Below are 57,671 nucleotides of genomic sequence, written 5' to 3' on the forward strand. Positions count from 1 at the left end.
TCGGCCTGCAGCTGCATGCACAGGTTGTTGGCGGTGACCCCGCCGTCCACGCGCAGGACGTCGAGGGCGACGCCGGAGTCCTGCCGCATCGCCTCGACGACGTCGCGGCTCTGGTAGCAGATCGACTCGAGGGTGGCCCGCGCCACGTGGGCGTTGGTGTTGAAGCGGGACAGGCCGACGATGGCGCCGCGGGCGTCCGAGCGCCAGTAGGGGGCGAACAGCCCGGAGAAGGCGGGCACGAAGTACACGCCGCCGTTGTCGTCGACCTGCGCGGCCAGCGCCTCGCTCTGCGCCGCGCCGGAGATGATGCCGAGCTGGTCGCGCAGCCACTGCACCGCCGAGCCGGTGACCGCGATCGAGCCCTCCAGCGCGTACACCGGCTTGTCCTCGCCGAACTGGTAGCAGACGGTGGTCAGCAGGCCGTGCTTCGACCGGACCGGCTCGTGGCCGGTGTTGAGCAGCAGGAAGTTGCCGGTGCCGTAGGTGTTCTTGGCCTCGCCGGGCGAGAAGCAGACCTGGCCGACGGTGGCCGCCTGCTGGTCGCCCAGGTCGCCGGACAGGGCGACCTCGCCGCCGAGCGGCCCGCCCGCCAGGGTCGTGCCGTACAGGCGGGGGTCGGACGACGGCTTGATCTCGGGCAGCATCCGCCGGGGGATGCCGAAGAACGACAGCAACTCGTCGTCCCAGTCGAGCGTCTCGAGATCCATCAGCATGGTACGGCTGGCGTTGGTCGGGTCCGTGACGTGCACGCCGCCGTCGGGGCCGCCGGTGAGGTGCCACAGCAGCCAGGTGTCGGTGGTGCCGAAGAGGGCGTCCCCGGCCTCGGCCGCCTCGCGCACGCCGTCGACGTTCTCCAGGATCCACTGGATCTTGCCGCCGGAGAAGTAGGTGGCCGGGGGCAGCCCGGCCTTGCGGCGGATGACCTCGCCCCTGCCGTCCTGGTCCAGAGCGGCGGCGATCCGGTCGGTCCTGGTGTCCTGCCAGACGATGGCGTTGTAGTACGGCCGGCCGGTGACCCTGTTCCAGACCACCGTGGTCTCGCGCTGGTTGGTGATGCCCAGCGCGGCCAGGTCGGAGGCGACGAGGTTCGCCTGGTTCATCGCGGTCTCGATCACCGCGCGGGTGCGCTCCCAGATCTCGGTCGGGTTGTGCTCGACCCAGCCGGCCTGCGGCATGATCTGCTGGTGCTCGAGCTGGTGCCGGGCGATCTCGTTCCCGCCGTGATCGAAGATCATGAAGCGGGTGCTGGTCGTTCCCTGGTCGACGGCTCCGATGAAGTCGGCCATGACGATCGTGCCTCCTGGATGGGGTTGGGGGGTTTCAGACTGCTTCGTAGGCGGGCTTGGCCGCGGGCTGGGCGGCCTCGGGCTCTTGTGCGGGCGGCAGGAACCGGCCGACCAGGACCTCGTACAGGCCGGCGCCGATCAGCCCGCCGATCACCGGGGCCACGATCGGCACCCAGAAGTAGAGCGAGCCGTACTGGTCGTGGAAGGCGGTCTCGTAGCCGGTCAGGAACGAGGCCAGGCGCGGGCCGAAGTCACGGGCGGGGTTGATCGCGTAGCCGGCGTTCGTGCCCCAGGCCATGCCGATCGCCACGACGAGCAGGCCGACCACGAAGGGCGCGAGGTTGGCCCCGGGAGAGGAGTTGCGCAGGTCGGTGATGGCGAGGATGAGGAACAGCAGGATGGCCGTGCCGATGATCTGGTCGCGGAAGGCGCCCCACGTGCCGACGGGCAGCGTCCCGTTGCCGGGCAGCGTCGAGAAGACGCCCTGGGTCTTGATGGTGAAGCCGGGGTCGACCTTCGCCAGCACCTCGGCGTAGTTGAACCGGACGATCAGGGCGGCCACGAACGCGCCCGCGGTCTGCGCCAGCGAGTAGGGCAGGACCTTGCGCCACGAGAAGCCCTTGAACACCGCCAGCGCGACCGTGACGGCCGGGTTGAGGTGCGCGCCGCTGACGCGGGCCGCGACGTAGACGCCGAGGGTGACGCCGAGGCCCCACGCCCACGCGATGCTGTCGTGCGCGCCGATCCCCGCGGCGGCCACCTGGGCCACCACGCCGACCCCGAAGAGGATCAGGATCATGGTGCCCGCGAACTCGGCGGCCATTTCACCGAGCAGTCCGCGGGCCTTGAGTCGTTCGGCCATTTCTCTCTCCTCACAGTGCCGTGCTCCCCCGGTGGAAAGCGGGAGCGGACCGTCGCCGTGAGTAGTCGTCCCAGGTGGTGTGACCGGCCTCACGGTTGCCGTGGACGCTAGGTGAGAGAAAACGGAGGGTCAACGGCAAGGTGTCGACAATGTCGAACACTAGTCAGCGATGCCGCGCCGGGTTAGAGTCTGAGAACTATGACGCAGGCTACAAAAGTCCACGTCTGTGGGCGATTGCGTAGATTGCCCGCTCATGGGTGTCGACATTGTCGAACACCTGTCGGCCACACTACGATCGGGCACATGCCAGGTCCAGTTCAGTCCATCGAGCGGGCGGCGGCGATCCTGCGTCTCATCGCGCGCAGCTCAGGCCGGCTCGGCCTCGGTGAGATCTCCAACGCGCTGGGGCTGGCCAGAGGCACCACGCACGGGCTGCTGCGCACCCTGCAGCGGGTCGGCTTCGTCGAACAGGACGAGGCGACGGGCAAGTACCAGCTCGGCGCCGCCCTGCTGCACCTGGGCACCAGCTACCTCGACGTCAACGAGCTCCGCTCGCGGGCGATCAACTGGGCCGACGCGCTGGCCGCCCGCAGCGGCGAGGCCGTCCGCATCGGCACCCTCCTCGACGGCCAGATCCTCATCGTCCACCACGTCTTCAGACCCGACGACACCCTGCAGACACTCGACGTGGGCGCACTGCTGCCCATGCACGCCACCGCGCTCGGCAAGGTCCTGCTCGCCTACGACGTCGGCGCCGCCGCCGCCCTCGGCGACGGCGTCCTGGAAGCCTTCACCCGCCGGACGGTCGTGCAGCCGAAGGCGCTGGCCCGCACCGTCGCTCAGGTCCGCGAGGTCGGCTGGGCCGTCGAGGTCGAGGAGATGACCATCGGAGAGGCCGGCATCGCCGCGCCCATCCGCGGCCACGGAGGACTCGTCGTCGGCGCCATCGGGATCTCCGGCGCCGTCGAACGCATCTGCGACACCAAAGGACAGCCGAACGCCGCCCTGGTGACGTTCGTACGCGACGCGGCGCGCGCGGTCTCCAGGGACCTCGGCGCGGCCCGCTGGTGACCCCCCTCCACCCCCATCTGCCGAGGTAGGATGCCATGGTCATGCGCTACGTGATGTCCATCGATCAGGGCACGACATCCACGCGCTGCATCGTTTTCGACCAACGAGGGCGCCTGGTGTCGGTGGCGCAACGCGAACATCGACAGCACTTCCCCCGACCGGGCTGGGTCGAGCACGACGCCGTCCAGATCTGGCGCAACCTGGAGCGCATCGCACCCGAAGCGCTCTCCCAGGCGGGCATCGGCCTGGACCAGGTGGTGGCGATCGGCATCGCCAACCAGCGCGAGACCACGCTGCTGTGGGACCGGCGCACCGGCGCACCCCTCGGACGCGCCATCGTCTGGCAGGACACCCGCACCGACGCACTCGTCGACCAGTTCGCCGCCCGCCCCGACGCCTCGATGGTGCAGAAGCGCTGCGGACTTCCGCTGGCCACCTACTTCTCCGCCCCCCGCATCCGCTGGCTGCTCGACAACACCCCGGGACTGCGCGAACGAGCCGAACGGGGCGACGTGCTGTTCGGCACGATGGAGACCTGGCTCATCTGGAACCTCACCGGCGGCCCCCAGGACGGCCTGCACGTCACCGACGTCACCAACGCCAGCCGTACCCTCCTCATGGACCTCGCCTCGCTGGCCTGGGACCCCGACCTGCTCGACTTCTTCGGCATCCCGAGCGCCATGCTGCCGCAGATCCGGCCGTCCACCGAGACCTACGGCCTGGCCAGCCGCGTGCTCCCGGGCGTACGCATCGCCGCCGCGCTCGGCGACCAGCAGGCGGCGCTGTTCGGCCAGACCTGCTTCGCGCCCGGCGACGCCAAGTGCACCTACGGCACCGGCAGCTTCCTGCTGCTCAACACCGGCCACGAACCCGTCCGCTCCAGCCACGGCCTGCTCACCACCGTCGGCTACCAGGTGGGCGACCAGCCCGCCGTCTACGCGCTCGAAGGCCCGATCGCCATCACCGGCGCCCTCGTCCAATGGTTCCGCGACGGGCTCGGCCTCATCAACAGCGCCCCCGAGATCGAGACCCTCGCCCGGACCGTGGACGACAACGGCGGATGCTACATCGTCCCCGCCTTCGCCGGGCTCTTCGCCCCCCACTGGCGCAGCGAGGCCCGCGGCGTCATCGTCGGCCTGACCTCCTACATCACCAAGGGTCACCTGGCCAGAGCCGTCCTGGAGGCCACCGCGTGGCAGACACGCGAAGTCGTCGACGCCATGAACGCCGACTCAGGGCTGGAACTGCGCACCCTCAAGGTCGACGGCGGCATGACCGCCGACAACCTCCTCATGCAGTACATCGCCGACGTGCTCGACGTGCCGGTCGTCCGCCCCATGGTGGCCGAGACCGTCTCGCTCGGCGCCGCGTACGCGGCCGGGCTGGCGGTCGGCTACTGGGCGGACCTGGAAGGGCTGCGCCGCAACTGGCACCGGGCCGCCCAGTGGCTGCCCAGCATGGAGCCCGAGCGCCGCGCCACCGAGTACGACAACTGGCACCGGGCGGTGGAGCGGACGTTCGGCTGGATGAAGTCGGGCGGCTGAACGTGTCGCCGCCCCGGGCCGCCGTCGCCGGTCAGCAGCATCCGGCCATCGCGCCCGCGGCGGCCGTCGTCCCCGCCGGCGGGTGCTCCTTCGCGGCGGCCTCCACCGCCGCCAGCATCCCCTCCCGTTCGGCGGCGGAGATGAGACGGCCCCTGCTGACCACCGCGTGGATCCGCCGCGTGTTCCCGATGTCCCGCAGCGGGTCGGCGTCCAGGACGACCAGGTCGGCCAGCTTCCCCGCGGTGACGGTGCCCGTGTCCCGCTCCCACCCCAGGTGGCGCGCGGCGTCCGCGGTCGCGCTCCGCAGCGCCTGCATCGGCGTCAGCCCCGCCTCGACCAGCAGGCCCAGCTCGTCGTGCAGCCCGAAGCCGGGAAAGACGTACGGCTGGTTGCTGTCGGTCCCGGCGAGGATCCCCACGCCCGCCCGGCGCATCTCGCCGACGACGCGCAACCTCGCCTGGAAGTACTCACGCTGCGACGCGACCTCCTCGGGCGTGGCCGGGGCGCCGAGGTCCCCCTCCCAGTACTCCTCGGTACCGCGCGGCAGGTACTTCAGCCGCCAGTCGCCGCGAAAGGTGCCCGCCGGCGAGGCGGACACACGCGACGCGGCCAACGTCGGGGTCTGCCAGGTGCCCCGCTCCGCCAGCCGGGCGAACAGCCGCCCCGCCCTGCGCGCGTCGTAGGTGGCGACGGCCTGCCGTTCCAGCTCCCGCACCCAGACGAACCAGGGGTACGGCCCGCCCTTGGCCCCCACCGGGGTCCCGCCGATCAGGCGGCGGAAGGCGGCCTCGTCGCGCGACGTCGCGAAGAACGTCCCGAACAGGTGCTCCACGCTGCGCTGGCCGAGCTCGGCGGCCTCCCAGAGCGACACGTGGTCCGACAGGTGACCGGCGAACGGCAGGCCCTGCCGCCCGGCCTCGTCCGCGATCGCGGCGTACAGGTGCCGGGGCAGCAAGGAGTAGACCTTGACCAGGTCGGCACCGTCCCGCCGGGTCTCCCGCACCGCCTCACGCGCGTCGGCCTCCGAGGTGACCGTACGGATGGGGAAGGCCCCGAGGAACGACTCCTGCCCGTCGAGGATGTTGCCCGCCAGCACCATGCGCGGCCCGGCCAGGTCGCCGGCCTCCAGCCTGCGCCGCAGGTCGTGACGGTCAGGGGTACCCCACATCTCCCGGATGCCGGTCACCCCGTTGGCCAGGTACAACGGCAGGTGCAGATCCAGCTTGTCGAGCTCGGTGTGCGCGTGCATCTCCCACAGCCCCGGGATCACGTACTTGCCGCGCAGGTCGACCGACCTGGCCCCGGCGGGAACGGGAGCGCCCGTCCGCCGGCCGACCCACGCGATCCGGTCGCCCGCCAGCACGACCGTCGCGTCCCGAAGGGGCGGCCCGCCGAGCCCGTCGATCACCGTCGCGTCGCGCAGCACGGTGATGCCGGCTCCCGGCCCGCCGGTCGCGGCGCCGGCGGGCGCGGGCCACGACGCCGTCGCCGCACCCGCCCCGGCGACCAGGACCCCGGCCTTCGACAGCCATCCCAGGAACTCGCGCCGCGTCGCGGCACCGTCGTGCGCCGCCCGGTCGTCGTGCATTCGCTCTCCTCGCATCCGTGCGGGACCACGGGCCGTCAGCGGGGAACCGCTCGCCTGCCGGGACGAGGCTCGGCGCGACGCAGGGGCCGCCGCTGCCGTCCCCTTCCATACCGGAGCAAATCACTCCGATATGTGGGCACACTATAGCGGAGCAAAACACTCCGCAAGTTGTGCCGAAAGGGACCCCGGGCCCTTTACAAAGTAGATTCATGACGGCGAGCGGCGCCCCCGCAGCCGCGGGGCCCTGGCCCGGGCCGCGCGGTGCGAAGGTCGCGGGTCAGCCGCCGACCACCGGCATGCGCAGGTCAGCCGCCGACCGCCGCCACGCTCAGGCGGCTCGGAGGTCGCGGGTCAGCCGCCGACCGCCTCCACGCGCATCTCGGCCGCGTGCTTCACCAGCGCGACGAGCACGTCGCGGCTCGACTGCCGCTTCCTGGCGTCGCACATCACGATGGGGATCGACGGGCTGAGCTGGAGCGCGAGCCGTACCTCGTCCAGCTCGTAGGTGGGGGCGCCCTCGAAGGCGTTCACCGCGACCACGAAGGGCGTGCCCCGCCGTTCGAAGTAGTCGATCGACGGGAAGCAGTCGGCCAGGCGCCGGGTGTCGGCCAGCACGACGGCCCCCAGCGAGCCTTCGGCCAGCTCGTCCCAGACGAACCAGAACCGCTCCTGGCCGGGGGTGCCGAACAGGTAGAGGACGTAGTCCTTGCTGATCGTGATGCGGCCGAAGTCCATCGCGACGGTCGTCGTGCGCTTGTCGCTCACACCGGACAGGTCGTCCACGCCGACGCTGCGGTCGGTCAGGGCCTCCTCGGTCCGCAACGGCTTGATCTCGGAGACCGCGCCCACCATGGTGGTCTTGCCCGCGCCGAAGCCACCCGCGACCAGGATCTTGATCGCGGTCGGCATGCGCGGCCCGTCAGAGCGCCCGAAGGCCATCGAGCACCGCCCGGTAGAGGTTCATGTCGTTCATGTCCGCCTCGTAGTGTGGTTCCTGCGCGGAGACGAGATTCCGTTCGTACAGATCCCCGAGAAGCACGCGGATCGTGTTGATGGGCAGGTCGAGGTCCGCGGCGATCTCGGCGACGGACTTCGGCACGCGGCAGATCCGCAGGATCGACAGGTGCTCGGGGTCCAGGCCGGACTCCGGGCCCGGCACCGGCCCCAGAGCGAGCGCCATGGAGATCATGTCGAACGTGCCACTGGCAGGCTGGGTACGCCCGCGCGTGACCACGTAGGGCCGGACGACCTGCGGATCGACCCAGGTGCCGTCGGCGGGCTCGTCCGGCCGGCTCACCGTTCGCCCCCGCCCTGCGCCAGAGTGGTGCGCGCCTCCGAGGTGAGGTACTGGCCGACGCGGGCGACGAGCATGGCCATCTCGTAGGCGACCAGGCCGATGTCGGCCGCCTGGTCGCAGAGGACGGCCAGGCAGGCCCGCTCCCCCGCCACGCTGACGATGAGGAAGCCGGACTTCCACTCGATGACCGTCTGGCGGACCGCGCCGCCCTTCACGTGCTCGGCGACTCCCCTGGCCAGGCTCTGCACCCCGGAGGCCACGGCGGACAGGTGTTCGCCGTCGGTGCGTTCCAACCCCGCGGAGGAGGCCATCAGCAACCCGTCGGAGGACAGCACGATGGCGTGCTCGGTGTTGCCGACCCGGCTGATCAGATCGTCCAGCAGCCAGTTCAGATCTGGGCTGGTACTGGTCACTCGTCGTCTCCCGACCGATCGTCCTGCATGAGCTTGGCCGCCTCGGACCTGCCGAGCTTGCTGCCCATCTGCAGCGAGCCCATCATGGCCCTGATCTCCTCCGGCGAGCGCTCGTCACCGTCGTCCTGCCGGCTCGGCGGCGTGGCGGGGGCTTCGTCGCGCAGCGCGGGGGCCAGGTTGGCCTGGGGCACCCTGAGCGGCAGCCCGGACGGGGTACGGCCGGCCGGCGGGGACTTGGGCAGGTCGGCGGCGGGCGACGCGGTGCTGGACGGCGCGGCGCCGGGTGATGGCGCAGCGGCGCCGGGAGCGGGCGTCGTGTCGGGGCCGCCGAGCGGCGGCACCGTGCGGAGCTGCGGCGCCGAGCGCGGCTGCGACCCCGGGCGGGAGTCGAGCTCCGGGCGGGAGTCCGGCGCTGGGCGGGAGTCCCGGACCGGGCGGCGGTCCAGCTGCGGGCGGGAGTCCTGTCCTGGCCGCGAGTCCGGTCCTGGGCGCGAGTCCGGGTCCGGGTGCGGGTCCAGATCCGGGTGCGGGCGCTGCGCGCTACCGGAGCGCTGGGCCGTACCGGAGCGCTGTGCCAGGTCGGAGACCTGTGCGATCTCGGAGAGCTGGGCCAGGTCGGACAGGTGGGCCATGTCGGAGTGCTGCGCGGTGCGCGGCCGGGGCGCGGTGAAGGTGGCCGTGCGCCCGGCCGCGGGCGCCGCGGTCTGCCTGCGCGGCAGACCCGCGGGCAGGTCGGCCTCCGGGTCGTCGTCGGGTCGTCCCTGGTCCGTCTCGACGAGCTCGCGCGGCAGCAGCACCACGACCGTGGTCCCCCCGTACGCCGAGGAGCGCAGCGACACCTGGATCCCGTGGCGTTCGGCCAGGCGGCTGACCACGTACAGGCCGAGGCGCGCGGTGGTGCCGGTGATGCGGAACTCGGGCGGGTTGGCGATGCGGTCGTTGGCGGCGTCCAGGTCCTCGGGCTTCATGCCGAGGCCGCGGTCCTCGACCTCCACGACGTAGCCGTTGGCCACGAACTGCCCGCCGACCTGGACGTTGGTGTAGGGCGGGGAGAACGAGGCGGCGTTCTCGATGAGCTCGGCCAGCAGGTGGATGACGTCACCGACGGCCCGGCCCACGAGAACGACGTCGCCCATCGGGAGGATGTCCACCCGCGTGTAGTCCTCGACCTCGGCCAGCGCGCCGCGGACCACGTCGACCATGGGCACCGAGTTGCGCCAGGTACGCGCCGGCGAGGCGCCGGACAGCACGATCAGGTTCTCGGCGTTGCGGCGCATGCGGATGGCCAGGTGGTCCAGCCGGAAGAGCTCCTTCAGGTCCTCCGGGTCGGTCTCGCGCCGCTCCATCACGTCCAGCACGCTGAGCTGCCGGTGCACCAGCCCCTGCGTACGGCGGGCCAGGCTGAGCAGGATGTCGCGGATGCTCTGCCGCAGCGCGGCCTGCTCGGCGGCGATGCGGATGGCGGTCTCCTGCACGGTGTTGAACGCCTGGCCGACCTGGCCGATCTCGTCGGCGCCGAACTGGAGCGGGGGCGCCTCGACGGCGACGTCGACGTGCTCGCCGTGCCCGATGCGTTCGACCACCCGGGGCAGCCGCTCGTCGGACAGCTCGTGCGCCGCGTCGCGGAGTTTCTGCAGCTGCGCGAACAGCGACCGCGCCGTGGTGATGGACAGGACGATCGAGGCGATGACCGCGATGAGTCCCAGGCCGCCGGCCAGCACCAGCCGCACGACGACGCCGGCCGCGACGGGCGTCGCGCGGTCGACCACGCCGTCTCCGGCCGTGAGCACCATGGTGTTGAAGTCGGCCAGGGCCTGCTCGGTGGTCGCCTTCCACTGCTCGGCGCCGAACGGGATGCTCTGGGTGCTCTGGCCGTATTCGGCGAGCAGGTTCTCGAGCTCGCCCAGCCGGGTGAACACCGGGCCGCTGAGAAGCTTGTCGTAGGCGGCCCGGTCGGCGCTCGGCAGCTCGGCGGCCGCCTGCTCGGCGACGTCGCGCCAGGCGCCCACGGTCCTGATGAACTGCGCGTGCTCCTCGACGCTCAACCGGCCCGCGGCGAGCGCGCCGGCCAGCAGGGCGTCCTCGGTGGCCATGATCTCTCGCGCCCTGCTCAGCGCCATGAGGGTGCGGGCGTCCTTGGCGAGCGTCTTGTCGTCAAGCGTCGCCATCGAGCCGTACATCCGGTAGAAGGAGCCGACGAGGTCGGCGAAGGCCTGGCTGGACCTGATCCGGTTCATGCGCCCCGTGTCGACGGCCCGCCGGATGTCCGCGAGACCGTCGAGCTTGCCGAACATCTCGGCGAGCCGCTTCTCACCCTCGTCGTCGGCGGCCCACTCGACGATGTCGGCGCGCGCCGAGGTCTCGAAGTCGGCCAGGGTACGGTCCACCCGCTGGCGCTGCTTGCGCAGCTCCTCCCTGGAGCGTGTGGAGGCTTCTCCCAGGTGGATCATCGAGGCCCTGCGTTCCCGCTGGAGCTCGACGAGCAGCGGTTCGCTGGGGCTGACCACGCTGCTGTCCAGTTGGGTGACCCACAGCAGGTTGACGCCTTCACGCAAGGTGACCCAGGCCGCGAACGCCCACAGCGCTGTCAGGGAGAGGAGCAAAGCCGTGATTTTTGTCCGCAGTCGGGAATTGCGGGGGGGCATAGTACCTACTCTGCGAAGTCATCTGATTGCATGCAGGCGCGAGCAACCCGAGAACTCTAGCAAGGAGCATGATCTTGCTCAACCAACAACTGGGTTTTCCGACCTGTCATCCTGCTTTGTCACCTTAGTCGTCTAATAAGATCACACAACGGTATTGTCGTCACATGAGTGGCTCGGACGCAGAGGCATACTTCGGCATCCGCAACGACCTCGCGGACCGCCTGCTCACCGGATCGCACCAGCTGGCAGGGGTGCCCGCCGAGGACCGGGAGGTGGTCCTGCGGGCGGCGCTCGACGCGGTCGACGAGGCCGCGGCGCTCCTGCGCCCCTATCCCGTGCTGTACGCCGACGGCCGGAGCTCGGCCAGCAGGCTCGCCTTCAGCTGCCTGTCGGCGGCGGCCACCTTCCCGCACGCCCGCCGTGACCAGATCGCCGATCTCGGCGCGCTGACCACCATCCTGTTCGGTGTCGACGACATCGCCGACAGCATCGCCGGGCAGTGGTCCGAGCCTGAGGTCGCGGCGTTCTTCACCGAGCTTCCCGCGATCCTCACCGGCCGCTCTCACGCGGACGGTTCCGAGAGCCCGCCCGCCCAGGTCCTGAGCGCCTGGGCGCAGTGGTGCCGCCGCCTTCACGACCGTCCGGGCGCCTCCGTCCACGTGCCGGCCCTGGCACGGCAGCTACAGCTGGCGGGCGAGGCCATGAACCGCGAGCGCGCCTGGGCCGCCCGAAGGCAGCCGTGGCCGTCGTACGACGCCTATCTCGCCAACGGGATGCTGACCATCCTCTATCACAGCTGGTGGTCGGCGGCCCTGATCGTCTGCGGCCCCGAGCCTGCCGAGGCGGCGCACTGGACGGCGATCGAGCCGGCCACGGATCTGGGCGCCTCCTGCCTGCGGCTGGCCAACGACATCAGGACGTTCCAGCGGGAGAAGGCGGAGGGCAAGCCGAACGCCGTCAGCATCCTGGAGCGCGCCGGCATGACCGCCACGGCGGCGATCCCCCGGATCGCGGCGCACATCGACGCGCTCGAGGCGGACTTCACGGCCGAGCTCGCGAAGATGCCGGCCGAACTGGCCGGCATCGCCGACGGCCAGAACAGGAGCGTGGCGTTCAACGGCCGCTGGTACATGGCCAGGGACACCCACGCCTACACCGTCGGGGACCTGGCGGCCGACACCGCCGAGGCCGGTGGCCGCCCGGACGGCCGGGCCGGCTAGTACTGCTGGGCGAGGTAGGAGGAGGCGAGCACCGCGGCGCGGACCACGGCGACCGGCGTGTAGAGGTCCTTGTCGTGCCACAGCGGCGGATGGTCGGCACCCGCCGAACGCACCAGATGGGCGTGGCCGCGGGCCGCCGCCTCGGCACGCCGCGGGTCGCTCCCGCGCGGGCCGGTCAGCAGCAGCGTCATCATGGCGTAGGCGGTCTCCTCCGCGGTGCCCTCCCACCGCCCCCACGACCCGTCGGCGCGCTGGCCGTCCAGCACCCAGTCGGCGGCGGCGCGCACGGCAGCCGCCGACTCCTCGCCGCCGAACTCGTCGAGGGCCAGTGCGCAGCTGGCCGTGGCGTAGTACGGCGACGCGTGCCAGCGGTCGTCCCAGCTCCCGTCGGGCCGCTGCCGGTCCCGGATCCACTCGGCCGTTCCGGTGATGGCCGCGCCGTAGCGGTCGGCGGCGGCGGGGCGGCGCGCGACGTACTGGCCGAAGGCGTCCAGCACGTGCGCGTTGACGCTGACGGAGGAGCCCTGCTCCCCCGGCCAGGTGGAGAAGTGCGTGCCGGAGTGGAAGGCCCACAGGCTGTCCGGCTCGTACGGCGCGCCGAGCAGCGACAGCGCGTACAGCGCCACCGACGTCGTGTCGGCGTCGGCCGGGAGCCCCGGTCCGGCGGGCGTCCCGGCGGGCCCGATCGCCGCCCTGAGATCGGCGACCATCTCCGGCGGCACGTCGATCGGCACTCCGGCGCGGATCAGCCAGCTGAGCACCCAGCCCCGCTCGAACACCGTGATCGGCACCCCGACGGGCACGGGGCCGCCGTGCCGCCGGGCGAGCGCCTCGAGGTGGCTGCGCGCCGGGTCGTCCGCGTCGCGCCACCCGCGCTCTCCCAGCCAGGCCGCGGTGGCCGCGGGCGATGCCCCGACGGTGCCGATCGCCGTCGGGGCGACCGCGGGCGCGCCGCTGGCCGCCGGGCCCGCGATCTCCAGGGCGTGCAGCAGTTTCTCCGGGACTTCCGTCCCCGCCGCGATCCACGACCTGATCAGCGCGAGCGTGTCGTAGCTCATGTCGTCGGGCAGCGGCAGCGGCGGCTGGCCAGGCAGCGCCTGCACGTGCTGGTTGATGAGCGCCACGAGCGAGGGCACGATGTGCTCGATCGCCGGCATGTCGGGAAGTTCCCGCCGCGCGCCCAGGTAGTCGGCCAGAGCACGCAGGCCGCGCCGGGCCGCCTCCTCGAGGCGGCGCCGGTCGGCCTCGCCGAGGGAGTACCGGTCAGCCCCTTCGAGGCCGTGCCGCTCAGCCCCTTCGAGGCCGTGCCGGTCGCCGTCCTCGGACTCGAAGGGGTGCCGGTCGGCGCCGGGGGCGCCGTGGTCGTCGCGCAGCAGCGCCGACAGGATCGCCTCGGTGGCGCTCAGCGTCGGCACGAGGCCGTAGCCGTCCGGCGCCCCCCAGCTGCCGTCCGGCCGCTGGGTGGCCACCAGGAAGGCGAGCCGCTCCTCGTGCCCGACCAGCCACGGAGCCAGGGTGACCAGCCGGCCGGTCTCGTAGACCGACGGGGAGACCTGGCCCCACGGCCTGCGCATGAGATCGGTCAGCAGCGCGTCCGCGGCCGGGATCGTCTCCGGTACTCCCTGAGCGGTGATGCTCACCCGCCCACCTCCGTCGGCCGTGCCGGTCTGTTTCGCTCGCTCACCCGTCAGTCCCGCGCCCTCGGCACCAGCTTCAGCATGAGCTTCTCCTTCGGCCGCACCGACGCGCCCGGCACGGGCGTGAGGCGCTGCGGGTTGGTCAGTTCCACCCGGTACCTGCGCAGCAGGTTGGCGATCACCAGCGGGGCTTCCACGTAGAACAGGTGCTGGCCGAGGCAGACGTGCGGGCCGGCGCCGAAGGGGATGAAGCTGTAGCGGTGCCGCCGCTCGGTGTTCTCCGTCGCCCAGCGCTCAGGGTCGAACTCCAGCGGCCGGTCCCAGAAGTCGGCCAGCCGGTGGGTCGTGTACGGGCTGACCAGCACCTGCGACCCGGCCTTGATCGGGACGCCGCCGATCTCGGTGTCCGCCACGGTCTGGCGGGGGATGATCCAGCCTGACGGGTAGACGCGCAGCAGTTCCTGCAGCACCATGCGGAGGTACCGGAGCTTCGCGACGTCGGCCGGGCGCACCGGCCCGTCGCCGACGACCTCGTCGATCTCCTGCTGTAACCGGGCGTACACCTCGGGATGGTCGTGCAGCACCGACCACAGCCAGGTCAGCGACATCGCCGTGGTCTCCGAAGCCGCGCCGTAGATGCTGACCAGGTCGTCGCGGATCTGCCGCAGGTCCGCCTCGCCGTCCGCGGCGATCCTGGCGCCGATCAACGCCGAGACCACCTCCTTGCTGCCCGTGTTCTCCTCGCGCGCCTGCTCGATCAGCGGGAAGACGATCTCGTCGACCTTCCTGGCGGCCGCCAGGAAGGCCCGGTCCCCCGGCACCTTGATGGAGTACGGCACGAACGGGAACATCAGCCGGAAGGCGATCGACGTCGCGCACGTGGAGAACTCGGGCGACAGCCGCTCGGCGACGTCGCGGGAGATCCGCCCGCCGAAGAGGACCTTGATGACGGCCTGGTTGACGATCGTCGTCATCTGGTGACCGCCTTCGACCAGCCGGCCGGTGTTCGCGTGGTCGTCCAGTTCGAGGATGGACTCGGCGATGACGTCGGCCATGTCCTCGGCCAGCGAGGCGGTGTACCTCGCGGTGAACAGCGGCTGGAGGATCTTGCGGCTGGACTCCCAGGCCTCCCCGTCCCCCAGGATGCTGTGGCCGATCAGGCGCTGCAGCGGCCGCCAGAACATGCCCTCGCGCACGAAGTTGGACCAGTCGGTCTTCAGCACCTGCTGCACGTGGTCAGGGTGGGAGATCAGATAGGGCCTGAACGGGCCGAGGTCCAGGCGGACGATCCGCCCGCCCGCCTCCATGCCCGCCTTCGCCAGTTCGTCGACAGGGTCCCTCATCAGGCGGGGGATGGCCCGATAGAAAGGAAGCACTCGTGGCGTGGTCGCGACAGCGCCCGCGGCAACCGACATGGCGATGATCCCCACTCCAAACATGTCAGGGAGCAACACGCGTCGCAAAAGCTAACTCTTGCGACATAAGTGACTCTCCGCCGCAGTATCGTACGATCCGCCTTCTCTGATCAAGATGTGGCACGTGTGATGATTGATCCGTCCTGGTGAGCGGCACCACCCGCTCACCCTTCCGGACCGGGCGGGCAGATCCGCGCGGACTTCACGGCAGGCGGTTCATCAGGGGCAGCCGGTCGAGGGGGACGAACCGTTCGGCGACCACCGCGGCGGCCACGGCGGCGAGCGCCGTGCCCCAGGCGAGCGGGTCGAGCGGCACGCAGCCGAAGAACTGGCTGACCCCCGGCACCTGCACGATCGCGGCCAGCACGGCCGCCGACCCGAGCGAGCTGAGCAGGACCGGGCGGCCCGTGCCGCCCGCGATCACCGTCTGGGCAAGCTGGGTGCCGACGAGGGCGACCAGTCCCACGGTGCGGGCCCGGGCCTGCGGTCCCGTCAGCCTGGCCAGCGTCCAGCCGGTGGTGGCGCCCAGGGTGGTGAAGACGGCCCGTCGCACGATGTCGTGGGTGAGCGCCGAACCCAGAGAGGTCTCCGGCCCCTCGTCGAGCAGCGCCGCCGCGGCGTCCTTCGACGGCGCCCGTACGGCGATGGCCAGCGCGGGCGCGAGGTCGGTGAGCATGTTCACCAGCAGCAGCTGCCTGGCCGTCAGCGGCGAGCGGCCGGTGGTGAGCGACCCGATCAGCGTGAAGCCGATCTCGCCGAGGTTGCCGCCGACGAGAATGGCCAGCGCCTCGCGGACCGAGGCCCACATGGCCCGCCCCTCGACCAGCGTCGAGATGATGGTCTCCAGGCTCTCGTCCGCCACGACCAGGTCGGCGGCGGCCCGCGCGGCCGGGGTCGCGCCGGAGCCGACGGCGATGCCCACGTCGGCCAGCCGGATGCCGGCGGCGTCGTTGGAGCCGTCGCCGGCCATCGCGACGACCCTGCCGAGGCGCTGGAACGACTCGACCACCCTGACCTTGTGGGTGGGCGTGCAGCGGGCGACCACGTCCACGTCGGGGAGGGTCTTGTCCAGCGCGCCGTCGTCCATCTCGTCGATGTCGGTGCCGGTCAGGACGTGCGGGTGAGGGTCGTCGGTGACGTGGGCGGCGATGGCTCCGGCCGTACCCGGGTGGTCTCCGGTGAGCATGACGATCTGCACGCCGGCGTTGCGCAGCGCGGCGACCGCCGACCCGGCCGTGTCGCGGACGACGTCGGCGAGCCCGACGAGGCCGGTGAAGCGCAGGTCGTCGATGTCGTCGTCGGTGAGCTCGTCGGAGTCCATGGGACGTTCGGCCACGGCGAGGACCCGGTGCCCCGACGAGGTGAGGTGGTCGATGCGGGCCTCGATCTCGCGCCGCCGCCCCTCGTCGAGCCCGGCGCAGCGCGGCACGACGACCTCGGGTGCCCCCTTGACGCTGAGCAGCCGGTCGGACCCGCGCCGGCCGAGCGTGGCGTGGTAGGCGCGGGACGACTCGAACAGCAGCGCGGTGATCTCCTCCCAGCCGTCGGCGCCGGTCTGGCGCGAGACGCCGAGCTCGGCCGCGCCCTCGCCGACCGCGCCGTCGGTGACGTGGCTGTAGTCCCCGTCGGCGGAGTGCGGGGTGGCGCGCAGGGCCGCGGCGAGCACCTCGCGCAGGCTGTCGTCGAGCGCGCCGACGTCCTTGTCGTGCTCGGCGTCGCTCACCCTGGCCAGCCGGATGCGGCCTTCCGTGAGCGTCCCGGTCTTGTCGAAGCACAGCACCTCGACCCTGCCGAGCGCCTCGATGGTCCCCGGGTCGCGGGCGTGCACGCCGCCGGCGGCGAGCCGGCGCGTCGCGGCCAGCTGGGCCGCGCTCACGAGCAGCGGCAGTCCCTCGGGCACCGAGGCGACGGCCAGGTTGACGCCCTCGCCGAGGGTCTCGCGCAGGCGCCTGCCGCGCAGCAGGCCGGACAGGGTCACGCCCAGCGCCGAGCCGATGGCGATGGGCGTGGTGGCCCTGGTGATCGCCGTCAGCCGCTCCTCCACGCCGCTCACCCGCTCGACGCCGGCGGTGGCGGCCATCGCCCGGCCGGACTCGGTGGCGTCGCCCACGGCCACCACGACGGCGGTGGCGCTGCCGGCGGCGACCGTGGTCCCCTCGTACAGCATGGAGCTCCGCTCGGCGACGTGGTGGGCGAGGACCGCACCGGTGCCCTTGGAGACCGGCAGCGACTCCCCCGTCAGCGACGACTCGTCGACCTCCAGCCCGTCGGCTTCCATGACGCGGCAGTCGGCGGGCACGACCTGCCCGGTGTCGAGCAGGACGACGTCCCCTGGCACCAGCTCGCCCGCCTCCACCTCGCTCTCCGTGCCGTCACGCCGGAGCCGGGCGCGCACCTTCGTCTCTTCGGCCAGCTCGGCCAGGGTGCTCGCGGTGGCCGTCCGCTGCACGCCGCCCACCAGGGCCGAGACGCCCATGACGGCGACCACGAGGAGGGCGTCGACGAGCGAGCCGAGGACGGCCGAGCCCGCCGCGCCGGCCGCCAGCATCGGGGTGAACGGATTGTCGAGCTCGGCCCCGACACCGCGCACCAGCGTCGCCAGCGGTGAGGCCGCCGGTGCGCGCGCTCGGCGGCGTGCCTGCGCCTCGGCCGCGCTGAGCCCACCGTCCCGCGTCTCCAGGACGGCCAGCACCCGTTCGACCGGCATGGCGTGCCACGGTGTCACGGACAGGGCGGGCGCGATCGGCCGCCGCATGCTCGCGTGGGCCTGCCAGGCGCCCTGCGCCAGCGAGAGCGCGGCCACGCCGTTCACGGCCGACAGCACGTGCCCGGTCACCCGGCTCATCCGGTCGGTCAGCCCGTAGATCGCGGCCACGCCGGTGCCCGCCTTGGCGAGCGTCACGCCGCGCTCGCTGACGGCCCGGGCGTCGCGCGCCGACTCGATGACGAGCGCCGCGGTGCCCAGGTCGGCGCCGACGAGCAGGTGGGCGCCCCACGGCGGCCGGCCGTCGCGGCCGGACACGCCGACGCCGCAGTCGGCGGCGGCCAGCGCGGCGCCGTCACGTGACACCAGCATGACGACGGCGCCCTGGCGTTGCAGCTCGCGCACCGACGCGGCGAGCTCCTCGCCGCTCTCCTCGACCAGCCGCAGGTCCGCCCCGCGCGCGGCGACGGCGAGCGCGTGCGCCTCCGGCACCCGCCCCCGCACGACCTCGATCACGGCCTGGAGCCGCTCGCCGTGCGTCAGCGCCAGCACGTGGACGGCGGCGCCCTTCCTGAAGCGGTCGTGGTGCGACCTGCCCGCCCAGCCCTTGCGTGGCAGCTCGTCGTAGGGGCCGAGCGCCCAGTCGCCCTCCCTGCGCACCCGGTCGGGCTCCGACGGCTCGAACAGGCCGTGGAGCCGCGCGGCCACCGCCTCGTGGTCGGCCTTCTCCGCGGCGGCCACCTCGCCGATCATCAGGTCCTCGGCGATCAGCACGTCCTCGTCCAGCACGAGCGTGTCGACCCGGTCCAGGCGGCTCAGCGCCTGGGAGCCGGCGATGATCACGCCGCGCTGGGACAGCAGCGTGCCCAGCTCGGCGACGAAGGCGTCACGTCCCGCCGACGACGCCTTGGGCAGTCCGGCCAGCGCGACCTCGAGGCCCCGCTGCATGTCGCCGGTCAGCACCCCTCCGGCCAGGCTGCCGATGGCGCTGCCGGACAGCACGTTCTCGGCGTGCCGCTCGATCGGCCCGTTGGGCAGCCGCCGCGGCCGGTCGGGGGCACGCACGTGGGCGCGCGCGCGTTCCGGGGTGCCGGTCAGCTCTTCCTCCCGCTCGGCCCACACGTCGTTCTGCACGCGTGACTGGCGGATCTGCAGCGTCCGCTGCACGAGGTCGATGGCCAGGCCCGTGCCGCCGGGGGTGAGTGTCTGGATCGCCGTGTTCACCATCGGCATCCAGGACCGGCAGGCGGGGATCGAGTCGTCGAGCACCTTGCGCAGCTGCGGGACCGCGCTCAGGTAGCCGGCGACGCCGGCGACCCCTGACGGCAGGGGCGCCCGGTGCACGAGCCACTCCACGCCGGTCACCGCCAGCCCGAGCGCGTCCGCGGCGAGCACGAGGGCGACGGGCGGCCCTGCCGACGTGCCCTCGGTGATGGCCGGGTCCTTCTCCACGGCGGCCCGCTCGGCCTCGTCCAGGACGGCGACGAGGTCGTCGACGGAGGGCGGCGGCTCGTCCACGGCGACGATCACGCGGCCCAGCGCGAGGTTGACGCGCGCCCATCGGACGCCGGGGTGGACCGACAGGGCCGACTCGACCGCGTCGGTCAGCTGCTCGGGGACCGGGCACGACAGCGCGAGGTGGATCCGGCCCGGATAGGTCCACGTCGACCGGCGCACGCCGGCCAGCTCCGCGAGGGTGGTGGCGGCCCAGCCGGGCGCCTGCGCCGCCTTGTCCGCGGCCCACCTGAGCGGTGCGGCCACGAGATCCTGGCCCGGCAGCCTGGGCAGGCCGGGCAGCCTGGGCAGGCCGGGCAGCGACAAACCGAAAGGCATGTCGGCCCCGTACCCCGGTGAAGCCGTTTACGCGTGCCGGCGCGACTTTTCGGCCGGCGAGACGACGACGATCCCGCTGCTAGAGGCCGCGCAGCGCGGGCAGGAGGTCCTTCTCGGCCCACTCGAAGAACGGCTGCTGCTGGTCGGCACCGATCTGCACGAGGGCCACGTGCGTGAACCCCGCGTCGGCGAACGCCCGCACCGCGTGCACGACCGCGTCCACGTCGGCGCCGCAGGGCACGCTCCGCGCCACGTCCTCGGGACGGACCGAGGACGCCGCCGCCTCGAAGTTGACCGGCCCCGGCAGCTCCGCCATGACCTTCCAGCCGCCCGCCGCGGCCCAGCGCCACAGCCGGTGCGCCCGCTGTTCCGCCGCCTCGGCGTCGCTGTCGTAGGCCAGGGCGAGCTGGCCGTAGATCGGCTTGCCGGCGCCGCCCGCGGCCTGGAACTGCGCGACGACCTCGGGCATCGGATCGTTGACGACGAGGAGATCGGCGTGCTCGGCGGCGATACGGGCGGACCTGCCGCCGGAGGCGGCCACGCCGATCGGCACCCGCTCGTCGGGCAGGTCGTAGAGCTTGGCGGAGTCGACGTCGTAGAACTCGCCGTTGTAGGTGACGTAGTCGCCGCTGAACAGCCGCCTGATGATCTCGACGGCCTCGGCGAACATCCGGTGCCGGGTGTCCGCCGGCGGCCAGCCCTCGCCGATCACGTGCTCGTTCAGGTTCTCGCCCGCGCCCAGCCCGAGGGTGAACCTGCCCTCGCTCAGCACCCCCATCGTGGCGGCCTTCTGCGCGACCACGGCCGGGTGGTAGCGCATGATCGGGCAGGTCACGTAGGTCATGAGGGGCAGCCGCCGGGTGGCGTGGGCGACGGCGCCGAGCACCGACCAGGCATACGGCGAATGCCCCATCTCCTCCAGCCACGGGAAGTAGTGGTCGGAGATGACGGCGAAGTCGAAGCCGGTGCGCTCCGCCGCCACCGCGTTGCCGACGAGCTGGCGGGCCGGGGTCTGCTCGGACATCAGGGTGTAGCCGATGTTCACCATGGCCTCGTCATGTCCCCGCGGGGTCAAGGGTAGGTGCCGAGGAGCGAAGATTAATGATGAAGGTGGTCGACGCCGCGGGGGCCGGTCGAGCCCGGTAGGGGGATGATGGCGGTGACAGCGCTGACGCAGGAGACGGTGGCGGCTCTTTCCCGGGAGGTCGCGGTTCCCTCCTATGACCGGTCGAGACTCACGGCCGGCATCGTCCACGTCGGGGTGGGCGGATTCCACCGGGCGCACCAGGCGATGTACCTGGACCGGCTGATGAACGACGGCCTGGCCCACGACTGGGCGGTCTGCGGCGTCGGGGTGCTGCCGGGCGACGCGCGGATGCGCGACGCGCTGGACGCGCAGGACGGCCTCTACACGCTGGTGCTGAAGCACCCCGACGGCACCCTCGAGGCGCGCGTCATCGGCTCGATCGTCGGGTTCCTCTTCGCGCCCGACGATCCGGAGGCCGTCGTCGAGAAGATGGCGGATCCCGCCGTCCGCATCGTGTCGCTCACGGTCACCGAAGGCGGCTACAACTTCCACCCCGTGACCGGCGAGTTCGTCGCCGACGCTCCGGCGGTCCGCGCCGACCTGGAGCCGGGGGCGGCTCCGGCGACGGTGTTCGGGCTCGTCACCGAGGCGCTGCGGCGCAGGCGCGCCCGGGGGGTCGCGCCCTTCACGGTCATGTCGTGCGACAACATCCAGGGCAACGGGGACGTCGCGCGGCGCAGCTTCACGGCCTTCGCCCGGCTCGCCGACGCCGATCTCGCCGGTTGGATCGAGGAGGCGGTCGCCTTCCCCAACTCCATGGTCGATCGCATCACCCCGGTCACCACCGACCAGGACCGCGCGTCCGTGGCCGAGCGGTTCGGCGTCCTCGACGCCTGGCCGGTCACCTGCGAGCCGTTCACGCAGTGGGCGCTTGAGGACCGCTTCTCCAGCGGGCGTCCGCCGTTCGAGGCAGCCGGGGTCCAGATGGTCGCGGACGTGGAGCCGTACGAGCTGATGAAGCTGCGCCTGCTCAACGCCGGTCACCAGGCGCTTGCCTACTTCGGCCGTCTCAGCGGACACCGGTACGTCCACGAGGCGGCCACGGACGCGGCTCTGGCGAGGTTCGTGCGCGACTACATGGACATCGAGGCCACGCCGACGCTCCGCCCGGTCCCCGGTGTCGACCTGGAGGACTACAAGCGGACCCTCATCGAACGCTTCGCCAACCCCGAGGTGCGCGACACCGTCGCGAGGCTGTGCGCCGAGTCCTCGGACCGGATCCCCAAGTGGCTGCTCCCCGTGGTCCGCGAGCAGCTGGCCAGGGGCGGCGAGGTCACCCGCGCGGCCGCCGTCGTGGCCAGCTGGGCCCGGTACGCCGAGGGGGTCGACGAGGCGGGCGAGCCGATCACGATCGTCGATCCGCTGAAGGACCGGCTGACACCCATCGCCAGAACGCAGCGCACGCGGCCCACGGCCTTCATCGAGAATCGCGACCTCTTCGGCGACCTCGCCGACGACAAGCGGTTCGTCGAGCCGTATCTGCGCGCGCTCGAGTCCCTGCACACGCGGGGCGCCCGCGCGACGGTGCGGGAGCTGGCGGAGCGGGAAAGGCGCACGTAGGGGCAGGTTCCGGGGCCAGGTTCAAGGGCCAGTTTCGGGGTTCGGCGGGCCGGCCGGGGCCGCGCCGTTTCCGGCCGGTGATTCGACGTGCGCGAAAGTGCAAATTGCTGACACATTCCCCCGAAGCCCAAAATCTTGTTTGCAAGAAAATAGAATACACATTCGTTTATATAGGGCACCCAAGGACAGTTGACCGCCATTACCGCCCTTTTTTTGCCTGGAGTGCGGGGGTGAGTGGACAGTGGACTGCTATCCGCCCGAGCCGAGTAGGCGGGATGTGCTTCGTGGCGCGCTGGCCGCGGGGGCGGCGCTCGCCATGACGGGCGCCTGCGGCACGCAAACCGACGCGCCGCGAACCGCCGGTGCCGGCCCATGGCGCCAGTTCCAGGGCACCACCCTGAACTTCATCTCGGAGAACACCGCTCCGACCGCGGCCATCGCCGCGAACACCCGCCCGTTCACCACGCTGACCGGGATCGACGTCAAGATCGTGACGCTCGAGCTCACCGCGCTGGTCCAACGGGTCGCCCTGGACCTGGCCTCCGGCCACTCCCAGTACCAGGTGATCTACGCCGATCCGTACCAGGTGCTCGCGCCGTACCAGCGCGGCCTGGTGGACCTGCGGACCCTGCAGGCCGACCCGAGCCTGCCTGACCTGCCCGGCGGCATCGCCGACTTCATCCCGGCGCAGATGGACGCGGCCGGCCGGTTCGTCGACCCCCAGGCCGTCTACGCCCTGCCGTACGACGCGCCGACGATGATCTGGCAGTACCGGCGCGACCTGTTCGCCAAGTACCACGACCGCATGGCCGCCGACCTCGGGTTCGACCCGACGCCCAGCGGGGAGCGGACCTGGGAGGAGTACTTCAGGATCGCCGAGTGGTTCAACAAGAACGCCAAGCAGGACGTCAAGTACGGCACCGGCCACCAGGCCCGCCAGCACGACTCGCTGATGAACGACTTCAGCAACGTGCTGTGGTCCTACGGCGGCGACTACTTCGACAACGGCAAGGAAGTGGGGCGCCTGGGCTCGCGCGACCCCGGCCCGTGCCGCCTCGACTCCCCCGCCGCGATCGCCGGCGCGGAGTTCTACCAGCGGCTGCTCAGCATCGCCGACCCGGCCTCCACGACGTGGGACTGGGACGGCGTGGGCGCCGCCTTCCGGGGCGGCAGGCTGGCGATGTGCCCCAACTGGCACGAGTTCGCGGCCAGCAACGAGCAGGTCATGCCCGGCAGGGCCGGCTACTCGGCGCTGCCGAAGGGCCCGGTCAGCACGGCCAACATGTACGGCGGCACCGGGATCGGGATCAGCGCCAACACGCCGCCGAACGAGCGCGGCGCGGCCTGGCTGTTCCTGGTGTGGGCCACCTCGCCGCAGACGCAGCTGGCCAACCTCCAGAGCAAGGCCGGCGGCGGCACGCCCACGCGTATCTCCGTCTACGAGCTCCCGCAGGTGCGCGCCGCCGAGCATCGGCCCTCGCCGATGCCCAACATGCTCACGGCCGCCGCGGTGCGGGAGGCCTGGCGGCCCGACCGGATCGGGCTGCGACCCAAGATCCCCATGTGGAACGAGTGCAACACCGCGATCTTCACCCAGCTGTCCCGCATGCTCACCGGCGGAGCCTCGCCGGAGGAGGCGATGCGCGAGATCAAGTCGCGGGTGGACCGGATCGTGGCGCGAGGGTGGGTGGCCTAGATGACACACGCCGCGGACACCTCACCGGTGCTCAGCCGCTCGGCCCGGCCGAAGGAAGCCGCTCCGCGCGAGCCGCGGATCGGCTTCGAGGGCAGGATGATGACACCGGGCCTGATCGTGCTGGCCGCGCTGTCCATCGTGCCGTTCCTGGCCCTCGTCGCGATGAGCTTCTCCCACGTCAGGCTGCTCGGCGGGGTGTCGCTCGACCTGGTCGGCCTCACCAACTGGGTGCGCTTCTTCACCGACGCCGACATGTGGATGTCGTGGGCGCGCACGGTCATCTACTTCGTCCTCACCGTCGGGCTGGAGATGACGCTGGGCGTGGCCATCGCGCTGTGCCTGTACCGGGTGCTGCACGGCCGTAACATCATGCTGAGCCTGCTGCTGCTGCCGATGTTCGCCGCGCCGTCCATCGTGGGGCTGCTGGGGCGCTACCTCACCGACTCCACCTTCGGCCTGTACGCGTGGGTGCTGCGTTCCTTCGGCTACCAGGGCGACATCCTCGGCAGCCCGGTCAGCGCCTTCATCGCCGTCGTGCTGATGGACGTCTGGGAGTGGACCCCGCTGATCGCTCTGATCACCCTCGCCGGCCTGTCGAGCGTGCCGCAGTCGGTGCGCGAGGCGGCGGCCGTCGACGGTGCCGGAGGGTGGATGACGCTGCGGTACGTCATCTTCCCCGCGATCTCCAACGTGCTGCTCGTGGCGCTGCTGATCCGCTCGATGGACGCCATCCGCTACTTCGACATCATCTGGGTCACGACCAACGGCGGTCCCGCCGACGCGACCAAGATCGTCCCGATCCGGCTGTACGAGACCGCGTTCCGCTTCTTCGACTTCGGTTACGCCGCCGCCATCGGCCTCGCGATGCTGGCCTTCTCGATCATCATCGCCCGTACGTTCGTCCGCCTGCTCGACGTGAGGGGGTTGACCCGATGAGCACGACCCAGACCGCGCCGGCCGGCCCGGCGGTCACCGCGGCCCCGCGCGGGGTGCCGCAGTCGCCCCTGGAGGCCACGAGCAGGAGCACGCGGTGGCTGACCGTGCTGCTGCTCGGGCTGGCCCTGCTCTGGACGCTGGTCCCGCTGGTGTGGATGTTGATGTCGTCGTTCAAGAACCGCACGGACGTGACCGCGCCCACGCCGAAGTTCGCGTTCGCGCCGACGATGGACAACTACGTCGGCCTGTTCACCGGCGCGAACAACCTCGTGCCGTACATCTGGCACAGCGTGCTGGCCGCCGGGATCTCCGCGCTGCTCGCGGTCACCCTGGGGGCGCTGGCCGGGTACGGCCTGGCCCGCACGCAGATGCGCGGGAAACGACACCTGGCCTTCTGGATCATCTCGACCCGTATGGCGCCCATCGCGGCGGTCGTGGTGCCGCTGTTCCTCATCTTCCGCGGGCTCGGCCTGATCGACTCGATCCCCGGACTGGTGCTGGCGTACCTGACCTTCAACCTGCCGTTCGCCATCTGGCTGATGAGCGCGTTCTTCGCCGAGGTGCCGCCGTCGCTCGAGGAGTCCGCGCTGGTGGCCGGCTGCACCCGCTGGCAGGCCTTCCGCACGGTGATCCTGCCGCTGACGAAGTCGGGCCTGGTCACCACCTTCGTGCTGTGCCTGGTGTTCGCCTGGAACGACTACGCGTTCGCCGTGGTCTTCTCCGGCCCGAACTCCCAGACGCTGCCCATCGCCGCCTCCCAGCTGGTCACCCAGACGGGTGTCGACTGGGGCCAGCTCGCCGCGATCGGAACCATCGTGGTCGTGCCGATGATGCTGGCCGGGCTCGCCGTGCGGCGCTGGCTGGTCACCGGCCTGACCCTCGGCGCCGTCACCGGAGAGTAGGAGGCAGCCATGCGTGCCGCCGTACTGCACGGCGTGGGAACGGTCCTCCTGGAGGAGCGGCCGCGGCCCGAGCCCGGCCCCCGGGAGGTGCTCGTGCGGGTCGACTCGGTGGGCACGTGCGGCTCGGACGTCCACTACTACGAGCACGGGCGGATCGGCGACTTCGTCGTGACGTCCCCGCTGGTGCTCGGGCACGAGCCGTCAGGGACCGTGGTGGAGGTCGGATCCGCGGCGGGCCGCCACCGCCCGGGCCAGCGGGTCTCGCTGGAGCCGGGGGTGCCCGACTTCACCTGCCCGCAGTGCCGGGCCGGCCGGTACAACCTGTGCCCCCGGATGCGCTTCTTCGGCACCCCGCCGATCGACGGCGCCTTCTGCGAGTACGTCGTGGTGCACGAGGAGTTCGCCTACCCCGTCCCCGACTCCGTCTCCGACGACGCCGCCGCCCTCATCGAACCGCTGTCGGTGGGCGTGTGGGCCTGCCGCAAAGCACGGGTCGGGCCGGGCACCCGCGTGCTCGTCACCGGCGCGGGCCCGATCGGGCTGCTCTGCCTCCAGGCGGCGCTGGCCTTCGGCGCGACCGACGTCCTGGTCACCGACGTCACCGGCACCCGGCTCGGGCTGGCCCGCGACCTTGGTGCCCGCGCGACTCTCAACGTCCGCGACGACCGCCTGGCGGACGCCGGTTTCGAGCCGGACGTGCTGCTCGAGTGCTCCGGCCATCCGGCGGCGATCGGCGAGGCCGTCCGCGAGGTGGCGCGGGCCGGGCGGGTCGTCCTCATCGGCATGGGCGGCGACGAGATCCCGCTGCCGCTGTCGTACGTGCAGACCCGCGAGCTCGAGGTGACCGGGACCTTCCGCTACGCCAACACCTGGCCGGCCGCCATCGCGCTGGCCGCCTCGGGCAGGGTGCGGCTGGACGACCTGGTCACCGGCCACTACGGCCTGGCCGAGGTCGAGAAGGCGCTCACGGCCGGCAGCCGCGATCCCGACCTGGTCAAGGCCGTCGTCCGGCCGCAGGAGTGATGAGGATGGCGCGCGCTCGGACCACCAGCACCAACACCACCGGCCCCGGACCGGGGCGGCGGCCGTCACCAGGCCGCCACCGGCTCGGCGCCGACTAAGGAGACACCGATGGCCAGAGTTGTCTACGACGAGGCGACCCGCGTCTACCCCGGATCCACCAGGCCCGCGGTGGACGCCCTCGACCTCGACATCACCGACGGCGAGTTCCTGGTCCTCGTCGGCCCGTCAGGATGCGGGAAGTCCACCTCCCTGCGCATGCTGGCGGGTCTCGAGCGGGTCGACGGCGGGCACATCAGCATCGGTGACCGGGAGGTCACCAACCTGCCGCCGCGTGACCGGGACATCGCGATGGTGTTCCAGAACTACGCCCTGTATCCCCACATGTCGGTGGCCGACAACATGGGGTTCGCCCTGAGGGTGATGAAGACGCCGAAGGAGGAACGTGACCGGCGGGTCCGCGAGGCGGCCAAGCTGCTGGACCTGGAGGACTTCCTCGACCGCAAGCCCAAGGCGCTGTCCGGCGGTCAGCGGCAGCGCGTGGCCATGGGCCGGGCGATCGTCCGCGAGCCGAAGGTGTTCCTCATGGACGAGCCGCTGTCCAACCTGGACGCCAAGCTGAGGGTGCAGACCCGCACCCAGATCGCCGCCCTGCAGCGCCGGCTCGGCGTCACGACCGTCTACGTGACCCACGACCAGGTCGAGGCCATGACGATGGGCGACAGGGTGGCCGTCCTGAAGGACGGGGTGCTCCAGCAGGTCGACACGCCGCTGGCGCTGTACCAGCACCCGGCCAACGTCTTCGTCGCGGGCTTCATCGGCTCCCCGGCGATGAACCTGGCCGAGTACGGCGTCGAAGGCGACGAGGCGGTCCTGGGCGAGATGCGCATCCGGCTGAGCCGCGAGACGCTCAAGCTGCTCAAGGAGGAGAGCAGCGAGCGCGTCATCGTCGGCTTCCGGCCCGAGGCCGTCGACGTGGTCGGCGAGGGGGAGACGAACGGCGAGCAGCCGACCTTCCCGATCTCGGTCACGGTCGTCGAGGAGCTCGGCTCGGACGCCTTCCTCTACGGCCAGTACGCCGACACGACCGACCCGGCGCTGCGCGACCGGACGGTCATCGCGCGCGTGGACCCGAACGCGCCGCCCGCCAAGGGCCAGGTGGTCCGCCTGCGGATCCAGCCGGGCAAGGAGCGGCTCTTCTCCGCTGTCACCGGGCAGCGGCTGTCCACCTGACCACCAGGCACCAGGAGAGGAGCCGGACGCGTGATCGTGGCCTGTGGTGAGGCGCTGGTCGACCTGGTGCCGCGGCGGGACGGCTGCTTCGTCGCCCGGCCGGGGGGCAGCCCGGCCAACGTCGCCGTGGGCCTCGGCCGGCTCGGCGTCGCCGTCGCCATGCTCGCCCGGCTCGCCGACGACGGGTTCGGCCGGCTCCTGCGGGCGCACCTGACGGACTCCCGTGTCGACCTGAGCCTCGCCGTCCCGGCGGGCGAGCCGACGACGCTGGCCGTGGTCACCCTCGGGCCGGAGCGCGGCGCCGAATACACCTTCTACGTCACGGGCAGCGCCGACGGCGCCTGGCAGCCCGCCGACCTGCCACCGGAGCTACCGGCCGGTACGGCCTGCGTGCACGTCAGCGGGTCGCTCGCGCTTGCCGTACCGGCCATGGGCGACACCTTGGAGGCGTTGCTGCGGCAGGAGCGCTCGCGGCGCACCCTCGCCTTCGACCCGAACCTGCGGCCCCGGCTGGCCCGCGATCCGGCCGCCCTGCGCGCGCGGCTGGATCGCTGGATCGGCCTGGTCGACCTGGTCAAGATCAGCTCCGACGACCTGGCCTGGCTGACTCCCGGCGAGCCGGTCGAGAGCGTCGCGGCCCGCTGGCGGGAGCGCGGGCCCGCCGTCGTCGTCGTGACGCGCGGGGCCGCGGGTGTGCACGCGCTCGGGCCGGAAGGGCCGGTCGACCTGCCCGGCCGGCAGGTGCGGGTGGCCGACACGGTCGGGGCGGGAGACGCGTTCATGTCCGGTCTGCTGGCCGCGCTCGCCGAGGGCGGCGCGCTGGCGCGCGACCGGCTGGCCGCCCTGCCCGCCGGCCCGCTGGCGGCGGCGCTCGACCAGGCCCAGCACGTGGCCGCGCTGACCTGTACCCGCGTGGGCGCCGAACCGCCGTGGCGGGCGGAACTCGACGCCGACAGCGGGGCCCGGCCCGCCGCCGCCCCCGGCCGGACCGCCGACGCGTGACGCGGACCCGACCGGACCGGCTCGTGACGCGGACCCGACCGGACCGCTCGTGACGCGGACCGCCAGCTCGTGACGCGGACCCCGGCCGGACTACCGACGCGTGACGCGGACTTTGACCGGACCGCCGGCTCGTGACGCGGACCCTGGCCGGACCCGGCTCGTCACGCGGAGCGCCGGGTGTGGCGGCGTTCCGGTCAGGCGCGGGTGAAGCGTGCCGCCGGGGCGCCGCGCAGCCTGCCGGGCGGCAGCTTCCTGCCGCAGATCGCCAGCAGCAGGTCCTGTGCCGAGCCGTGGACCGGCGTGCCCGTCCCGAAGGTCCAGTCGAGGTCGTCGGCGCGGAACTCGACGCCGGCGAGGTCGACCTTGAAGAACAGCACGCCCCTGTCGGACGCGCTGACCGGCAGGGCGGGCCTGAGCCGCTCCTCGGGCACCTTCCGGTCCAGGCCCAGCGCGACGGTGATGTCCAGGCCGTGGATCACGTCGTGGCTCAGCGCGCTCTCGTGGCCACCGCCCGGGGGCTTCCAGGGGTGGGTCGCGTTGTCGCGCAACGAGGCGGTGAGCTGCCGCGGCGTCATCGTGCCCGCGTCACGCCTGGCGAACCGGTCGGCCGCCCTGTTGAAGTCGCCGCGGGCGGCGAGCAGGCCGAGCACCACCTTCGGCAGCGAGTAACGGAAGGGCGTGGTCATATGGGCCGCCACCTCCCGTACCCGCCATCCCGCGCACAGGCTGGGCTGGTCCCACTGCCGGTCCGACAGGCCGGCGAGCACGTCTGCGAGGTCGCGGCGTTCGGCGGCGACGGCCGCCCTGATGTCGTTCATCGGGTTCCCCTTCGCTGAAGGCTGTTCGCCCCACCGACGAACGGGAACCGGCCGGACCGACACGCGCCGCCTCGGGAATTCGCCGGAACGCGAACCTCGGGAACGGCGGGCTTTCGACGGCGCCGGGGAAGGGAGACGCGGGCGCCGGACCGAACCGGGGACAGCGGCCGGCTCGGTCATGCGGATGCGGTGTCAGACCGGACCGGGCAGGAACAGCGGCCGGCTCGGGGATGCGGGCGCGGCGTCAGACCGGACCGGGCAGGACGGCGGCCAGCTCGGGGATGCGGGCGCGGTAGCCGTCCAGCAGCGCGCGCGCCGTGGCCACCGAATCGACCAGGGGATGCAGCGCGAACGCCGCGACGGCCAGGCGGGCCGAGCCGGACAGGGCGGCCGCGATGGCGGTCTGCTCGACCGCCTTGACCTGCTGCACGAGCCCCAGGAACCGGCCGGGCAGCGGGCGGGTGGCCAGCGGCCGGATCCCGGCACCGGTGACCAGGCAGGGGATCTCGACGACCGCCTCCTCGGGCAGGCCCGGCACCGCGGAGCCGTTGCGGACGTTGAGGATCATGGTGGAGGGCTCCCCCCGCGCGATGGCGGCCATGAGGGCGAGCGCGATGCCCTCGTACCCGCCCGCCTCCAGGTCGGCGACGTCGCGCTCGCCGGCGGCGGTGGCGTCGCGGGCCTCGGCCATGTACGTCGCGTCGCGTTCCCTGCGCGCCCTGCCCCAGGCGGCGAGGGCGTGCTCGGGCCGCTCGCGCACCGCCGCGTAGAACCGGTCCTGCTGCCCGAGCAGGGCCTCGCCACGGGTGTGCGCGGCGCCGCGGAGCGCGGCGACCGACTCGCGGGTGAAGTAGTAGTAGTACAGGTACTCGTTGGGCAGCGCGCCGAGGGTGCGCACCCAGTCGCCGCCGAAGATCCTGGCCTCCTCCACCCGGCGCAGCGCGGCGTCGTCGGCGAGCAGGTCCGGCAGCACGTCGCGGCCGTCATGGGTGAGGCCGCGCAGCCAGCCCAGGTGGTTGAGCCCCACGTAGTCGGGCGACACCCGCGCCGGATCGAGCCCGAGGGCGGCGGCGGCGCGCCTGACCAGCCCGATCGGGGAATCGCAGATGCCGACCACGCGGTCCCCGAGCACGCCCCGCATGGCCTCGGTGATCATTCCGGCCGGGTTGGTGAAGTTGATGACCCAGGCATCCGGGGCCAGAGCGGCCACCCGCTCGGCCACGCGCACCGCCACCGGCACGGTGCGCAGGCCGAAGGCGATGCCGCCTGGCCCGGTCGTCTCCTGGCCCAGCACGCCGAGGTCGAGCGCGACCCGCTCGTCGGCCGTACGGCCCGCCAGCCCGCCCACCCGGATCGCCGAGAAGACGAAGGCGGCCTCGCGCAGCGCGGCGTCCAGGTCCGTGGTGGCCCACACCTTGGGCGGGCGGTCGTGTCCGGCGGCGAGCTGGTCGAGTACATGCCGGATGGCCGCCAGCCGCTCCTCCGACACGTCGTGCAGGACCACCTCCTCCACCCGCGGGGTGGCGGTGTCGCGCAGGAGCGCGCCGTACACGAGGGGCACCCGGAAGCCTCCGCCGCCCAGAACGGCCAGTTTCATCGCGCTCCCCGTCCGCCGCCCGGTCTCGGCAGGGGCTCGCGCGCGGCGGCGACGATCACGCGAGCACCACCTCCGTGCCCGCCGCCGCGCAGGCGCGCAGCGTCCTCTCGTCGGCGCCCTCGTTCGTGACGATCACGTCGATGTCCTCGGGGCCGCACACCCGCAGGGCGCCGGTGCCGGGGAACTTGTGCCGGTCGGCCAGGAGCACCACGCGCTCGCCCGCCGCGATCATGGCGCGCTTCAGCGGCACCTCGGCGAGCGTGGTGTCGACGAGCTGGCCGTCCGGCCGGACGCCGCTGGCGCCGAGGAAGACGTGGTCGGCGCAGATCTGGCTCAGCGCCGCCTCGGTCAGCACCCCGACCAGCGAGTGGTAGGCCCGGCGGACCATGCCGCCGAGCAGCAGCACCTCGACCTCGGTGTCGGTGCGCAGCACGTCGAGGACGGCCAGGCTGGAGGTGACCACCGTGACGCGGCGCCCACGCAGCCGGCGGGCCAGGCGCATGGTGGTGGTGCCGATGTCGAGCAGGACCACGTCGCCCTCGTGCACCATCCGCGCGGCGCGGACGGCGACCGCCTCCTTGTCCCGCTCGTCGACCGCGGCCATCTCGGCGAAGGGGTGGTCATCGTCAACGTCGACGTCGGCGAGCGCGCCCCCGCGCACGCGCCGCAGCGTGCCGTCGCGGTCGAGCACCTCGAGGTCCCTGCGGATGGTGGACGGGCTGACGCCGAGCTGCCTGGCGAGATCGAGCACGCTGGTGGCACCGGCGAGGCGGACCCGGCGCATGATCTCCGCATGCCTGAGGTGCTGGAGCACGGGGGGATCATATCAGTCATTTACGCGCATGAGTGAGCAACATTGACCAGCTTGCCGCACAAAGCACTTGATGTGCTCGAGGAAACATGCAAGATTGCGCACAAGACGGTCTGTCGAGGAGGACTCATTCCCGTGTCTGTCCAGGCGTACGACCCTCTCGCCGATCAGCGCACCCCTGAGGGGCCACGGTTCGACGTCTTCTTAGCGGGCACGGTCTTCCTCGACATCGTCTTCACCGGCCTGCCCTCGATGCCCGTCTCCGGCACCGAGATCTGGGCCGAGGGCATGGGTTCCTGCCCCGGCGGCATCGCCAACCTCGCCATCGCGACCAGCAGGCTGGGCCTGCGCACCTCGCTGGCCGCCGCGTTCGGTGACGACGACTACGCCGACTTCTGCTGGCGCACGCTGGCGGAACAGGAGTCGGTCGACCTGTCCAGGTCACGGCGCTTCGCGCACTGGCACTCGCCGGTGACGGTCTCCATGGCCGTCGACCGCGACCGCAGCATGGTGACCCACGGCCACCCCGCGCCGATGCCGGCGACGCAGATGATCGGCACGCCGCCGCCGTCCAGAGCGGTGATCGCGGCGCTCGCCAGCGACGAGCCGCTCGGCGAGGGCAACTGGGCCGAGCGGGCCCACCGCGAAGGCGCGCTCATCTTCGCCGACGTGGGCTGGGACCCCTCGGGCACGTGGCGTCCCGAACTGCTGGACCAGCTGACGATCTGCCACGCGTTCATGCCCAACGCGGTCGAGGCGACGGCCTACACCGGCACCGACACCCCGCGCGACGCCCTGTACGCGATCGCCGACCTGGTGCCGCTCGCCGTGGTCACCGACGGGGCCAACGGCGCCATGGCCATCGACTCCCTGTCCGGCGAGGAGGCCTACGTGCCCGCCCCCCGGGTGACCGCCCTCGACCCGACCGGCGCGGGTGACGTCTTCGGCGCCGGCCTGGTGCTCGGCACCCTGTGCCGCTGGCCGCTGGCCGACCGGCTGGCCTTCGCCGGGCTCTGCGCGGCGCTGGCCGTCCAGCAGTTCGGCGGGTCGCTGGCCGCGCCGGGCTGGGGGGACATCGCCGACTGGTGGCACGCGGCACGGGCGAGAGCCGGGCACGGCGGCGCCTACGCCGAGTCGCTGGCCCGCCGTTACCGCTTCCTCGACCGGCTGGTGCCGACCGTCCCGATGGGCGCGGTACGCCGGGCCGTGGCCACCATCGCCAGGCACGCCGACCTGGGCATGGTCGCTCCCCCGCCCGAGGCCGCCACGGGACCGCCGGCGGATCGGGGCCCCGAGGCCGCCACGGGACCACCGGTCGATCCGGACCCTGAGGCCGCCACGGGACCACCGGCGGACCCGGACACGCCGCCCGAGGCCGCCGAAGGACCACCGGCGGACCCGGGCCCTGAGGCCGCCGCGGGACCGCCGGCGGATCCGGACACGCCGCCCGTGCCTGCCCACAAGGAGTAACCCATGATCTCCACGACGCGAACAGCGCGCGGGCGCGAGCCGCGCGGCGCCGTGACGCGTGCCGTCCTCGCCGCCGGTGCCGCGGTCCTGGCCCTCACCGTGGCCGCGTGCGCGCCCGGCTCCTCGGCACCGCCCGCCCCTGCCCAGCCCGCCTCGGCGGTGCGCACCGACGCCGCGGCCCTCGGCCCCGTGACGCTCACCGTCTGGGACCAGGAGGTCCGCGGCGGGCAGGCCGCCCAGATCAAGCAGCTCAACGCCGCGTTCGAGAAGAAGTACCCCAACATCACGCTCAACCGGGTCTCCCGCTCCTTCGACGACCTCAACACCACGCTGCGGCTGGCGCTGAGCGGCAACCAGCCGCCGGACGTGGTGCAGGCCAACAACGGCCGCGCCCAGATGGGGGCGTTCGTGAAGGCGGGCCAGCTGCGCCCGCTGGACGCCTACGCCGAGGCCTACGGGTGGAGGAAGCGCTACTCCCCGTCGGTCCTGCAGTACGTGAGCTACACCCCCGACGGCAAGATCTTCGGCACCGGCGACCTGTACGGCATGCCGCAGGTCGGCGAGGTCGTCGGCATCCTGTACAACGCCGCCAAGCTGGCCAGGCTCGGCCTGCGCCCGCCGACGACGTGGGAGGAGTTCGACGCCGCGCTGGCCACGGCCAAGGCCGCCGGCGAGGTGCCGCTCCAGCTGGGCAACCTCGACAAGTGGCCGGCCGTACACGTGTTCGGCACCGTGCAGGCACGGCACGTGTCCGCCCCCAAGATCACCGCCCTGGGCTTCGGCCGCAAGGGCGCCTCGTGGACCACCCCGGAGAACCTGAAGGCCGCCGAGCAGCTCGTCGACTGGGTCGACAAGGGCTACTTCGCCAAGGGCTTCAACGGCCAGGGCTACGACGCCGCCTGGCAGGCGTTCGGCAAGGGCCAGGGCGTCTTCCTGATCGGCGGCAGCTGGCTGGTCGCCGACCTGCAGAAGGTCATGGGCAAGGACCTGGGCTTCGTCCGGCCGCCCGGCACGCCGCCCGTGGCGACCGGCGGCACCGGCCTGCCGTTCGCGATCACGGCCAAGAGCCCCCACCCCGACGCGGCGGCGGCCTACATCGACTTCCTCACCAGCGCTGAGGCCATGAAGGTGCTCACCGCCAACGGCCTGCTGCCGATCGCCGACGCCACCCGGCAGGACGGCGTCGGGGCCGGCGCGCAGCAGGACATGTTCACCGCGTTCGGCGCCGTCACCGAGCGCAACGGCCTGGTGCCCTACCTCGACTACGCCACCCCGACCTTCGCCGACACGCTCGGCGCGGCGCTGCAGGACCTGCTGGCCGAAAAGGTCGCCCCGCAGGAGTTCCTGGCCACGCTGGAGAAGGACTACAAGACGTTCGCCGAAAGCAACGAGTGACCGCGAGCTCATGGCCACGCCGCTCTCGTCCGCGCGCGCTCCCGGGTCAGGGCGTCCGGAGGCGGCCGTGACCCGGTCCCGGCCCGCCCCCAGGCGCCCGGGAGGTCCGCCCGGGGAGCCGCGCGGGATCGCCTACCTCTACCTGCTGCCCGCCCTGGCGGTCTACGCGGCGTTCCTGCTCTATCCGATCGCGCGGGCGGCGCACCTGTCGCTGTTCGAGTGGGACGGCCTGACCCCCGGCAGGTGGGCGGGGCTGGACAACTACGCCGCGATCGTCGCGGACGAGGGGCTGCGGGCCGCCTTCGCCCACGCCCTGGTCCTCATCGTCTTCTACGCGCTGGCGCCGCTGGCGATCGGGCTGACGCTGGCCGCGATACTGAACCACGCCAAGGTGCGCGGGCTGGCCTTCTTCCGCACGGTGGTGTTCCTGCCCCAGGTGGTCGCCATGGTCGTGGTGGCCGTGGCCTGGCGGCGCGTCTACGCGCCCGACGGCACGCTCAACGACCTGCTCGGCGCGCTCGGGCTCGACGCGCTCACCAGGGGCTGGCTGGGCGACCACGCCTTCGCGCTGCCGGCGGTCGGCGTGGTCGGCACGTGGTTCGAGACCGGCCTGGTGACCGTGCTGCTGCTGGCCGGGATGAGCCGCATCCCCGTGGAGCTGTACGAGGCGGCCAGGCTGGACGGGGCCGGCGCGGTCAGGGAGTTCCTCGCCGTCACGCTGCCCTCGGTGCGCGGGGAGATCGCGGTCGCGCTCACCCTGACCGTGATCGCCGCGCTGCGGACGTTCGACCTGGTGTACGTCACCACGCGCGGCGGGCCGGGCGACTCGACGGCGGTGCCGTCGTACGAGGTCTACCATCGGGCCTTCGAGCTCGGCCAGGTCGGCTCGGCGGCGGCGGTCGGCGTCACCCTCACCGCCGTCATCTTCGCGATCTCGTTCGTGATCAACCGGTTCGCCGACAGGGGTGTCTCGTGATCTCTCGCGGGGAACGGCTGGCCAACTACGTCATCCTGCTGGCGTTCGCCGCGTTCGCGCTGGGACCCGTGGTGACGATCCTGTCGGCGGCGCTGGGCCCCGACGACGCCGCCGGAGCGGACGGGCAGCGGTTCAGCGTGGCCGGGCTGCACGTCGGGAACTTCGCGGCGGCGTGGGAGGTCGGCCGCTTCGGCACCTACCTGGCCACCAGCCTCGCGGTGTCGTCGTTCGTCGTGGTCGTCAGCGTCGTCCTGTCGATCATGAGCGGGTACGCGTTCGGCACGATGCGCTTCCGCGGCCGGTCGGTGCTGTTCTACCTGTTCCTGCTCGGGATCATGATGCCGAGCGAGGCCATCGCCGTACCGCTCTACTTCGACCTGCGCGCGCTCGGCCTGACCGACACCTTCTGGTCGGTCGCGCTGCCGCAGGTGGCGCTGTCGGTGGCGTTCGGGACGTTCTGGATGCGGGCCTACTTCCGCACCGGCAGCCGCGCGATCGTCGAGGCCGCCCGCATCGACGGCGCCTCGGTCTGGCGGATCCTGTGGCAGGTGCTGGTGCCACCGGCCCGGCCCGCCATCGTCACCCTGACCGTCCTGGTCTTCATGTGGACGTGGAACGAGTTCCTCATCCCGCTGATCATGGTGACCTCGGAGTCGCTGCGTACCGCGCCGCTCGGGCTGGCCTTGTTCCAGGGCCAGTACACCTCCGGCTTCACGCTCCTCGCCGCCGGCTCGGTCATCGTCGCCACACCCGTCGTGATCTTCTACCTGTTCCTCCAGCGCCATTTCATCCGCGGGCTGCTCCAGGGGGCGGTCCGCGAGTAATCCCGGAGGTTCCATGCGCCATCCGCAGCACCCGCGACCCACCCCTCCCGCTCCTCCCCCGGCCCCCGCACCTCCGCGCGCCGAGCCCTCACCTTCCGCGCCTCCGCGCGCCGAGCATCCGCTGCCCGCACCTCCGCAGGCGTCTCCGCCTTCCACGCCTCCACGCGCCGAGCATCCGCTGCCCGCGCCTCCGCAGGCGTCTCCGCCTTCCACGCCTCCGCGAGCGGTGTGCCCGCCTCCCGCGCCTCCCCGGGCGGTGGCCATACATTCCGCGTCTTCGCGGACGGTGACTCCCTCGACCGCGTCCTGGCGGGCCGCGCGGCCGGGGGATCGCCTGGGCGTGCTGGCCGTCGCGGTGCTGCTGGCGCTGGCGCCGGCCGTACCCGCGCTGGGCTCGGCCGCCCCGGCGGGCTCCCACGCTCACCCCGCCCCGCCCGACTCCGTGACGCACCCCGCCGCGCAGGCCGGCACCGGGCCCGCCACCCTGGGTGGGGCCGAGCCCGCCGCCCCGGATGGGACCGAGGCCGCCACCCCGGGCGGGACCGAGGCCGCCACCCCGGGTGGGACGAGTGCCGATCTCGACGTGCTGTTCGTCGGCGCCCATCCCGACGACGAGGCCTTCACCCTCTCGACGCTCGGGCAGTGGAAGGAGGACCACGGCGTCCGCGCCGGCGTCGTCACCGTCACCAGGGGCGAGGGCGGCGGCAACGCCGTCGGCCCCGAGGAGGGCCCGGCGCTCGGCCTGCTCAGGGAGGCCGAGGAGCGTACGGCGGTGGCGAAGGCAGGCGTGCGGGAGGTCTTCAACCTCGACGACGTCGACTTCTACTACACGGTGAGCGCGCCGCTGACCGACCGCGTCTGGGGCGGCGACACGCTGGAGAAGGTCGTGCGGATCGTCCGCCAGACCCGGCCCGAGATCCTGCTGACGATGGATCCGGCTCCCTCTCCCGGCAACCACGGCAACCACCAGCAGGCCGCGCGGCTGGCCGTCCAGGCCTTCCACGCGGCGGCCGACCCCCGGGCCTTCCCCGAGCAGCTCGCCCGTGAGGGGCTGCGCCCCTTCGCGCCCGCTCGCGTGCTGCTCGGACGGGCGCGCGGGACCGCCCAGAACGGTCCCCGGTGCGCCGCGACGTTCCGCCCCGCCGATCCGACGCAGAACGTGTACGGCGTGTGGAGCGGGCGCGTCTCCCCGAGCGCGGGCCGGAGCTGGGCCGCCATCGAGCGCGACGCCCAGCGTGTCTACGCCTCCCAGGGCTGGGCCGGCTTCCCCGACGTGCCGCAGGACCCGGACCGGCTCGGCTGCGACTTCTTCACCCAGGTCGACTCGCGGGTGCCCTTCCCCGAGCCGGGCACCGCGGCGGCCGCCGCGCCGACGGCGGTCCTCGACGGCGCGCTGGTCAGGGCGTCCGGCGCGGTCCCGCTCGGCACCTCGCTCGACCTGCGCGCCGGCACCTTCGACGTCCGCCCCGGCACGGCGTTCACCGTCACGGTGACCGCGACCGCTCCCGCCCGCGAGCCGCTGGGCCGATCGGCGGTGACACTGCGCGTCCCCGAGGGCTGGCGGGTCAGCGGGTCGGGCGACCTCGGCGGGCTCGGCGCCGGCCGTACCGGGTCGGCCGCCTTCACCGTCACGCCGCCGCGGGAGGCCGCCCCCGGTCAACGGGCGCGGGTGGCCGCGACGCTGGCCACCGAGAAGGGCCGCGGCTACACCGACCGGGTGGTCGAGGTCAGCCCCGCCGTACGCGGAGGGCAGCAGTCGCTGCCCCAGGTCGGCCAGTACGAGACGTGGGCCGCGCAGGCGGGCGTGCCGCAGCTGCGCGACCTGGTCACTCCCGTGCTCACCCTGCCCTCAGGCGGCTCCCGCCAGGTGGGCGTCGTGGTCACCAACGTGAGCGACACCGTCCGGTCCGGCACCGTACGGCTGGACCTGCCCGCCGGTTTCGCCGCCGACCGCGCCGAGGCGGCCTACACCGGCCTGGCGGCGGGGGCCTCGACGACGGTGCCGTTCACCGTCACCAACACCGACACCTCGCTGAAGACCGCCAACGAGGGCGGCGACTACGCCTACACCATCACCACGACCAGCGCGGACGGCTCCAGCGTCAGCAGGCCCGCGCTGGAGCTGGTGCCGGCGGCGGCCATCCCGCGGGCGGCCGAGGCGCCGGTCGTCGACGGCGCCGAGGGCGACGGTGAGTACGCCGGCGCGGCCCTGGACGTCTCACGCCTCTGGGAAGGCTCCGCGTGCGCGTCGGCGGCGGACTGCTCCGGCACGGCCAAGCTCTCCTGGCGCGACGACACGTTGTTCCTCCTGGTCCAGGTGAACGACGACGTGACCGGCACCCGCCTGCCCGCCGCCGACTGCAAGCGCCACTGGCGGACCGACGCCGTCGAGGTGACCCTCGACCCGCGCGGCGCGTCGGAGAACACCTCCACGACGTTCAAGGCGGCGGTGCTGCCGGTGACGGCCGAGGGGCCGCCGTGCTTCGAGCGGGACGCCGACAACCGTCAGGGGCCGGGCGAGCGGACCGCTCCGGGGATGCGGGTGGCCGCGAAGGTGTCGGCCGGGCAGTACACCGTGGAGATGGCCATCCCGATGGAGCTCCTGCCGGGCGCCGTCGATCCCGGGCATCTCGGGCTGAACGTCCTCGTGTACGACTCCGACACCCAGGACAAGACCGGCCAGACCCGGATCGGCTGGTCGACGTGGGGCGGCGTGCAGGGCGACCCGTACCGGTGGGGCGTCGTGACGCTGCCGGGTTACCGGCCGCCGCCGGGGCGGCCGACCACCCCGCCCGACCCGGTGATCCCTGACACCGGCCTGTCCAGCCTGGACTCGCCGCAGTCGCTGGAGCAGGCGGCCCGCCTCGGCCTGCCGCTCGCCGGCGGTCCGGCGGCCGGGCCGTCCGAGCGCGGCCTGGTCACCTCCGCCGTGGCCGGGCGGGACGCGGTGACGGTGACGCTGCGCGCCGCGTCCGCGGGCACGGCGCACCTGTTCGTCCGCGACGGTCAGGGGACGGCGGGCAGCGGCGTCGTCACCGTCGCGCACGGCGGTGTCACGACCGTGCGCGTGCCGCTCACCCGCGCCCTCGGCCCCGGCGCGTTCGTGCCGGCCGGATGGCTGGCGTCCGGCGGCGGCACGCTGGCCTCGCAGGTCCGCGTCCGCTGACGGAACCCCGCCGTGGGCACGCTGGCCTCGCAGGTCCGCGTCCGCTGACGGAACCCCGCCGTGGCTTCAGGTCCGGGGCGCGTCCCCGGCCGCCGACGCGGCGCGGGCCTCGATCGCGGCGATCAGGGCCTCCACCTGGACGGTGTAGACCGGTCCCGGGCGTATCTCGGCGAGCTCCGCGTTCAGGCGGGTGATCCGGGGGAAGCGCTCGGGATCGACCGTGCGGTACTCCCGCCCCCATGACGACTCGTCCCCCGCTCTGACCTCGGGGGAGAACAGCGCGTAGGCGGCCGCCTGGGCCACGTGCGCCAGGAGGGCGTCGGCGAAGGCCCGGTAGTACAGCGCGGCGTCGGCGCCGTCGAGCCCCGCCTCGCCGACCGCGCCCAGGATGAACTCGACCAGGCGGAACTCGTTGATCCGCCGGGTGGTACGGCTGCCGGTGATGGAGGCGACGGCCGGGTACTTGAGCCCGATCCGCAGCGACGCGTCGGCCAGCGCCCGCAGCCGGTCCTTCCAGCCGAGCCCGTCGGGAACGCTCTCGATGACCTCGCCGTAGACCCGGTCGGCCACCGACAGCAGCAGCTCGTCCTTGTCGCGGAAGTGCCGGTAGACGGCCGTGGGGTCGGCCCCGAGCTCCTCGCCGAGGCGGCGCACGGTGAACGCGTCGCCGCTGCCCCGGGCGGCGATGCGCAGGCTGGCCTCGATGATGGCCTCGCGGCTGAGCTGGCTGCCCGAGCGTCTGGTCCTCACAGGTGTCTTCGCCATGATCGCTCCAGTGTATCGGTTGGGTCTCCGGATAGCGCAACAGTGTTGACATCTATGTTGCGCTCGCGTTCACTCCTCCCCAACACGGCGTGAGCGGAAGGTGCGGTCATGGTGGAAACGATCTTCATGGGGCGGGTCTTCACAGGCACGACCGCCGCCCCGATCGAGGCGGCGGTCGCGGTCGGCGGAGGGCGCGTCCTGCGGGTCGGCGACCGGAAGGAGGTGCTGGCCACGGCGGGCCCCGACACGGACGTGGTGGACCTCGGCGGCGGGCTGCTCATGGCGGGTTTCCAGGACGCCCACGTGCATCCGGCCTTCGGTGGCGGCCAGATGCTGCGTTGCGACCTGTCGGCCGAGCACACCGTGGAGGGCTACCTGACGGTGATCGCCGCCTACGCCGCGGCGCACCCGGACAAGGCGTGGATCCACGGTGGCGGCTGGTCGATGGACGTCTTCCCCGGCGGCACGCCGACCAGGCAGCTGCTCGACACGGTGGTGCCCGACCGGCCGGTGCTGCTGACCAACAGGGACGGCCACGGCGCCTGGGCCAACAGCCTGGCGCTGCGCCTGGCGGGACTCGACAAGGACACCCCCGACCCCGTTGACGGCAGGATCGAGCGCGAGCCCGACGGCACCCCGCAGGGCACCCTCCACGAGGGCGCCATGACGCTGGTGAGCGAGCACGTGCCGGTGGCGACCGCCGAGGAGGCCTACGCCGGCCTGCTCGCGGGCCAGTCCCACCTGTTCTCGATGGGCGTGACCGCCTGGCAGGACGCCATGATCGGCGCCTTCCCCGGCAACCCCGACAACTACGAGGTGTACCTGCGCGCCGCCCGTGAGGGAACCCTGCTGGCCCGCGTCGTCGGCGCGCTGTGGTGGGACCGCGAGCGCGGACTGGAGCAGATCCCCTACCTGGTGGAGCGGCGCGAGAACGGGCGGGTCGGCCGCTTCAACGCCACCACCGTCAAGATCATGCAGGACGGCGTCGCGGAGAACTTCACCGCGGCGATGCTGGAGCCGTACCTGGACGGCTGCGGCTGCGCGACCGCCAACCGCGGCATCAGCTTCGTGGACCCCGGCCTGCTGCGCGAGGCGGTCCGCGAGCTGGACGCGCTCGGCTTCCAGATCCACTTCCACGCCCTCGGCGACCGCGCGGTCAGGGAGGCGCTCGACGCCCTCACCGGGGCGCGCGCGGCCAACGGCGCCAACGACAACCGCCACCACCTCGCGCACCTGCAGGTGGTGCACCCCGCCGACATCCCCAGGTTCGCCGAGGTCGGCGCCGCCGCCAACATCCAGCCGCTCTGGGCGGCCCACGAACCCCAGATGGACGAGCTGACCATCCCCTTCCTCGGGGCCGGGCGGGCGGCCCTGCAGTACCCCTTCGGCGACCTGCTCCGCGCGGGCGCGCGGCTGGTGGCCGGCAGCGACTGGTCGGTGAGCAGCCCGAACCCGCTGTGGGGCGTGCACGTCGCGGTGAACAGGGCCGTGCCCGAGGGCGAGCCCCGCGAGCCGTTCCTTCCCCAGCAGGCCCTCACCCTGGCGCAGGCGCTCACCGCCTACACGGCGGGCAGCGCCTGGATCAACCACCTCGACGACGTCACCGGCACGGTCGAGGCGGGCAAGGACGCCGACCTGGTGGTGCTGGACCGCGACCCCTTCGCCGGACCGCCCGAGGAGATCGGCGCCACCCGCGTCGTCAGGACCTACGTCCAGGGCCGGCTCGTCCACCAGGCCTGACATCTCGCGAGAAAGGCGTGACTCATGAGCAGACGACGGTGGACGGCGCTGGCCGTCCTCACCTTGACCGTGACGGCCGCCGCGTGCGGCGGAGGAGGCGGGAACGCGACGCCCTCCCCCGGCAAGACCCTCAGCTCCGGCACTCCCCTGCCCAAGGGTGACATCGATGCCTTCACCTGGGCCTCCTACGCCGAGCCCCCGACCCTCGACTACGTCTACGCCTTCGACTACCCGCAGAACATGGTGTTGTCCAACATCTGCGAGAGCCTCATGCGCTGGACGCCGGAGCTGAAGGAGGAGCCCGGCCTGGCGGAGAAGTACGAGCAGCGCGACCCCAAGACGCTCGTCTACACCATCCGCAAGGGCGTGAAGTTCCACAGCGGCGCCGAGCTGACCGCCGACGACGTGGTGGCCAGCCTCAACCGGCACCTCGACGAGAAGATCGGCTCCTACTGGATCTCCAGCTACCGCAACGTCGAGTCGATCACCAAGACCGGCCCGATGGAGGTGACGGTCAAGTTCACCAGGCCCGACGCGCTGTTCAACCTGGAGATGGGCGCCTCCCCCGGTACGGTGGCCAGCGCCGCCTCGCTCAAGGCGAAGGGCAAGTCGTTCGGCACCGCCGACGGGGGCCTGGACTGCACGGGCCCGTTCAAGCTCGGCACCTGGACCAAGGGACAGTCGATCCAGCTGGACCGCTTCGCCGGCTACTGGGGCGACAAGGCCAAGGCCGGCAAGGTCACCTTCACCTTCGTGGCCGACGCGGCCGCCAGGACCAACGCCCTGGTGACCGGCGAGGCCGACGGCAGCTGGATGGTGCCGGCCGCCTCCGTCGCCCGGCTACGGTCCTCGGGTGCCGGGACCGTCTACGGCGGCCCCAACCTGACCACCGCGAACCTGATCGTCTCCGACCTCAAGAACGGCACGCTCGCCGATCTCCGGGTACGGCGGGCGCTGTCGCTGGCCATCGACAGGCAGGGCCTGGCCAAGGCGGCCTTCGGCGACTACAGCAGCCCCTCGCTCGTGCCGGGGCCGGTCGAGTCCTGGCGCAACGTCGCGGCGGCCAAGCCGTCCGCGCCGGCCGTCACGCGGGACGTGGAAGGGGCCAAGAAGCTCATCGCCGAGGCCGGGGCGCAGGGCAAGAAGATCGTGATCGGCACCTCCAACACGGGTCCCGAGATGTCGGTGATCTCCAACGCCGTGCAGGCGGCGGCCCAGGAGATCGGCTTGTCCGCCGAGGTGCGCACCGTCGCCCCCGACGCCTACACCGCGCTGTTCTCCGACCCCGAGGCGCGCAAGGGGATCGACCTGTTCCCGACGTTCTGGTACCTGTCGGCGACCGACCCGCTGGAGCTGTACGGGCTGTTCGAGACCGGGCAGTTCGAGAACTACGGCGGCTTCTCCGACCCCGCCTACGACAAGCTCGTCGAGGCGGCCCAGGTGGAGTTCGACCGGGTCAAGCGGGCCCAGCTGACGGCCAAGCTCCAGGACACCGTCGCCACGCAGCTGCCGTGGATCCCGCTGGCGGACCTCGACAACGTGATGTTCCTCGGCAAGCGCATCACGGGCGCGCCCACCAGCATCTCCTACCTCTACTACCCGTGGGCCGCGGACATCGGCGCGGCGGGCTGATGGCGCGCTTCCTGCTGCGGCGCCTGGCCGGGATGGCCGCGATCCTGGGGGCGGCCTCCTTCCTGGTGTTCGGCGCTCTCCAGCTCGCGCCGGGAGACCCGGCCAGCTTCCTGCTCAGCGGCCGTTCGGCCACGCCGGAGGCCATCGCCGCCATCCGCGCGCAGTACCGGCTCGACGACCCGGTCCCCGTGCAGTACCTGCACTGGATCGGCGGCGTGCTCACCGGCGACTTCGGCCGCTCGGTGCAGTTCCGCTCCGACGTCGGCGGGCTGATCGCCGCCCGCGTGCCCGTCACGCTCACTCTCATCGGCATGGCCTTCGCGCTCACCATGGTCCTCGGCCTGGCGTTCGGCGTGTGGAGCGCGATCAGGCCCGGCCTGGTCGACAAGTCGGTGCTGGTGGGCAGCTCGGTCGCGGTCGCCACCCCCTCGTTCGTGCTGGGGTTCGTGCTCATCGCGGTGTTCTCGGTGAACCTCGGCTGGTTCCCGTCCATCGGCGCGGGCGAGGGCCTGGCCGACCGGCTGCACCATCTCACGCTGCCCGCCGTCGCGCTCGCCCTCACCTTCGCCGGGGTGCTGGCCCGGGTGTCGCGCACGGCGATGATCGACCAGCTGGGCCAGGAGTACGTCACGGTCGCCCGCGGCCGGGGCGTGCCCGAGCGGGCCATCGTGCGCCGGCACGTGCTGCGCGGCGCCATGACCGTGACCCTCACCTACGGCGGCCTGCTCGTTCCCGGCCTGCTGGTCTCGACCGTGCTGGTGGAGACCACCTTCGGGGTCAACGGCCTGGGCCAGCTGCTGCAGTACTCGGTGACGGTCAAGGACTTCCCCGTCGTGCAGGCGCTGACCCTGCTGACCGTGGCGGTGTTCGTGGTCACCAACCTCGTGGTGGACCTGCTGGCGCCGCTGGCCGATCCCCGCGTCCGCCTGGGAGCGAGGACCTGATGGAACAACTCGTCGTCAGACCCGGCCTGCGCGGCCTCACCGGCCGGCTCAAGGGCGGCGGCCTGCGGACGGCGGCGCTGGCGGTGATCGCGCTGCTGGTCGTGGCCGCCGTGCTGGCGCCGCTGGTGGCCCCCGCCGACCCCGACGCGGTGGACCTGTCGGCGGTGCTGGCCGGACCGAGCGCCGACCACCTGCTCGGCGCCGACGCCTCCGGCCGCGACCTGCTCTCCAGGGTGATCTACGGCGCGCGGACGGGTCTGCTCGGGCCGCTGGGCGTCGTGGCCCTGTCCACGGTGCTCGGAGTCGCGATCGGGCTGGCCGCCGCCTGGCACGGCGGCTGGGTGGACACCGCGCTGTCGCGCTCGATGGAGCTGGTCTTCGCCTTCCCCGGCCTGCTGCTGGCCATGCTGGTCGTCGCGATGTACGGCCCCGGCCAGCTCGGGCCGGTGATCACCCTCGCCGTGGCGTACACGCCGTTCGTCGGCCGCATGGTGCGCGGCGTGGCGCGAGGGGAGATGGGCCGGCCGTACATCGCCGCCTACCGGGCGCTGGGATTCAGCGGCCTGACCATCTGCCTGCGCCACCTGCTGCCGAACATCGCGCCGGTGATCCTCGCCCAGTCCACGATCAACTTCGGCTACGCCCTGCTCGACCTGGCCGGGCTCGCCTTCCTCGGCCTGGGCGTGCAACCGCCGGCCGCCGACTGGGGAGCCATGATCAACGAGGGCCAGTCCGCCGTCCTGCAGGGGGCGCTCGGCCCGATCCTCGTGCCCGGCATGGCCATCGTGCTCAGCGTGATCGCCTTCAACATCGTCGGTGAGAGCCTCGCCGACCGCGTCTCCAGGAGGTGACCATGCTGGAGATCGACGACCTTTCGGTACGGCTGCCGCGCACCGCCCGCCCGGCGATCGACCGCATCTCGCTCACCGTGGCCGAGAACGAGACCGTCGGCCTGGTGGGCGAGTCGGGGTCCGGCAAGTCCCTGACCGCGCGGGCCGTTCTCGGCCTGCTGCCGAAGGGCGCGCGGACCTCGGGCGAGATCCGCATGGACGGCGCCGACGTGCTGTCGATGTCGCCGGCGGGGCTGCGCCGCCACCGGACCCACGCGGCCGCGATGATCTACCAGGACCCGCGGGCGGCGATCAGCCCCTTCCGGCGGATCGGCGACTTCCTCGCCGAGATCCTCCGGGAGGAGATGGGCGCCAGGGCGGCGCGTGCCCGCGCCGTCGAGCTGCTGGGCATGGTCGGCCTGCCGGAACCCGAGCGGCACGTGCGCCAGCATCCGCACGAGCTGTCCGGCGGCATGCTCCAGCGGGTGGTGATCGCGGCGGCGCTGGCGGGCGAACCTCGGCTGCTGCTGGCCGACGAGCCGACCACCGCGCTGGATGTGACCACCCAGGCCGAGATCATCCGGCTGCTGCGCGAGCTGCGCGCCAGGACGCGGACCGGGATGCTCTTCATCACCCACGACCTCGAGCTGGCCGCCATGATCTGCGACCGCGTCTACGTCATGTACGCGGGCCGGGTCATGGAGACCGGGCCGACGCGGCAGCTGTTCGCCAAGCCGCGCCACCCCTACACCGAGGGCCTGCTGTCGGCCACGCCGCGCGTCAGCGACCTGGGCACGCTGCCGCCCCCGATCCCCGGACGCCCGCCGGACCTGCTGTCGGCGCCGCCCGGCTGCCCGTTCGCCCCGCGCTGCCCGCACGCCATGGACTCCTGTACGGCCGCCGCCCCGCTCCTGGTGGACGGGGTGGCCTGTGTGAAGGCGGAACCGTGAACATCGACCTCGAGGTGCGCGGCCTGAGCAAGCGGTACGGCGCGTTCACCGCGGTGGACGACGTCGGCTTCGACCTGGCGACGGGCGGCTCGCTCGGCCTGGTCGGCGAGTCGGGCTCCGGCAAGACCACGACGGCCAGGCTGCTGCTCGGCCTGGAGCGCCCCGACGCGGGCACGGTGCTGGTGGCGGGCCGGCCGCTGGCCTCGCTCGGCCGCAAGGACCGGGCGAGGCTGATCCAGATCGTCTTCCAGGATCCCCTCGGCTCGCTCGACCCGCGCCTCACCGTCGAGGAGTCGCTGGCCGAGGTGCTGCGGCTGCACTTTCCCGGCGAGCCGCACGCGGCCCGGACGGCCGAGCTGCTCGAGCAGGTCGGCCTCGGCCCGCGCGAGGCGCGCGCGATGCCCAGGGAGCTGTCGGGCGGGCAGCGGCAGCGCGTCGCCATCGCCAGGGCGCTGGCCGTACGGCCCAAGGTGCTGGTGCTCGACGAGGCCGTGGCCGCGCTCGACGTGTCGGTCCAGGCGCAGATCCTCGGCCTGCTGGCCGAGATCCGCACGGCCGGCGACGTCTCCTACCTGTTCATCACCCACGACCTGGCCGTGGTCGGCTGCGTCACCGACCACGTGGCCGTCATGCGGCGCGGCCGGATCGTCGAGTCGGGGCCGACGGCGCGGGTGCTGACCGCGCCGGAGCACGAGTACACGCGGCTCCTGCTGGACTCCGTCCCGCGGCCCGCCTTCTGAGGAGAGTCATGGAAATGCTGTGTTACCTCTCGGCCACCGAGGCCCACGCCCTGATGTCCAGACGTGAGCTGTCGCCCGTGGAGCTGCTGAACGCCGTCATCGACCGGGCGGAGGCGGTGGAGCCGCGGATCAACGCCTTCACCGAGCGCCTGTACGAGTCGGCGATGGAGCAGGCCAAGGCCGCCGAGACCGCCTACCTGAACGGCACCGCCAGGCCGCTCGAGGGCATCCCGGTGGCCGTCAAGGAGGAGCAGCCCATCGAGGGCCGCACCCACGAGGAGGGCTCGCTCCTGCTCCAGGGCATGATCGCCGAGGAGACCCACCCGGTGGTCAGCCGGATCGCGCAGGCGGGCGGCATCATCCACGCCAGGACCACGACGCCCGAGTTCAGCTGCGCCGCCTTCACCCACAGCAGGCTGTGGGGCGTGACGCGCAACCCGTGGAACCTCGACTACTCGCCGGGAGGCTCGTCGGGCGGCTCCGGCGCCTCGCTGGCCGCGGGCACCTCGCTGCTGGCCACCGGTTCCGACATCGGCGGCTCCATCCGCATTCCCGCCTCCTTCTGCGGGGTGGTCGGGTTCAAGCCGCCCTTCGGGCGGGTGCCCGCGCTGCCGCCGTTCAACCTCGACCAGTACTGCCACGACGGGCCCATGGCGCGCACCGTCGCCGACGTCGCCCTGCTGCAGAACGTGATCGCCGGGCCGCACCCGTGGGACGTGGTCTCCATCCGGCCCAAGCTGGAGCTGCCGCCGCTCACCGGCGACGTGCGCGGGATGCGGATCGCCCTGTCGACGACGCTCGGCGACTACCTGGTGGAGCCGGACGTCGTGGCCGGCACGCTGGCCGCCGCCGAGGCGCTGCGGGCGGCCGGGGCGGTCGTGGAGGAGGTCGAGCTGCCCTGGACCAGGGCGCAGATCATGGCCGCCGCCGATGCCCACTTCGCGGGCATCTTCGGCGCCGGGATCGGCGAGCTGGCCGCCGAGCACGCGGACCTGCTGTCGGACTACACGCGGCGCTTCGCCGGCACCAAGCCGGAGCTCAGCTTCTACCAGGGCATGGAGCTGGAGGGCCTGATCTACCGGCCGCTCGGCGAGCTGCTGGAACGGTTCGACGCGCTGCTGTGCCCGACCACGGCCGTGCCCGCCTTCCCTGCCGAGCACGACGGCGGCCCGCTGCCGATCAACGGCGAGCTCGGCCACTACATGCTCGGGGTGATGACGATCCCGTTCAACATCGCCAGCCGCTGCCCGGTCCTGTCGGTCCCGTCGGGGCGGGCCGCCACCGGCGTGCCGACCGGCGTGCAGGTCGTGGGCCGCACCTACGACGACGTCACAGTCTTCCAGGTCGCCGCCTGCCTGGAAGCCGCCCTCCCCGGCATCGGACGACCCGCCGTAGCCTGACACCCTGATCGCCGGGGGATGCCGGGGGATGTCGGGGATGGCACGCGGGCCGGGTCAGCCGGTGGTGGGGACGAACTCGGGCTGGTCGAGCACGCGCAGCCAGCTGCCGTCCGGCTGGCGCCTGACGACCTGGGCGCGGGCGCCGGCCCCGTCCCTCGGCGCGGTCGAGGTGAGGGCGACGTCGCCGCTGACCAGCGTCGGCAGCGGCGTCTCCGGCTCGAAGCGGGGACGGCCGGCCAGCACCTTCTCCCACAGGGCGCGGATGGCCTGCCGGCCCACGGTCTGGCCGCCCGGCGGGTAGGCCAGCACCGCGTCCTCCTCGTACAGCGCGGCGACGCCTGCCGCGTCACCGGCGTTGGAGCGCTCGACGAACAGGCGGGTGATGTCCTCGGGCCGCATGGCCTTCTCGTATTCCGTCATGGTTCCAGCCTCGCGGCGCCGTCTCCAGAAGTCCAACAGCTGGTTCTGATGGGATCTAGAATCAACAGTTATGGAGTTGCGGCAGCTGGAGTACTTCGTCGCGGTCGCGGAGGAGCGGAGCTTCACCCGGGCGGCCGAGCGCGTGCACATCAGCCAGTCCGGGGTCAGCGCCCAGATCCGCCGGTTGGAGCGCGAGCTCGGCGCCGAGCTGTTCGACCGCTCGGCGCGCGTGGCGAGCCTGACCGTCGCGGGCAAGGCCGCGCTCGACCACGCCCGCGCGGCGCTCGCCGCCGCCGGCGCGGTCGGCCAGGCGGTGGGCGAGGTGACCGGCCTGATCAGGGGCCGGCTCACGGTCGGGATGGTCGTCGGCTGCACCGTCACGCCGCTGTTCGACGCCCTGGCGGCCTTCCACCGGGAGCATCCGGGTGTGGAGATCTCGCTGCTGGAGGACAACTCCGCCCGGCTCGTCGAGGGCGTGCGCGAGGGCGGACTCGATCTGGCCCTCGTCGGGACCGCGGCCGCCACACCCGACGGGCTGGACGCGCTGACCATCGTCAGCGAGCGGCTCGTCGCGGCCGTCCCGGCCGGGCACCCCCTCACGCGGCTGCGCCGGCTCACCCTGCGTGACCTGGTCGCCCACCCGATCGTGTGCATGCCGCCCGGCACCGGCCTGCGCGCGGTGCTCGACCAGGCCTGCGCCGCGCAAGGCCTCGAGCCGGTGATCGCCCTGCAGGCAGGCGCCGCGGACGCCATCGCCGACCTGGCGGCCCGCGGGCTCGCCGTCGCCGTCCTCAGCCAGTCGATGGCCGTGCCGTACCGCGACCGGCTCGCCGCCCTCACCATCGACGACGTCGAGACGCCCGCCCTGCTCGCCCTGACCTGGAAGAGCCCGCCCGCCCCGGCGGTGCGCGCGTTCCTCCCCCACGGCAGGCGAGCCTTCCGCTGACACCCCGGATCAGGGACGTACCATGCCGAATGGTACGGTCACGCAGTAACGATCTTGGGGCTGATCCCCACGGGATCGCCTCCTCCACCACGAGAGGGGTCGGGCCATGCGGCTGATCGCTGCGGCGACCACGACAGGCACAATCCAGGGACACCTCGACGACGGCGTCGCGACGTTCAAGGGCATCCCCTACGCCAAGAGCCCGTTCGGACCGCTGCGCATGGCGGCCCCGCAACCGGCGGATCCATGGGACGGCGTCCGCGACGCGACCAGCTTCGGACCGCGACCGCCCCAGCCGGCGATCCTGCCCGGCATGCCGCGATGGAGCTCCGCGGACGGGCTCGACTGCCTGACGGTCAACGTCTGGACGCCCGACCCCGGCGGCGCGGGCCTGCCGGTGATGGTATGGATCTACGGCGGCGCCTACCTCACGGGCGCGACCGACTTCCCCGAGTACGACGGTGCCCGCCTGGCCCGCGAAGGCGTCGTGGTGATCAGCGTCAACCACCGGATCGGCATGGAGGGGTACGGGCAGGTCGACGGCGCCCCCGCCAACCGGGGCCTGCTCGACCAGGTCGCCGCGCTGCGCTGGGTCCAGGAGAACGCGGCGGCCTTCGGCGGCGATCCAGGCAACGTGACCGTCTTCGGCGAGTCGGCGGGGGCCGGCGCGATCGCGTGCCTGATGGCGATGCCCGCGGCGGCGGGGCTGTTCAGGCGCGCGATCGCGCAGAGCGTGCCGGGGGCGTTCTTCACACCCGAACTCGCCTCCGGCATCACCGCGGCGATCATGGAAGGGCTCGGCGGCGGCTCGCCGTACGACGCCGCGCCCGAGGACCTCGTCGAGAGCGCCGGCGCGCTCATGATGGCGCCCGGACGTGACGATCCCGGGCGCTGGGGGCCGATGGCGTTCCTGCGGATGCCCTTCGCGCCGGTCGTCGACGGCGAGGTGCTGACCACCACGCCGTGGGAGGCGCTGTCGGCCGGGGCCGGGCGGGACATCGAGCTGGTCGTGGGCTTCACCAGGGACGAGTTCCGGTACTTCCACACGCTCGGCGGCGGAAGGACCGGCGACCTCGGCGCCGCCATGAGGACGCTCGCGCCCGCCGGCGCGGAGGCCGCCTACCGGACCGCGCGCCCCGAGGCGACGGCCGAGGATTTGTACGTGCTGCTGATGTCGGACTGGCTGTTCAGGATGCCCAGCGCGCTGCTGGCCGACGCGCACCAGGGGCAGGTGCACGCCTACGAGCTGGCCTGGTCGCCGACGGGGATGGGCGCCTGCCACGGGCTCGACGTGCCGTTGACGTTCGGCACCCTCGACGCCCCGCTCGCGCTGATGCTGACGGGCGGCTCCCCCGAGGGCGAGGGCCTGTCACGGCAGTTCCGCACCGCCTGGACCCGGTTCGCGGCCGGCGGCGACCCGGGCTGGGCCGCCTACGACCCGGTGAAGGCCACCACCCACGTGTTCGACGTCGACCCCTCGGACGTCTCCGACCCCGAGGCGCCCTCGCGGGCGCTCTGGTCGCAGCGCGGCATCCAGGTCATCGGCTAGCTCCGGGACCGCCCGGCGCCGGCGCCCCGAGCCCGTCGGTCACGCGCGCTCCCGGCATCCCCGCCGTGACCTAGTGACCCATCACGGGACGGGCGCCGGCGGAGGGCACCGGCAGGTGCTCGCGGATGAGCAGCCAGCTCGCGGCCAGGACCCACGCGGCCGTCAGCAGGCCCGGCAGGATCAGCGTCAGCGGGCCGTCCGGCCGCAGCGCCCCGCTCCCGCCGCCCACCAGGATCGCGGCCAGCAGCCTGACCGCGGCGACGGCGACGGCGAACCAGGCCATCCACACGGGGAACGCCCGGGTGCGCATGATCGCGGCGGCCATGGCCGCGAACAGGCCCGCGACGGCGATCCCGGCGATCCCGCCCATCACCGTCAGCGCCGTGTACGGCCCGGAGGCGATGGTCAGCAGCGCCGGGTTCGCGGTCATGGCGTAGGTCATGCCGGCGAAGACCGACACGCCGATGAACCCGATCGCGGTGACGAGCACGAACCCGGCCAGCACCAGGGCGGAGGTGTCGCTGCCCTCGTCGGCCTGGCGGAAGGCGGTGGCCAGCGCGACGCCGAACCACAGGAACAGCATCAGCGCGACGGCGAAGAGCGTGGCCGCCGCGAGGATCTGGGCCCGGTAGCCGGCCAGGTATCCGGCGATCGTCATCGTCGGCTCGGTGATGCTCGGAGCGTTCCCCATCACCAGCCGGCCGACCGCCCCGACGACCAGGGCACCGATACCGGCCAGTCCGCCCCATCGCAGCTCGTGACTCTTGTTCACGGCAACCACCTCCAGTTTCGATGATTCGTCCGGTTTGTCCCTGGGCTCAAGAAGCGTGGGGGCATTTTTCGCCGACCTTTGCGCGCACGCGTGGAGGGGCCTTCCCCGGGTAGTGTCGAAGGACGGCAACGATGGTCCGTCCACCCGAAGCCGCAGGTAGCCTTGCCGATGCGGCTGCGGGCCGAGCCGGCGGCACGTCGTCGGCCAGTGGTGCGTGGATCGTTCCAGGTTTCTCCCCGGCCGCCTCTGCGACTGATGGGAGAGGTGCGTGTCCAAGGCGACTGGCAGACGATCGGCGGTGCTGGCCGCCCTCATGGCCACCGGTCTCGCGCTGGCCACCGCTCCGGTCGCCGCCGCGGCCGCCGGCACGCCGAGCGTGAGCGCGGGCGGGGGCGCGACAGGCGCGGCCGCGAGCGCGGGCGGGAGTCCTGCGGGCGCCGTGAGCGCGGGCGGGAGTGCCGCGGGCGCGGTGAGCGCGGGCACCGCGGGTGCCGGCCGTCCCGCGATCATCGGCGGGCGGCCCGCCACCGAGAGCTACCCGTTCATGGTGTCCTTCCAGCTGAAGGAGCTGCCGAAGCACCACTGCGGCGGCGCCCTCGTCGCCGCCGACTGGGTCGTCACCGCCGCCCACTGCAAGGGCCTCATGAAGCCGGGCAGGACACAGGTACGGATCGGCTCACTCGACCGCGAGGTGGGCGGGGTCGTCACCAGCGTCAAGCGCGTCGTCACCTACGGCGACAGCGGCGGGTACGGGGACGGGATGCCGATGGCCGCCAGATCCGACATCGCGCTCGTCCAGCTCGACCGGCGGGTGAACCTCGCGCCCGTCCGCATCGCCGCCGAGCCCGGCGAGGTCGGCGAGCCCAGCCGTGTCATCGGCTGGGGCATGACCTGCGAGGACAGGAACGACAGCGCCTGCACGAGCACGCGGTGGCTCCAGGAGCTCGACACCGTGCGCGTGGCCGACGGCCGGTGCGCCGACCTCGGGGGAAGCGGCGAGCTGTGCATCGGCGAGCGTGACGGGCGGGCGGCCAGCTCCTGCCACGGCGACTCGGGAGGCCCGCTGATCCGCCGGGTGGCCGGCCGGTGGGAGCTGGTCGGCGCCACCTCGCGCGACGGCGACGACCTGGGCGAGCGCACGGACGGCCATGCCGGCTGCTCCACCAACCCCGAAGGCGGGCCGGGGGTCGGCATCTGGACGGACGTGACCCACTACCGCGACTGGATCGCCGACACCGTCGAGGAGTCCGCCCCGCTCCACGACGCCTCCTGAACCGGCCACCGACCGGGATCTCCGGGTGACCGGCGGCCCGCCGGCCCACCGGGTGACTGGTGGATCGGCGGGTTGGCGGGTGACCGGTGGATCGGCGGGCTCAGGCCGGCGCCGGCTCCTCGACGAGGGCGACGCGCACGGCGGAGGGGTCGCCGCCGGACAGCGGGATGGCGAAGACCGCCGTCCGCGCGCCTGCCGCGTAGCTGACGAACCGCAGGCCGTCCTCCTCCCAGACGTCCTGGACGTCCGAGGTGAGCCGCGCGGACGCCGTGCAGTAGGCGGGACTCCGGTAGAGCAGGCGCAGCGAGACCTCCGGCGGAACCTCCCGCCCGTCGGGGACGGCGAGCGGCTTGCGCAGCCGTACGAGCAGCTGTCGCAGGGGGGTGAGCCAGCGCCGGTCCAGCTCCGGCGACAGGACGAGAAGCGCGACCGCCTCGGCCAGGCCCAGCAGCAGGAGCGGCGGGTCCGGCCGGAACGGCGGCGCCGGGATCGCGGCGAGGCTCATGGCGAGCAGGAGCCCGGCACGGGCGAAGCCGCGCACGTTCACGGGCTGGGCGTGGGCGCCGAGGCAGCCGCACGAGGAGGCGGGGGCGGCCACGGCGGCGTAGCCGAGGTAGGCCAGGAACCCGAGGGAGAGCGCGGCGGCGGCCGTGCCCTCCCAGGGGGAGGCCGGCGGCAGGAGCAGCGCGGCCGCCACTGCCAGCTCCGCCAGCCCGACGAGCCGGAGCAGGGGGATCGCGCGCGCCGGGCCGACCAGCCGGGCCAGGGCGGTCTGCCCGGCCTGCGATCGCATCCGTCGGGAGAACAGTTTCAGCACGGCCGCCCAGGCGAGGAAGGCGGCGATCACGTACGGCTGCAGCGCGGCGATCCCTTGCATGTGTCGCTCCTGGTGCGTGGAGAAGCTAGTGCGGGGAGAAGACGGTGGCGATGTCGGCCTCGTTGGTGTCAGGGCGCCAGGCGCCGAGGATCTGCACGTGCTGACCGACGCGGAGCAGCGACAGGTCCGCCGAGGCGGGCGCGTCGGAGTGGATGGCGACCGACCTGCCCGGCACGACGTGGCAGAGGATCTCCTTGCCGTGGTGGTCGAGGTGGATCTTCTCGCTGGTGATGTTGGTGATGTGACCCTTGATGTTGATGATGTTGAGCCACACCGACTCGGCGGCGAGCACGCCGTCGGGCATGCGGACGCCTCTGGCGTAGAGGCCGTCGCCCGGCTTGGCCTGGTCGAAGCCGACCGGGCCGAGCTTCCACAGGCTGGTGCCGTCGACGACCCTGATGGAGTGGAACACCAGGTTCGAGCCGAGGACGAGAAGGGTGTTGTCCTTGATGGAGCGGATCCGGCCCTCGGCGAAGTCGGGGTCGGGGGTTCCCGGCTCGACCTGCGGTGCCGCCGCGCCGAAGGCGGCTTCGGCGCCGAGCGATCCCATCGCGGTGGCGGCGACGACGGTGGCGCCGCCGCCGAGCACGGCGGACTTGAGCAGTTGCCTTCTGCTGGTCATGGCGCGCTCCCTAGGCGGTCGAGATCTCGCACGGCCGCAGGCCGGTGGACAGGCTGGCGATCCGGCTGTAGGCCGCGGGGGTGAGGTCGATCAGCCGGTTGCTGGCGCAGGTCGCGCCGCAGCAGCTGCGCTCACCGCAGAACAGGTCCGTCTGCGGACCGCAGTCGGCGATGGAGGTGATGACGCTGGCGCCGCCGCACAGCGACGTGGTCTGGTGGCGGAATCCGCAGGTCCGCCGGGACAGGGAGTCTCCGCACACGTCCGGGCGGGTGATCGCCCAGCAGGCGTCGGAGGTGTTGGGCCATGCGTGCTGCAGGCTGCCCGAGTTGCAGGTGCCGCAGGCTCCCCTGCCGGTAGTGCTGCACGGGCCCCAGGCGGTTCCGCAACAGAACCAGGAGACTTCTCCTTGGACGGGGCCGAGTAAGTCGACGGGCGGGTCGGTGGGCTTGCTGCGCGCCATGCGCGTCCTCCTTGGGGTGGGCTCCGACGGTCCCCCGATGAGAAGGTGCAGCGGTACTGAAACTTTCCGACTTGATCTATCAATAGCATGTAAGTAAGTTTCGTCAATCCCCCGATTGTGGCGGGTTCCACCGGCGTGACGGAGTCCCTTCAGCGAGGGCGCCCGCGTCTATAGCCTGAACCCGTGCGAATTGGGGTGAATGTTCCGAACTTCGGACCCGGCACCGATCCCGGCATGCTGCGCAGCTGGGCGCAGACCGTCGAAGGGCTCGGGTTCGACCTGCTGATGGTCTCCGACCACGTCGTGGTCACGTCCGACGTGGCCGCGCAGTACCCGGCGCCCTTCTACGAGCCGTTCACCACGCTGTCGTGGCTGGCCGGGATCACCACCAGGGTCACGCTCGGCACGACCGTGCTGATCGTGCCGTACCGGCATCCGCTGGTCACCGCCCGGATGGCGATCAACCTGCACGACCTGAGCGGCGGGCGGTTCGTGCTCGGCGTGGGGGTGGGCTGGGCCCGGCAGGAGTTCGAGGCGCTCGGCGTGCCGTTCGACAGGCGAGGCCGGCTGACCGACGAGTACCTCGACGTCATGCGCGCCGCCTGGGAAGGGCGTGACATCCCGCTCTGGGTGGGCGGCTCCAGCGAGGCCGCCCAGCGGCGGGCCGTCAGGCTCGGCGCGGCCTGGCATCCGCTGCGGTACCCGATGGCGCGGCTGGAGGAGTCGGTCGAACGGCTGGCGGCGCTGGCCGCCGAGGAGGACCGCCCGCTCCCCGCGCTGGTTCCCCGGATCGCGCTCGACCTGTCCCCCCGCGCGGGGAACCGGCTGGCGGGCCAGGGAACGATCGAGCAGGTGACGGCCGATCTTGAGCGGTTGAAGGCGCTCGGTGCCGAGGCCGTCGTCCTCGATCCGTTCAGCGGGGACCCGGAGGAGACCCGGCGGCCCGAGCGGGCATGGCGTGACCTCGCGGCGGTCGCCGCGATCAGGCGGTAGCCGATCCAGGACGAGAACGAAGGAGCGACATGACCGGCGACGAGGAGACGCCGCCCCCGCGCGCCATGGGTCCGCTGTACGCCGCGGGGTTCACCACCGCGTTCGGCGCCCACGCCATCGCCGCCAACCTCGGTGGCTTCAGCGCCGACGCGGTGACCTCACTGCTGATGCTCGGCGGCCTGCTGGCCCTGTACGACGGGGCCGAGGTCGTGCTCAAACCGGTCTTCGGCACGCTCGCCGACCGCGTCGGGGCGCGGCCCGTCCTGCTCGGCGGCCTGATCGCCTTCGCCGCCGCCTCCGCGCTCTACGCGGTGGCCGACAGCCCCGGCTGGCTGTGGGCGGCCCGCCTCGGCCAGGGGGCAGCGGCCTCCGCGTTCTCCCCATCCGCCGCCGCCCTGGTCGCCCGCCTCAACCCGGCCGCCAAGCACGGCCGCGCCTTCGGCGGCTACGGCTTCGCCAAGTCCGTCGGCTACACCCTCGGCCCGCTGATCGGCGGCGTCGTGGTCTGGGCGGGCGGGCTGTCGCTGCTGTTCGCGGTCACGGCCGGGCTCGGGGCCGCCGTCGCGCTCTGGGCGGCGCTGGCCGTCCCCGCCGTGCCGCCGCTGCCGCGCGCCCGCCAGACCGTGCTCGACCTGGCCAGGAGGCTGTCCGCGCCCTCCTTCCTCGGCCCCACCGCGGCGCTCGCGGGCGCGAGCGCCGCACTGTCGGTCGGGGTCGGCTTCCTGCCGGTCTCCGGCGCCGCGGCCGGGC

Annotated in this window: 47 protein-coding genes (2 of these 47 only partly in view); 27 read left to right on the forward strand and 20 right to left on the reverse strand. The window is 72.8% G+C overall.

What is annotated here, in order from left to right:
* Positions 1–1,286 carry the 5' portion of a glycerol kinase GlpK gene (gene glpK, locus ACWENQ_RS16885; protein WP_449918838.1) on the reverse strand. 232 nt of this gene lie to the left of the window's left edge, so only the first 1,286 of its 1,518 coding nucleotides appear in the window; it begins with the start codon at positions 1,284–1,286; the stop codon falls past the left edge of the window.
* A 34-nt stretch (positions 1,287–1,320) separates the two neighbouring features.
* A complete protein-coding gene (locus tag ACWENQ_RS16890) occupies positions 1,321–2,148 on the reverse strand; it encodes an MIP/aquaporin family protein (protein WP_449918837.1) in 828 nt (275 codons plus the stop codon).
* Between the two features lie 303 nt (positions 2,149–2,451).
* On the opposite strand from ACWENQ_RS16890, the gene ACWENQ_RS16895 reads away from it, so the two are divergent.
* Entirely contained in the window at positions 2,452–3,219 is a 768-nt protein-coding gene (locus ACWENQ_RS16895; protein ID WP_354908084.1) for an IclR family transcriptional regulator, read from the forward strand.
* A gap of 35 nt (positions 3,220–3,254) precedes the next feature.
* Positions 3,255–4,763, forward strand: coding sequence for a glycerol kinase GlpK (gene glpK / locus ACWENQ_RS16900; protein WP_452414932.1), 1,509 nt, complete (start codon positions 3,255–3,257; stop codon positions 4,761–4,763).
* Positions 4,764–4,794: 31 nt separating this feature from the next.
* Here glpK (ACWENQ_RS16900) and ACWENQ_RS16905 read toward each other — a convergent pair whose 3' ends face one another.
* From ACWENQ_RS16905 to ACWENQ_RS16925, 5 genes are all read right to left on the reverse strand, one after another.
* The gene (locus ACWENQ_RS16905; RefSeq protein ID WP_452414933.1) at positions 4,795–6,351 is read right to left on the reverse strand and encodes an amidohydrolase family protein; all 1,557 of its coding nucleotides are present in this window, start codon (positions 6,349–6,351) and stop codon (positions 4,795–4,797) included.
* 351 nt (positions 6,352–6,702) lie between these two features.
* Positions 6,703–7,290, reverse strand: a complete 588-nt coding sequence (locus ACWENQ_RS16910; protein WP_354908080.1) for a GTP-binding protein — start codon at positions 7,288–7,290, stop codon at positions 6,703–6,705.
* Positions 7,271–7,648 carry a DUF742 domain-containing protein gene (locus ACWENQ_RS16915; protein WP_354908079.1) on the reverse strand — a complete coding sequence of 126 codons (378 nt, stop codon included), beginning with the start codon at positions 7,646–7,648 and terminating at the stop codon, positions 7,271–7,273. The genes ACWENQ_RS16910 and ACWENQ_RS16915 overlap by 20 nt, the downstream gene beginning before the upstream one ends.
* The gene (locus tag ACWENQ_RS16920) at positions 7,645–8,061 is read right to left on the reverse strand and encodes a roadblock/LC7 domain-containing protein (protein ID WP_449918828.1); all 417 of its coding nucleotides are present in this window, start codon (positions 8,059–8,061) and stop codon (positions 7,645–7,647) included. Before ACWENQ_RS16920 ends, ACWENQ_RS16915 begins: the two co-directional genes overlap by 4 nt.
* Entirely contained in the window at positions 8,058–10,664 is a 2,607-nt protein-coding gene (locus ACWENQ_RS16925) for a nitrate- and nitrite sensing domain-containing protein (RefSeq protein WP_452414935.1), read from the reverse strand. The genes ACWENQ_RS16920 and ACWENQ_RS16925 overlap by 4 nt, the downstream gene beginning before the upstream one ends.
* A 206-nt stretch (positions 10,665–10,870) precedes the next feature.
* Here ACWENQ_RS16925 and ACWENQ_RS16930 point away from each other — a divergent pair, with 206 nt between their 5' ends.
* Positions 10,871–11,926 (forward strand): terpene synthase family protein, encoded by a 1,056-nt coding sequence (locus ACWENQ_RS16930; protein ID WP_452414936.1) that lies wholly within the window; start codon positions 10,871–10,873, stop codon positions 11,924–11,926.
* Here ACWENQ_RS16930 and ACWENQ_RS16935 read toward each other — a convergent pair.
* From ACWENQ_RS16935 to ACWENQ_RS16950, 4 genes are all read right to left on the reverse strand, one after another.
* The gene (locus ACWENQ_RS16935; protein ID WP_452414938.1) at positions 11,923–13,566 is read right to left on the reverse strand and encodes a prenyltransferase/squalene oxidase repeat-containing protein; all 1,644 of its coding nucleotides are present in this window, start codon (positions 13,564–13,566) and stop codon (positions 11,923–11,925) included. The two genes, ACWENQ_RS16930 and ACWENQ_RS16935, sit on opposite strands and share 4 nt — an antisense overlap.
* Positions 13,567–13,613: 47 nt before the next feature.
* A complete protein-coding gene (locus ACWENQ_RS16940) occupies positions 13,614–15,002 on the reverse strand; it encodes a cytochrome P450 (protein ID WP_452414939.1) in 1,389 nt (462 codons plus the stop codon).
* Between the two features lie 178 nt (positions 15,003–15,180).
* Positions 15,181–19,515: an HAD-IC family P-type ATPase gene (locus ACWENQ_RS16945; protein WP_452414940.1), complete on the reverse strand. Its 4,335-nt coding sequence runs from the start codon at positions 19,513–19,515 to the stop codon at positions 15,181–15,183.
* 79 nt (positions 19,516–19,594) lie between these two features.
* Positions 19,595–20,563, reverse strand: coding sequence for a TIGR03557 family F420-dependent LLM class oxidoreductase (locus ACWENQ_RS16950; RefSeq protein WP_452414941.1), 969 nt, complete (start codon positions 20,561–20,563; stop codon positions 19,595–19,597).
* Between the two features lie 105 nt (positions 20,564–20,668).
* Between ACWENQ_RS16950 and ACWENQ_RS16955 the strand changes: the two genes are divergently transcribed.
* The 7 genes from ACWENQ_RS16955 (at position 20,669) to ACWENQ_RS16985 (ending at position 28,951) form a co-directional block, all read left to right on the forward strand.
* Positions 20,669–22,162 carry a mannitol dehydrogenase family protein gene (locus ACWENQ_RS16955; protein ID WP_452415033.1) on the forward strand — a complete coding sequence of 498 codons (1,494 nt, stop codon included), beginning with the start codon at positions 20,669–20,671 and terminating at the stop codon, positions 22,160–22,162.
* A gap of 241 nt (positions 22,163–22,403) precedes the next feature.
* The gene (locus ACWENQ_RS16960; protein ID WP_449918813.1) at positions 22,404–23,858 is read left to right on the forward strand and encodes an extracellular solute-binding protein; all 1,455 of its coding nucleotides are present in this window, start codon (positions 22,404–22,406) and stop codon (positions 23,856–23,858) included.
* Positions 23,859–24,794 (forward strand): carbohydrate ABC transporter permease, encoded by a 936-nt coding sequence (locus tag ACWENQ_RS16965; RefSeq protein WP_449918811.1) that lies wholly within the window; start codon positions 23,859–23,861, stop codon positions 24,792–24,794.
* Positions 24,791–25,696, forward strand: a complete 906-nt coding sequence (locus ACWENQ_RS16970) for a carbohydrate ABC transporter permease (protein ID WP_452414942.1) — start codon at positions 24,791–24,793, stop codon at positions 25,694–25,696. The genes ACWENQ_RS16965 and ACWENQ_RS16970 overlap by 4 nt, the downstream gene beginning before the upstream one ends.
* A gap of 9 nt (positions 25,697–25,705) precedes the next feature.
* On the forward strand, positions 25,706–26,719 hold the full coding sequence (locus ACWENQ_RS16975; protein ID WP_449918806.1) for an NAD(P)-dependent alcohol dehydrogenase: 1,014 nt from the start codon (positions 25,706–25,708) through the stop codon (positions 26,717–26,719).
* A 108-nt stretch (positions 26,720–26,827) separates the two neighbouring features.
* A complete protein-coding gene (locus ACWENQ_RS16980; protein ID WP_449918804.1) occupies positions 26,828–27,949 on the forward strand; it encodes an ABC transporter ATP-binding protein in 1,122 nt (373 codons plus the stop codon).
* 30 nt (positions 27,950–27,979) lie between these two features.
* Positions 27,980–28,951 (forward strand): carbohydrate kinase family protein, encoded by a 972-nt coding sequence (locus ACWENQ_RS16985; RefSeq protein WP_449918802.1) that lies wholly within the window; start codon positions 27,980–27,982, stop codon positions 28,949–28,951.
* Between the two features lie 194 nt (positions 28,952–29,145).
* Here the strand turns inward: ACWENQ_RS16985 and ACWENQ_RS16990 are convergent, their stop codons facing one another.
* The 3 genes from ACWENQ_RS16990 to ACWENQ_RS17000 form a co-directional block, all read right to left on the reverse strand.
* Positions 29,146–29,769, reverse strand: a complete 624-nt coding sequence (locus ACWENQ_RS16990) for a maleylpyruvate isomerase family mycothiol-dependent enzyme (RefSeq protein WP_452414943.1) — start codon at positions 29,767–29,769, stop codon at positions 29,146–29,148.
* Positions 29,770–30,013: 244 nt separating this feature from the next.
* Positions 30,014–31,366, reverse strand: coding sequence for a 6-phospho-beta-glucosidase (locus ACWENQ_RS16995; RefSeq protein ID WP_452414945.1), 1,353 nt, complete (start codon positions 31,364–31,366; stop codon positions 30,014–30,016).
* A 55-nt stretch (positions 31,367–31,421) separates the two neighbouring features.
* Positions 31,422–32,180 carry a DeoR/GlpR family DNA-binding transcription regulator gene (locus tag ACWENQ_RS17000; protein WP_452414946.1) on the reverse strand — a complete coding sequence of 253 codons (759 nt, stop codon included), beginning with the start codon at positions 32,178–32,180 and terminating at the stop codon, positions 31,422–31,424.
* A 132-nt stretch (positions 32,181–32,312) separates the two neighbouring features.
* Between ACWENQ_RS17000 and ACWENQ_RS17005 the strand changes: the two genes are divergently transcribed.
* The 5 genes from ACWENQ_RS17005 (at position 32,313) to ACWENQ_RS17025 (ending at position 40,008) form a co-directional block, all read left to right on the forward strand.
* A complete protein-coding gene (locus tag ACWENQ_RS17005) occupies positions 32,313–33,647 on the forward strand; it encodes a PfkB family carbohydrate kinase (RefSeq protein ID WP_452414948.1) in 1,335 nt (444 codons plus the stop codon).
* A gap of 3 nt (positions 33,648–33,650) precedes the next feature.
* On the forward strand, positions 33,651–35,042 hold the full coding sequence (locus ACWENQ_RS17010; RefSeq protein WP_452414950.1) for an extracellular solute-binding protein: 1,392 nt from the start codon (positions 33,651–33,653) through the stop codon (positions 35,040–35,042).
* Positions 35,043–35,109: 67 nt separating this feature from the next.
* Positions 35,110–36,018 (forward strand): carbohydrate ABC transporter permease, encoded by a 909-nt coding sequence (locus ACWENQ_RS17015; RefSeq protein ID WP_452414952.1) that lies wholly within the window; start codon positions 35,110–35,112, stop codon positions 36,016–36,018.
* The gene (locus ACWENQ_RS17020) at positions 36,015–36,842 is read left to right on the forward strand and encodes a carbohydrate ABC transporter permease (protein ID WP_452414953.1); all 828 of its coding nucleotides are present in this window, start codon (positions 36,015–36,017) and stop codon (positions 36,840–36,842) included. The genes ACWENQ_RS17015 and ACWENQ_RS17020 overlap by 4 nt, the downstream gene beginning before the upstream one ends.
* A gap of 286 nt (positions 36,843–37,128) precedes the next feature.
* The gene (locus ACWENQ_RS17025) at positions 37,129–40,008 is read left to right on the forward strand and encodes a sugar-binding protein (RefSeq protein ID WP_452414955.1); all 2,880 of its coding nucleotides are present in this window, start codon (positions 37,129–37,131) and stop codon (positions 40,006–40,008) included.
* A 66-nt stretch (positions 40,009–40,074) separates the two neighbouring features.
* On the opposite strand, the gene ACWENQ_RS17030 is transcribed toward ACWENQ_RS17025, so the two are convergent.
* Positions 40,075–40,773 (reverse strand): TetR/AcrR family transcriptional regulator, encoded by a 699-nt coding sequence (locus ACWENQ_RS17030; RefSeq protein ID WP_452414957.1) that lies wholly within the window; start codon positions 40,771–40,773, stop codon positions 40,075–40,077.
* Between the two features lie 108 nt (positions 40,774–40,881).
* Between ACWENQ_RS17030 and ACWENQ_RS17035 the strand changes: the two genes are divergently transcribed.
* From ACWENQ_RS17035 to ACWENQ_RS17065, 7 genes are read left to right on the forward strand one after another with little or no spacing between them, the layout of a single operon-like run.
* Entirely contained in the window at positions 40,882–42,513 is a 1,632-nt protein-coding gene (locus ACWENQ_RS17035; RefSeq protein WP_449918779.1) for an amidohydrolase, read from the forward strand.
* Between the two features lie 24 nt (positions 42,514–42,537).
* Positions 42,538–44,145: an ABC transporter substrate-binding protein gene (locus tag ACWENQ_RS17040; RefSeq protein ID WP_354908043.1), complete on the forward strand. Its 1,608-nt coding sequence runs from the start codon at positions 42,538–42,540 to the stop codon at positions 44,143–44,145.
* Positions 44,115–45,089: an ABC transporter permease gene (locus ACWENQ_RS17045; protein WP_449918774.1), complete on the forward strand. Its 975-nt coding sequence runs from the start codon at positions 44,115–44,117 to the stop codon at positions 45,087–45,089. Before ACWENQ_RS17040 ends, ACWENQ_RS17045 begins: the two co-directional genes overlap by 31 nt.
* Positions 45,089–45,940 (forward strand): ABC transporter permease, encoded by an 852-nt coding sequence (locus tag ACWENQ_RS17050; protein WP_452414958.1) that lies wholly within the window; start codon positions 45,089–45,091, stop codon positions 45,938–45,940. The genes ACWENQ_RS17045 and ACWENQ_RS17050 overlap by 1 nt, the downstream gene beginning before the upstream one ends.
* A 2-nt stretch (positions 45,941–45,942) precedes the next feature.
* Positions 45,943–46,869, forward strand: a complete 927-nt coding sequence (locus tag ACWENQ_RS17055; protein WP_354908038.1) for an ABC transporter ATP-binding protein — start codon at positions 45,943–45,945, stop codon at positions 46,867–46,869.
* Positions 46,866–47,609, forward strand: coding sequence for an ABC transporter ATP-binding protein (locus ACWENQ_RS17060; protein WP_354908036.1), 744 nt, complete (start codon positions 46,866–46,868; stop codon positions 47,607–47,609). The genes ACWENQ_RS17055 and ACWENQ_RS17060 overlap by 4 nt, the downstream gene beginning before the upstream one ends.
* An 8-nt stretch (positions 47,610–47,617) precedes the next feature.
* Positions 47,618–49,009 (forward strand): amidase, encoded by a 1,392-nt coding sequence (locus ACWENQ_RS17065; RefSeq protein WP_452414960.1) that lies wholly within the window; start codon positions 47,618–47,620, stop codon positions 49,007–49,009.
* Between the two features lie 54 nt (positions 49,010–49,063).
* Here the strand turns inward: ACWENQ_RS17065 and ACWENQ_RS17070 are convergent, their stop codons facing one another.
* Positions 49,064–49,429 carry a YybH family protein gene (locus tag ACWENQ_RS17070; protein ID WP_449918768.1) on the reverse strand — a complete coding sequence of 122 codons (366 nt, stop codon included), beginning with the start codon at positions 49,427–49,429 and terminating at the stop codon, positions 49,064–49,066.
* A 70-nt stretch (positions 49,430–49,499) separates the two neighbouring features.
* On the opposite strand from ACWENQ_RS17070, the gene ACWENQ_RS17075 reads away from it, so the two are divergent.
* Together ACWENQ_RS17075 and ACWENQ_RS17080 are read left to right on the forward strand one after the other, a co-directional pair.
* Positions 49,500–50,375 carry a LysR family transcriptional regulator gene (locus tag ACWENQ_RS17075; RefSeq protein WP_452414962.1) on the forward strand — a complete coding sequence of 292 codons (876 nt, stop codon included), beginning with the start codon at positions 49,500–49,502 and terminating at the stop codon, positions 50,373–50,375.
* A gap of 106 nt (positions 50,376–50,481) precedes the next feature.
* Positions 50,482–51,924, forward strand: a complete 1,443-nt coding sequence (locus tag ACWENQ_RS17080; RefSeq protein ID WP_452414964.1) for a carboxylesterase/lipase family protein — start codon at positions 50,482–50,484, stop codon at positions 51,922–51,924.
* Between the two features lie 70 nt (positions 51,925–51,994).
* Here ACWENQ_RS17080 and ACWENQ_RS17085 read toward each other — a convergent pair whose 3' ends face one another.
* On the reverse strand, positions 51,995–52,696 hold the full coding sequence (locus tag ACWENQ_RS17085; RefSeq protein ID WP_452414966.1) for a hypothetical protein: 702 nt from the start codon (positions 52,694–52,696) through the stop codon (positions 51,995–51,997).
* Between the two features lie 268 nt (positions 52,697–52,964).
* Here ACWENQ_RS17085 and ACWENQ_RS17090 point away from each other — a divergent pair, with 268 nt between their 5' ends.
* Positions 52,965–53,969 (forward strand): S1 family peptidase, encoded by a 1,005-nt coding sequence (locus ACWENQ_RS17090; protein ID WP_452414968.1) that lies wholly within the window; start codon positions 52,965–52,967, stop codon positions 53,967–53,969.
* Positions 53,970–54,069: 100 nt separating this feature from the next.
* Here ACWENQ_RS17090 and ACWENQ_RS17095 read toward each other — a convergent pair whose 3' ends face one another.
* Genes ACWENQ_RS17095 through ACWENQ_RS17105 form a run of 3 tightly spaced genes read right to left on the reverse strand, consistent with a single transcriptional unit; the run spans position 54,070 to position 55,928 of the window.
* The gene (locus ACWENQ_RS17095; RefSeq protein WP_452414969.1) at positions 54,070–54,846 is read right to left on the reverse strand and encodes a MauE/DoxX family redox-associated membrane protein; all 777 of its coding nucleotides are present in this window, start codon (positions 54,844–54,846) and stop codon (positions 54,070–54,072) included.
* Between the two features lie 25 nt (positions 54,847–54,871).
* Positions 54,872–55,468 (reverse strand): cell wall protein, encoded by a 597-nt coding sequence (locus tag ACWENQ_RS17100; RefSeq protein ID WP_449918752.1) that lies wholly within the window; start codon positions 55,466–55,468, stop codon positions 54,872–54,874.
* Between the two features lie 10 nt (positions 55,469–55,478).
* Complete coding sequence (locus ACWENQ_RS17105; protein ID WP_354908023.1) at positions 55,479–55,928, reverse strand: RlpA-like double-psi beta-barrel domain-containing protein; 450 nt, start codon at positions 55,926–55,928, stop codon at positions 55,479–55,481.
* A 183-nt stretch (positions 55,929–56,111) separates the two neighbouring features.
* On the opposite strand from ACWENQ_RS17105, the gene ACWENQ_RS17110 reads away from it, so the two are divergent.
* Together ACWENQ_RS17110 and ACWENQ_RS17115 are read left to right on the forward strand one after the other, a co-directional pair.
* Entirely contained in the window at positions 56,112–56,921 is an 810-nt protein-coding gene (locus ACWENQ_RS17110) for an LLM class flavin-dependent oxidoreductase (protein ID WP_452414971.1), read from the forward strand.
* Positions 56,922–56,950: 29 nt separating this feature from the next.
* A protein-coding gene (locus ACWENQ_RS17115; protein ID WP_452414972.1) for an MFS transporter crosses the window boundary here: on the forward strand, positions 56,951–57,671 show its 5' portion. Its footprint extends 461 nt past the window's final position; 721 of the gene's 1,182 nt are visible here — the first part of the coding sequence; its start codon is at positions 56,951–56,953; its stop codon lies beyond the right edge, outside the window.

This window comes from Nonomuraea sp. NPDC004354 (genome assembly GCF_053602555.1).

What these genes read in the sequence shown, in the direction of transcription:
- ACWENQ_RS17050 (WP_452414958.1), top strand. Translation starts at nt 45,089, where the DNA reads ATGGAACAACTCGTCGTCAGACCCGGCCTGCGCGGCCTCACCGGCCGG.
- ACWENQ_RS16990 (WP_452414943.1), bottom strand. Translation starts at nt 29,769, where the DNA reads ATGAACGACATCAGGGCGGCCGTCGCCGCCGAACGCCGCGACCTCGCA.
- ACWENQ_RS16940 (WP_452414939.1), bottom strand. Translation starts at nt 15,002, where the DNA reads ATGTTTGGAGTGGGGATCATCGCCATGTCGGTTGCCGCGGGCGCTGTC.
- ACWENQ_RS17095 (WP_452414969.1), bottom strand. Translation starts at nt 54,846, where the DNA reads ATGCAAGGGATCGCCGCGCTGCAGCCGTACGTGATCGCCGCCTTCCTC.
- ACWENQ_RS16930 (WP_452414936.1), top strand. Translation starts at nt 10,871, where the DNA reads ATGAGTGGCTCGGACGCAGAGGCATACTTCGGCATCCGCAACGACCTC.
- ACWENQ_RS16965 (WP_449918811.1), top strand. Translation starts at nt 23,859, where the DNA reads ATGACACACGCCGCGGACACCTCACCGGTGCTCAGCCGCTCGGCCCGG.
- ACWENQ_RS16945 (WP_452414940.1), bottom strand. Translation starts at nt 19,515, where the DNA reads ATGCCTTTCGGTTTGTCGCTGCCCGGCCTGCCCAGGCTGCCCGGCCTG.
- ACWENQ_RS16910 (WP_354908080.1), bottom strand. Translation starts at nt 7,290, where the DNA reads ATGGCCTTCGGGCGCTCTGACGGGCCGCGCATGCCGACCGCGATCAAG.
- ACWENQ_RS17100 (WP_449918752.1), bottom strand. Translation starts at nt 55,468, where the DNA reads ATGACCAGCAGAAGGCAACTGCTCAAGTCCGCCGTGCTCGGCGGCGGC.
- ACWENQ_RS17010 (WP_452414950.1), top strand. Translation starts at nt 33,651, where the DNA reads ATGATCTCCACGACGCGAACAGCGCGCGGGCGCGAGCCGCGCGGCGCC.
- glpK (WP_452414932.1), top strand. Translation starts at nt 3,255, where the DNA reads ATGGTCATGCGCTACGTGATGTCCATCGATCAGGGCACGACATCCACG.
- ACWENQ_RS17080 (WP_452414964.1), top strand. Translation starts at nt 50,482, where the DNA reads ATGCGGCTGATCGCTGCGGCGACCACGACAGGCACAATCCAGGGACAC.
- ACWENQ_RS16970 (WP_452414942.1), top strand. Translation starts at nt 24,791, where the DNA reads ATGAGCACGACCCAGACCGCGCCGGCCGGCCCGGCGGTCACCGCGGCC.
- ACWENQ_RS16955 (WP_452415033.1), top strand. Translation starts at nt 20,669, where the DNA reads ATGGCGGTGACAGCGCTGACGCAGGAGACGGTGGCGGCTCTTTCCCGG.
- ACWENQ_RS17070 (WP_449918768.1), bottom strand. Translation starts at nt 49,429, where the DNA reads ATGACGGAATACGAGAAGGCCATGCGGCCCGAGGACATCACCCGCCTG.
- ACWENQ_RS16995 (WP_452414945.1), bottom strand. Translation starts at nt 31,366, where the DNA reads ATGAAACTGGCCGTTCTGGGCGGCGGAGGCTTCCGGGTGCCCCTCGTG.
- ACWENQ_RS17030 (WP_452414957.1), bottom strand. Translation starts at nt 40,773, where the DNA reads ATGGCGAAGACACCTGTGAGGACCAGACGCTCGGGCAGCCAGCTCAGC.
- ACWENQ_RS16950 (WP_452414941.1), bottom strand. Translation starts at nt 20,563, where the DNA reads ATGGTGAACATCGGCTACACCCTGATGTCCGAGCAGACCCCGGCCCGC.
- ACWENQ_RS17035 (WP_449918779.1), top strand. Translation starts at nt 40,882, where the DNA reads ATGGTGGAAACGATCTTCATGGGGCGGGTCTTCACAGGCACGACCGCC.
- ACWENQ_RS16895 (WP_354908084.1), top strand. Translation starts at nt 2,452, where the DNA reads ATGCCAGGTCCAGTTCAGTCCATCGAGCGGGCGGCGGCGATCCTGCGT.
- ACWENQ_RS16890 (WP_449918837.1), bottom strand. Translation starts at nt 2,148, where the DNA reads ATGGCCGAACGACTCAAGGCCCGCGGACTGCTCGGTGAAATGGCCGCC.
- ACWENQ_RS17055 (WP_354908038.1), top strand. Translation starts at nt 45,943, where the DNA reads ATGCTGGAGATCGACGACCTTTCGGTACGGCTGCCGCGCACCGCCCGC.
- ACWENQ_RS17040 (WP_354908043.1), top strand. Translation starts at nt 42,538, where the DNA reads ATGAGCAGACGACGGTGGACGGCGCTGGCCGTCCTCACCTTGACCGTG.
- ACWENQ_RS17065 (WP_452414960.1), top strand. Translation starts at nt 47,618, where the DNA reads ATGGAAATGCTGTGTTACCTCTCGGCCACCGAGGCCCACGCCCTGATG.
- ACWENQ_RS17105 (WP_354908023.1), bottom strand. Translation starts at nt 55,928, where the DNA reads ATGGCGCGCAGCAAGCCCACCGACCCGCCCGTCGACTTACTCGGCCCC.
- ACWENQ_RS17075 (WP_452414962.1), top strand. Translation starts at nt 49,500, where the DNA reads ATGGAGTTGCGGCAGCTGGAGTACTTCGTCGCGGTCGCGGAGGAGCGG.
- ACWENQ_RS16980 (WP_449918804.1), top strand. Translation starts at nt 26,828, where the DNA reads ATGGCCAGAGTTGTCTACGACGAGGCGACCCGCGTCTACCCCGGATCC.
- ACWENQ_RS16905 (WP_452414933.1), bottom strand. Translation starts at nt 6,351, where the DNA reads ATGCACGACGACCGGGCGGCGCACGACGGTGCCGCGACGCGGCGCGAG.
- ACWENQ_RS16975 (WP_449918806.1), top strand. Translation starts at nt 25,706, where the DNA reads ATGCGTGCCGCCGTACTGCACGGCGTGGGAACGGTCCTCCTGGAGGAG.